Here is a 55,549-nt window from a genome sequence, read left to right as displayed (position 1 = left end):
GGACGCCGGAGGCTGCCATCGCCGTGGCCGACCGGCTTCACCAGCCCGCGCCGGCACTGGCGCCGGTGTCCGCTGCCATGAACTGAGGTTCACGGCTTCCCCGCTGGCGCGGGGCTGACGGACTCAGGCGAGCGGATCAGAATACTGCGGGCAATCGACCTGGACGATGGTCCGGTCCGCCGGATCGGATGCGAGTCGGGCGGCCGTCAGCTTGCCACCCCAGACACAACCGGTATCGAGCGCCATGAGGTTGGGCCGCGTCATCAGTCCGAGCGTGGACCAGTGTCCGCAGACCACGGTGACATCGGCGGTACGGCGGCCGGGCACATCGAACCAGGGCATGACGCCGTTTGGCGCGCCGCCCGGACCTTCCTTGGTTTTGAGATCCATGACCCCGTCCGCGGAACAGAAGCGGAGGCGGGTGAGGGCGTTCACGACCACGCGGTGGCGGTGGATGCCGGTCAGGTCGTCTTGCCAGCGGTCCGCGGCGTTGCCGAAGACGTTGCCAAGGAAGTCTTCCCAGTTGGGGCCTTGCAATTCCGCTTCCACTTCGCGCGCGAGATCGACGACCTGCGTCGCGGTCCATTGCGGCAGCACGCCGGCGTGGACGATCAGGAAGTCATTCTCCAGGATCGCTAGCGGCTGATGGCGCAGCCATGTGAGTAAGTCATCACAATCGGGGGCGGCGAGGATGTCGTCCAAGGTGTCCGATTTGCTCTTCTTGCGCACCCCGGCAGCGACGGCAAGCAGATGGATGTCGTGGTTGCCCAGCACGGTCCGAGCACGCGGCGCCATGTCCTTGACCATGCGAAGGGTTTGTAGCGAAGCCGGGCCGCGATTGACGAGGTCGCCGGCGAAGCGAAGGGGGGCCTCCCCCGGAAGTTGAGCGAGAAGCGGCGCTAGGGACTGAGCACAGCCCTGCGGATCGCCAATGGCGAACGGGACCGGCGTTGGGTTGGGGAGTTTGGGCATCTTTGCAGGTTGTCCGGAAATTAAGAAGTGCTCGCATTTCCGCGTAATCGTTTTCGCCGAAGGTTACAAGAGGCTACAAAAAGTTGAGGATTGGGCCAGAGCGGCAGGAGTTGCTCAGATAGAATACCGTCACCTCCACAAGGACTAAGCAATCCGCCATCCTGAAAGGGATGAGGCGGTGCCCCGGCTGTTGCCGGACACTCGCAACATATCGATAGGCAGGAGCAAGGTTTTGTCGCACATAATGATTACGGGCGGAGCAGGGTTTATCGGCGCCAATTTTGTCCTCGATTGGCTCAGTGAGCCTGCCGCAGACAGTGTTGTCAACGTCGATAAGCTGACCTACGCCGGCAATCTTAAGTCCCTCGCTGTGCTGGCAGACGATTCCCGCCATATTTTTTCCCGCACGGACATCTGCGACCGGGCAGCACTCGATGCGCTGCTGGCCGAGTATCGTCCGCGCGCGGTCTTGCATTTTGCTGCGGAAAGCCATGTGGATCGCTCCATTCACGGGCCGGCCGATTTTGTCCAGACGAATATCGTCGGCACATTTACCCTGCTCGAAGCGGTGCGGACTTACTGGTCCCGGCTCGATGTAGAGGCGCGGGCGGGGTTCCGCTTCCTGCATGTCTCCACGGACGAAGTCTTCGGCTCGCTCGGCCCCGGTGATCCCCAGTTCTCCGAATCCACAGCCTATGCGCCGAATAGTCCTTATTCGGCCTCCAAGGCCGCGTCGGACCATCTGGTGCGCGCGTATCACCATACGTACGGCCTGCCGGTGTTGACCACCAATTGTTCGAATAATTACGGCCCTTACCATTTTCCGGAGAAGCTGATTCCGCTGATTATCGCCAATGCACTGGCGGGGAAGGTTCTCCCAGTATATGGCGATGGTCAGAATGTCCGCGACTGGCTCTACGTGCGCGACCATTGCTCCGCAATCCGCGAGGTGCTGACGCGGGGCCGACTTGGCGACACTTATAACGTCGGCGGCTGGAACGAAAAAACCAATCTCCAAGTCGTCCATACGATTTGCGACTTGCTCGACGAACTGAAGCCGCGAGCGAGCGGTTCCTATCGCGATCAGATTGCGTTCGTGAAAGACCGGCCAGGCCATGACCGACGTTATGCGATCGACGCGCGCAAACTGGAGCGGGAGCTCGGCTGGAAACCTGCGGAGACCTTCGAAAGCGGATTGCGAAAGACCGTACAGTGGTATCTCGACAATCAGGACTGGGCGCAGGACGTGATGTCGGGCGAGTACCGATCGTGGGTGGCGATGCAATATGCCACGTAAGGCACATCGTGCTCGCGTGGTTCTTGTAACGGGAAGCAACGGGCAGGTCGGTTTCGAGTTGCGCCGAAGTATGGCGGTACTTGGCCATGTGATAGCGGTGGATCGTGCCGCCTGCGATCTGGCCGATGCCGATGCGCTGCAGGCGCTTGTCCGCACGGTGCGTCCGGACGTGATCGTGAACGCCGCAGCCTATACGGCGGTCGACGATGCCGAGACGGACGAGACGCGAGCCTTCGCCGTGAACGCCGCGGCCCCGGGCGTACTGGCGATACAAGCGAAGGCGCTCGGCAGCCTGTTCGTGCATTACTCTACCGACTACGTCTTCGATGGCGCCGCCGACCGGCCCTATGTCGAATCGGATGCGCCGAATCCCTTGTCCGTCTATGGCCGCAGCAAGCTAGCCGGCGAACAGGCCGTCGCCGAGTCCGGCGCAAGAGCTATCGTGCTGCGGACCTCGTGGGTGGCGGGTGCGCATGGCAAAAATTTCGCCCGGAGCATCTTGAAAGCGGCAGCCGAGCGGGATCGGATGGAAGTCATTGCCGACTGTTTCGGCGCACCGACCACGGCAGCGCTCGTGGCGGATGCGACCGCGCATGTCGTGGCGAGGCTTTGGGGGCAGCGCGGGGCTGAGGCCGCGCACGGTGGCGTGTGGCACCTGGCGGCCGCCGGCGAGACGTCGTGGCACGGCTATGCCAGAGAAGTGGTCCGCTATGCGCTGGCGCGGGGCGCGGCGTTGCGGCTGAAGCCCGAAGACATTGCCGCAATTCCAACCTCGGCCTGGCCGCAGCGGGCGCGGCGCCCGGCCAACAGCCGGTTAAACACCGATAAGTTGTGTGAGACGTTTGACATTCATCTTCCGGAGTGGCGGCACGGCGTGCACTACCTGATCGATCAGATACTTTCCTGAACTGGACCATGCGCAAAGGCATAATTCTGGCCGGCGGCTCCGGCACGCGGCTCTACCCGATTACGTTGTCGGTGTCGAAGCAGTTGCTGCCCGTCTTCGACAAGCCGATGATCTACTACCCGCTTTCCACGCTGATGCTGGCGGGGATCCGGGACATCCTGATAATCTCGACGCCCGAAGATACGCCGCGCTTTGCAGAGATGTTGGGCGATGGCAGCAAATGGGGCCTGAGCCTGCAGTATGCGGTGCAATCGTCGCCGGATGGGCTTGCGCAAGCGTTCCTGATCGGCCGTGACTTCGTTGGCAATAATCCTTCGACGCTGATTCTCGGCGACAACATTTTCCACGGCCACGCGCTGATCCGGCAACTCAAGGACGTGACCGCTCGGGAGCGCGGTGCGACCGTGTTCGCCTATCACGTCCACGATCCGGAGCGCTACGGCGTGGTCGAGTTCGATGACCAGTTTCGCGCGTTGTCGCTGGAAGAGAAGCCTGTCCGCCCGCGCTCAAATTATGCCGTGACCGGGTTGTACTTCTATGACAACCAAGTCTGCGATATTGCCGCCGAAATCCGTCCGTCGCCCCGCGGTGAACTGGAAATCACCGATATCAACAAGCGATATCTGGAGTTGTCGCAGCTCGAAGTTGAAGTGCTAGGCCGGGGCTACGCGTGGCTCGATACCGGCACGTATGATTCGCTGCTCGAGGCCGCCAGCTTCATCGCCACGGTGCAGAAGCGGCAGGGGCTCATGGTTGCGTGTCCGGAGGAGATCGCGTTCCGCAACAAGTGGATTGGCGCCGAGGCCGTCGAGCAGATGGCAAATGCCCTGTCGAAGAACTCTTACGGCGCATATCTCCACGGCCTGATCTCGGAAAAATCCCGATGAGTGAGCAACCGGCCCTCCTGGCCACGCCAACCTCGATTCCGGATGTCCTGATCGTGGCGCCGCGGGTGCGCCGAGACGCGCGCGGACATTTCATGGAAAGTTTCAACGCGAAGGTGTTCGAGCAGGTGACAGGCATCCGGCGAGAGTTCGTGCAGGACAACGTGACGCGCTCCTTCAGGCACGTATTGCGGGGCCTGCACTATCAGACGCGCAGGCCGCAGGGCAAGCTGGTACGGGTGACTGCCGGGGAGGTGTTCGACGTGGCCGTGGACCTGCGCCGCGAATCGCCTACGTTCCGGCAGTGGGTGGGAGTGATCCTGTCCGCGGACAATTTCCTCCAACTCTGGGTGCCCGAGGGCTTCGCACATGGTTTCATGGTGATGTCGGATTATGCCGACGTGCATTACAAGATGACGGATTACTACGATCCTCAGTTCGAGGTCGCGATTGCCTGGAACGATGCCGACGTTGGCATCGACTGGCCGGCCACGGAAGCCCCGATCCTGCATGCCCGCGATGCGGCCGCGCCGCCGCTGCGGGATGCCGAGAATCCGTTCTGAGGGAAACCGTGACAGAAGAGTGCCTGCGACAGCATGGTGATTGCCATGACGCACTCGTGAGGGACGAGAGCCATGCGCTGTCGGGCCGCCGCGTCCTTCTCTTCTGCGCCAACACGGCGTGGTCGATGGTCCGCTTCCGGCACGGTCTGCTGGAAGACCTGATCCGTGACGGCTACGAAGTGCATGTGGTGGCGCCGGAAGATAGCGAGGTCCCTGCGCTGCTCGCCATGGGCTGCCGGTTCCATCCGATGGCGATGTCGGCCCAGGGACGCAACCCGATCCAGGACCTCCGCCTCGTAGGGGCACTGCTGGCGCTGTATCGGCGGGTGCGACCGGCGTTGATTTTTCATTACACCATCAAGCCGAACATCTACGGCTCTATGGCGGCGCGGCTGGCCGGCATCCGTTCAATCGCGGTAACTACCGGGCTGGGCTATGTGTTCATCAACCGCGGGATCGTTTCCGTGTTGAGCAAGCTGCTTTACCGCCTTGCACTTCGGTTTTCGGGGCAGGTGTGGTTCCTGAACCAGGAAGACCGCATGGCGTTCGAGTCCGCTGGGCTGGTGGACGGCAGGAAGTGCACGGTTTTACCGGGCGAGGGCATCGACCTGGACTTTTTCGCGCCGCCGGCGCAGCCGGACGAGCCGGCGCCGGACCAGTTTCGATTTCTGTTGATCGCCCGGATGCTATGGGACAAGGGCATCGGCGAGTACGTGGAGGCGGCGCGTGCATTGAGGGCGCGCCATGCGCACATGCGCTTCCTGCTGGTGGGTCCGCCCGGGGGAGAGAACCCGAGCGCGATCGCCCAGCGGCAGGTCGATGCCTGGGTAGCGGAGGGGGTGATCGAGTATCTTGGCGTCGCGCGCGATATCCGACCCGTGATCGGCGCAGCGCACTGCGTGGTGTTGCCGTCGTACCGGGAGGGGATTCCCCGGGCCCTGCTCGAGGCGGCCGCAATGGGCCGCCCAGTGATTGCCACGGCGGTGCCTGGTTGCAAGGATGTCGTGGATCATGGCGAGACAGGCCTGCTCTGCCGCGCACGCGATGCCGCGGATTTGGAGGCCAAGATGGAAGAGATGCAGCAACGGGACCTTGATGCCTGGCGCCGCATGGGCAACGCCGGGCGGGCCAAGATGGCATCGAGCTTCGACGAGCGTTATGTCATCGCGCACTATCGGAAGGTCATTCGCGCCCTAGTCTAGCGGCACGGGCGGCACAACGGGCACGACGAGTGCAGATAAATTCGCTTCATGCATGAAGTGAATTTATCTGCACGGCCTTTATGTTAAAGTTTCATGTTATCGGGAAGCCGAAGTCGGCGATTGCTATGACATTTGTTCCTGTGATTCTTTCGGGCGGAGCCGGTACGCGACTCTGGCCGGTATCGCGCGAGCTGCACCCCAAGCCGTTCATTCGGCTTTCGGACGCGCAGAGCCTGCTGCAGAAGACATTTCTGCGGGCCACCGCGTTGCCGGATGTCGCCGAGGTTCTCACGGTGACGAACCGCGACCTGTTTTTCAAGACGGAGGACGAGTACCGCGAGGTTAACGCGCAGGGCGTGGCGACGTCCTACATTCTTGAGCCGTTCGGACGCAACACAGCGGCGGCGATCGCTGCCGCCGCGCTCGACGTGGCGGAGCGCCATGGCGACGATGCAATCCTGCTGATCCTGGCCGCCGACCATGTCATTCGCGACCAGGAAGCGTTCGGCGTTGCGATTGCCAGCGCGCGCGCGCTGGCCGCGAAAGGTGCACTAGTCACGCTCGGCATCCATCCCGACGGGCCTGAAACCGGCTATGGCTATATCGAGGCCGATGGGTCCGCCGTGCGCCGCTTTGTAGAAAAGCCATCTCACGAAAAGGCCGTGGAATATTGCGCCAGCGGTCACTATTACTGGAACGCCGGCATCTTCTGCTTTACCGTCGGGACCGCGCTGAAGGAATTGGAAGCCCATGCCCCGGACGTCCTGCACGCGGTGCGCGAATGCATGAACCGGTCGAAGCAGCTACGCGGCGAACACCTGATCCAGCGAACGTTGGACGCCGTGGCGTTCGAACAGGTGCCGAACATTTCGATCGACTACGCGCTGATGGAGAAATCTTCGTCCGTGGCAGTCGTGCCCTGCGAGATCGGCTGGAGCGACGTGGGCTCTTGGAGCGCCATCAGCGACCTGTCCAGCGCAGACGACTGCGGCAACCGCGTGGAGGGGGAGGCGCTGCTGCACGATTCGTCGAATTGCTATGTGCGCAGCGAGGACCGTCTGGTCAGCCTCGTGGGTGCCACCGACCTCATCGTCGTGGACACTGCCGACGCCTTGCTGATCGTGGACAAGACGCGTGCGCAGGACGTCAAGGAAATCGTCCGGCAACTTAATTCCCAAGGCCATGCCGCCAGCCGCATCCACCGTAAGGTGCACCGCCCATGGGGCACGTATACCGTGCTTGAGGGCGGTTCCCGCTTCAAGATCAAGCGGATCGAGGTGAAGCCCGGTGCTTCGCTGTCGCTACAGATGCACTATCACCGCAGCGAGCATTGGATCGTCGTGAGCGGCATGGCCAAGGTGATCAACGGTGAACGGGAATTGCTGGTCAACACCAACGAATCCACCTATATTCCGGCCGGCAACCGTCATCGGCTCGAGAATCCCGGCAAACTGCCGCTCGTCATGATTGAAGTTCAGTGCGGGGACTACCTGGAGGAGGACGACATCGTCCGCTTCGAGGATTCTTACGGCCGCGCTTAAAGACAATACAGGATACGCAATGAAGAAGGTCGCCCTTATTACAGGCATCACCGGTCAGGACGGCGCCTACCTCGCAGAACTGCTGCTCGAGAAAGGCTACGAGGTGCATGGCATTAAGCGCCGCGCCTCGCTGTTCAATACCGACCGCATCGATCATCTGTATCAGGACCCGCACATCGATCAGCGGAATTTCATCCTCCATTACGGCGATCTGACGGATTCCACGAACCTGATCCGCATCATCCAGCAAGTACAGCCGGACGAACTGTACAATCTTGGCGCGCAGTCGCACGTGGCCGTATCGTTCGATAGCCCGGAGTACACCGCCAACAGCGATGCGCTTGGGACCCTGCGCCTGCTGGAAGCGATCCGTATTCTGGGCCTCGAGAAGAAGACGCGTTTCTACCAGGCATCCACATCGGAACTCTACGGTCTGGTGCAGGAGATACCGCAGAAGGAAACCACGCCGTTTTACCCGCGCTCGCCCTATGCCGTGGCCAAGCTCTATGGCTACTGGATCACGGTGAATTACCGCGAGTCGTACGGCATGTACGCGTGCAACGGCATCCTATTCAACCATGAGTCGCCGCTGCGCGGCGAGACGTTCGTCACCCGCAAGATCACGCGCGCCATCAGCCGTATCGCGCTGGGGCTGCAGGACTGCCTCTACCTTGGCAACCTGAACAGCCTGCGCGACTGGGGCCACGCGCGCGACTATGTAGAAATGCAGTGGATGATGCTGCAGCAGGAAAATCCCGAAGACTTCGTCATCGCCACCGGTGTGCAGTACTCGGTGCGTGACTTCGTGCGCGTGGCCGCCGCTGAGCTTGGCATCGTCATGCGCTTCGAAGGCGAGGGCGTAGACGAAGTGGGTATTGTGGACAGCGTGGACGCGCAAAAGGCAACCGCCGCCGGGATCAGGGTCGCTGCGGGAGAGACCGTCGTGCGCGTGGATCCGCGCTACTTCCGTCCGTCGGAAGTTGAAACGCTGCTCGGTGACCCCACCAAGGCGCGCCAAAAGCTCGGCTGGACGCCGCGCACCACCTTCGCCGAACTGGTCAGCGAAATGGTGGCCGCCGATTTCGATCTGGCGCGGCGCGACAGCCTCGTCAAGGAAGCCGGCTTCAAGGCATTCAATTATCACGAGTGAAGACGGCCATGCAAGCTCACGACAAGATCTATGTTGCCGGCCATCGCGGCTTGGCGGGCTCGGCGATCGTGCGGCGGCTGCGCGCCTCCGGCTACGACAACCTGCTGTTCCGTACTCACGCGGAACTCGACTTGACCGACCAGGCTGCCGTCGATGCTTTCTTCGCTGCGGAACGTCCAGAGTATGTGTTCCTGGCCGCGGCCAAGGTTGGAGGTATTCATGCCAACAACGCCTATCCGGCCGAGTTCATCCGCGACAACCTCGCTATCCAGACCAACGTCATCCATTCGGCTTGGCAGCACGGCGCCACCAAGCTGCTGTTTCTCGGCTCGTCTTGCATCTACCCGAAGTTCGCGCCGCAGCCGATGCCGGAGAGCTGTCTGCTGACCGGCGAGCTGGAGCCCACGAACGAGTGGTACGCAGTGGCCAAGATCGCCGGCATCAAGATGTGCCAAGCCTATCGGCGCCAGTATGGGTTCGATGCAATCTCGGCAATGCCGACGAATCTTTACGGGCCCGGCGACAACTTTGATCTGCAAAACTCTCACGTGCTTCCTGCGCTGCTGCGTAAGTTCCACGAAGCGAAGGCGGCCGGAGACGAAGAGGTGGTGATGTGGGGGACGGGCACGCCTCGCCGCGAGTTCATGCACGCCGACGACCTGGGCGATGCACTGACATTTTTAATGCAGCAATACTCGGACGAGGGCATCGTCAACGTTGGGGTTGGGGCTGATGTGACAATTCGCGAGCTGGGCGAAATCATCCGGAACGTGACGGGATACCAAGGACGTATTGTTCAGGACCTTGGCAAGCCAGATGGCACGCCACGTAAGCTGATGAATACAGATCGCCTCAGCTCGTTGGGCTGGCGTGCGCGCATTGAACTAAAAGACGGGGTAGCAGCCACCTATCAGTGGTTCCTGGATCACTACAACAAATAGCCTTTTGGCTCAGGGAAAAATGTTTCATGACCCTGCGCCGAAGGGATGGACTGCAGTTTGTGGGAAATTGGATGAGTGCGAGCGACAACATAACCGTCCTGGCCAATGGCCGGTCTGCAAAAGACTATTGGACGGATTTCTTCATGCATCGCGAGTTGCTTTACTTCCTCGCGTGGCGCGACATTCTGGTCCGCTACAAGCAGACGCTCATCGGCGCGGGTTGGGTCTTGATTCGCCCGTTGCTGACAATGCTGGTCTTTACCGTGGTCTTTGGCAAGATCGCGGGTTTGTCGTCGGGGCCGATTCCATACTCGCTTGTGGTGTTCGCGGGCATGCTGCCATGGTATTTCTTTTCGAGTTCCCTGACAGATTGTAGTAATAGTCTGGTAACTAATGCCCAGCTACTATCGAAAGTTTATTTTCCACGCCTGATCGTGCCGTTCAGCACGATGCTGGTCAGTCTGGTCGACTTCACGATTTCCGGGGTTCTGCTGGTCGGCCTTATGCTCTGGTTCGGGCACTGGCCCGACTGGCATATGCTATTCCTTCCGTTCTTCGTTGTTCTGGCGGCCACATTCTCGATGGGACTAGGACTTTGGGCCGCAGCCCTGAACGTGCGGTATCGGGATTTCCGTCACCTCATTCCGTTTTTCCTGCAACTAGGCATCTATGTTTCACCGGTCGGCTACTCCGCGGAGCTGATTCCCGAGAAGTGGCGTCTGTTGTATTCGCTCAACCCGATGGTGGGAATCATTGCCGGTTTCCGTTGGAGTATTCTTGGCGGGGATACACAGCTTTACTGGCCGAGCGTTGTAATAGCCGCGTTCGCGGGAGTGTTGCTGACTTTCACCGGGATTCGCTATTTTCGAAAAGCCGAAGCCAGTTTTGCGGATGTGATCTGAACCATGACAGCTGCAATCAAGGTAGAAGACCTTTCAAAGAAGTATCTGATTAACCATCTGGTTGGCAATCAGCCTCGCTCGATTCGAGAGGCCTTGGGCCGTAAGCTTGCAAGAGTGCTTCCATTTGGCGCCGGACATGCGCGCAATGCCGTGATGGATGAAGGCGAATCGACAACCACAGAAGAATTCTGGGCGCTGCGTGACGTCTCCTTCGAAATCAAGGAAGGCGAGCGCATTGCCGTGATCGGCGGGAATGGGGCGGGAAAATCCACGCTGCTGAAGATCCTGAGCCGCATCACCGAACCGACTCGAGGACAGGTCACCATTCGCGGTAAGGTTTCCAGCCTGCTCGAGGTCGGTACAGGGTTCCACCCGGAATTGACCGGCAGGGAGAATATCTTTCTGAATGGCGCCATCCTCGGGATGCCGCGGGCCGAGATCCTGCGTAAGTTCGACCAGATTGTGGGTTTCTCGGGCGTCGAGAAATTTATCGATACGCCAGTGAAGTACTATTCGAGCGGCATGTATGTCCGGCTCGCGTTTTCAGTATCCGCGTGGCTGGATCCGGATATCTTGATCGTTGACGAGGTCCTGTCCGTGGGCGATCAGGCTTTCCAGAAGCGGTGCATGGATAGGATGCGCGAACTGACCGGATCTGGCCGCACTGTGCTGTTCGTCAGTCATAGCATGGCCGCGGTGAAGTCGATGTGCGAGAAGGCGTTGTATTTGAAGAAGGGCGAGGTTGTTTCGTTTTCGCCTGTCGAGGATGCCGCCACAGCGTACGTTCGCACCCTCGCTGATGAAACGGAGACAGGGGCTTGGCATAAGGCACAATTCCAGTTTCCGGACCCCGATATCAATGTGCAGATCGATTGCGCGGACTACGTGACGTGTCTGGGGGGCGGCATTCGGGATCACGACGGCAAGGAAACCGCCCACCTCGACATCGACAAGCCGTTCAGCATTGCATTGCGATATCGCGTCAACAAGGATGTGCCGTATAGGGTTGTTCCCAACTTCCACTTCTACGATGAGTCTGGAGGGCGCGTGTTCATTGCATTCCCAGAAGCCACGCCGCCAAATATGGCTGGTGAGTATGAAGTGGTCTGTCATATCGATCCCTTTCAGTTCAATACGGGCCGCTTTAATCTCATGCCCGCCCTAAGCAGCTACGAGCTTGAGAATCCGCTGCATTTTGCGTTGGAGAACGCGTTGCGTTTCGAGGTCTACGAGCCGGGGTTGATCGATCCGCGCCGCCATGGCTGGACCGGCGGACTCCCGGGTGTTTCCCGGCCGCGTTTGAAATGGGATTGTCACAAGCTCTGAGGGCGCCGTACGCATGTTTAGAAAAATCCTGGGAACACTTCGCGGTAGAGAGTCAAATACGAACCCTGCGCTTGCGGGCGAAGTACGCGACCATATCAGCGAAGGACGCCGCTCCTTCGCGCAAGCCGGCGAGGACATGATTGTCGACTTCGTCTTTCGGGCCATTGGCATCGACATGCCAAGCTATCTCGATATCGGTGCTCACCATCCCACTCGGCTCAGCAATACACATTTCTTTTACACCCAGGGTTGCCGTGGCGTAAATGTCGAGCCGGATCCGGATCTGTTCGACGCGTTCCTTGTGGAGCGTCCTGAAGACGTTAACCTCAATGTCGGGATTGGTGAGGGGAGCGTGTCGGCGTTGCCGTTTCATGTAATGTCTACGCGAACCTTGAACACGTTTTCAAGTGCGGAAGCGGCCAGGTACGAGGGCACGGGCTTACATCGTGTCGAGAAGATTATCGAGGTGCCGGTCGTCAGCATCAACACGGTCATCGAGACCCATTTCGGTGCGTCATCGCCTGATTTTGTGTCTGTCGACGTGGAAGGTCTGGACATTGAGATTGTCAAGAGCCTTGACCTAAAGCGGTTCAGGCCAGCCGTGATTTGCGTGGAAACATTGACATTCAGTGAAACCCGCGAGGAAGAGAAGATCCCGGAAATTGGCGACTATCTTGCCGCGCAGGGCTATTTCGCCTACGCAGATACCTATATCAACACGCTGTTCGTCGATCGGGCGCGGTGGAAGGGCAATTGACTGCCGTCGTTATTCAATGCGTTGGCGTCGGGATGAAGGAAGATGAAGAAAATGATGTCCAAAATGGCTGCATCCGTGCAGCGATTGCTGTTGAAGGCAGTCACGTATTCCGCGGAACGCGGTGTCCGGATGCAGCCGGAAGATGTTGTACCGCTCTTGGCGACTTTGGTGAAGGCTCAACCGGGCCTTGCTGCTTCGGTGGGCCAGCAACTCGCTTCCGATGACGCCGGGCAGGCGCAAGCGCTGTTGCAAGGCGTGCTTGGCGATCCCGGTAATCGCGCGGCCGCGCGGGAGGACATGGACCAACTCATCAATTTTTCGGCGTACTGGCGCGATGATTGGGTCGCGAGGAAAGCCGCAGAGATGCCGACGGGCGCGCGCGTGCTGGACGCCGGGGCAGGCCAGTGCCGCTACAAACCGTTATTCGCGCATACGGCTTACAAGGCGCAAGATTTCGCACAGTACCAAGGTAGCGTGGACGGACCGCTGCGGGAAACTTGGGACTACGGCGCCATCGATTACGTCTGCGACATCACGAATATCCCGGTTGATACAGGGGTGTTCGATGTGGTGCTCTGTACGGAGGTACTGGAGCATGTACCTGATCCCATTAGTGCATTGCGTGAACTTGTCCGGGTCACGACCTCCGGCGGGCGCCTGCTATTGACAGCACCGCTGGGCAGTGGCATCCATCAGGAGCCCTATCATTTCTATGGCGGATTTTCGCCATATTTCTACGAGCGTTACCTCGCCGACTTTGGTTGCGAGATCGTTGAAATTAAGCCGCTGGGCGGATTGCTGCGCCACGTGGCCCAGGAGGTACATCGTGCCGGGCGGACACTGACCGAACTGCAAAACGGGGTGACGCCGGCGCAGTCCTATGTGCTGATGGACTGGCTGCCAAGGCTACTGAGCCAAGCAGAGAATGACTGCCTAATCGAGCAGTTTACAGTTGGTTATATGGTCGAAGCGCGAAAGCTTCCCATCGCTTAGTCGGATTACAGTTCATCGTCATGTCGAAAATCATTACCAAACTGATAGGTGGCCTCGGCAATCAGATGTTCCAGTATGCTACGGGGCGCGCACTCGCCCATCGACTGGACGTGCCGCTTTCGCTCGATGCATCGGGGTTCGAGCACTATGATCTGCGACGCTATGAGCTCGGCGAGCTGGCCATCTGGGCCACCGTCGCCTCCGAGGAAGAACTCGCGCAAGCGGGCGTTACATCGCGGCCACATTCGCTGGCTGACCGGGCGATGAAATTCCTCGGTGTGCGGCGCCCAGCCAACGTAATACGAGAAGCCACGTATGCCTATGACGAACGTCTGGAGTATGCGGGCGCGCCAGCGTATCTGGATGGCTATTGGCAGAGCGAGCGCTACTTCAGCGGCATCGCGGATCTGCTGCGACAGGAGTTCTCGTTGAAGGCTCCCGTGAATGATGTCAATGCGGCGCTGGCGCGGCAAATCGGTGCAGCAGGCAGCAATGCGGTGTCCTTGCATATCCGTCGCGGCGATTATGTCAGCAACGCACAAACTGCCCAGTATCATGGCGTCTGCTCGCTCGACTATTACCGGGCAGCGGTCGATCACGTGGCAGAACGCATCGATGTACCGCATTTCTTTGTTTTTTCCGACGACCATGCATGGGTCAGTCAGAACTTCCGGCTCGACCATGCCGCGACGCTTGTCGATGTGAATGATGCCGACCACGGTGCCTGGGATATGGCGCTGATGAAAGCGTGCCGTCACCACATCATTGCCAACAGCTCATTCAGTTGGTGGGGTGCGTGGCTCAATCCCCATGCGAATAAAATCGTCGTGGCACCCGAACGCTGGTTCAGCGGGGCGTCGCACGATACGAGCGATCTGATTCCGGCTTCTTGGAGTCGACTATGACGACACCTCTCATCAGCGTGGTCTTGCCCGTCTATAACGGGGCGGCGGATGTTGAAAGAGCCGTCGGCAGTATCCTGACGCAAACGTGCGACGACTTTGAGCTTATCCTGATCAATGATGGCTCGAAGGACAACTCGGCTGACGTGCTTGAATCTATGCGAGATCCGCGGATTCGCCTGTTTCATCAGGGCAACATAGGACTGGCCGGCACATTGAATCGGGGCATCGGGCTAGCGCGTGGTCGTTATATCGCGAGGCAGGATCAGGATGATCTTTCGCATCCCGAGCGCTTTGCCCGACAGGTGGAATTTCTCGAGCGCCATCCAGAACATGGCCTGCTCGGTTCCGCGGCCGAGATCTGGGTCGGTGACGCGCCCACTAATCGCACGCACGATCATCCGATTGACCATGGCGCCTTGAGCTTTGAACTCCTGTTCAACAATCCGTTCGTGCATAGTTCGGTAATGGTGCGCAAGTCGGCGATCGAGGCGGTAGGAGGATATACCACCGATCCTGCCCGACAGCCGCCGGAAGATTATGAGCTTTGGTCGCGCATGGCGCGGCACACACGCGTGGCCAATCTGCCGGAGCGGTTGCTGGTATATCGCGAAGTAGCCGCTAGCATGTCGCGCACGGGACCAAATCCTTTTCTAGAGCGTCTGGTGCTGATCTGCGCGGAGAATCTTGCTGCGGTGCTGGGTTACAAGGAGCCCCCAGTGGAAGTTCTGGACGTGGCTGCCCTCACGCATTCCGCCCTGCATCGATTGTCCCCGCATCCCGATATCGAACGTATGTGCCAAGCGGTGCATGCCGCCGGGGAAAGACTGGCGAGCGAGTCGCCCCATTCCGATGTACCCCGCCGCCTGGCATCGCGCATTGAGAGCTTGCGCCACCAATACTTGATGCACAAGCACAACATGCATTGGGCTCGACCGATTGCGCGCAAGTTGCGCGCAATCGGTCGGCAACTCGGCGTTTTGCCACGCTGAGCGGGGGGCGAGGAATGCGATTACTGTTCTGCTGCGAATTCTATTTTCCGAGCGTAGGCGGGGTGCAAGAGGTCATGCGCCAGATTGCTGAGCGACTCGTCATGCAGGGGCATGACGTCACGGTCGCCACTACGCGGTTGGCGGAGCGGAACTTTTCGGCTCACAAGGGCGTGAAGATCGTGGAGTTCGGCATTACGGGCAACACGGTGCGTGGCATTCACGGGGAGGTGGAACGCTATCTCGAGTTCGTGACCGCCTTCGACGGTGATGCGATCATGATCAAGGCCGCCCAGCAGTGGACTTTTGACGCGCTCTGGCCAGTACTGGACCAGATCCGTGTGCGCAAAGTATTTATACCCTGCGGTTTTTCGGGCCTCTATGAGCCATCCTATACCGAATACTTCAAGGCGCTGCCCGACGTACTCAGGCAGTTCGACCATCTGATCTTCTACGCGGAGCGATATCGCGACATCGATTTCGCGCGTGAACATCGTCTCGCGCCGTGCACCATCCTGCCAAATGGGGCAAGTGAGATCGAGTTTCTTGTGCCAAAGGATCCGGATTTCCGCCGGCGCCATGGCATTCCTGAGGAAAGTTTTGTTTTTCTCACGGTTGGCAGCATGACGGGCGTGAAAGGGCACAAAGAAATTGCTGAAGCGTTTGCCCGACTTCGCAGCGATCGCAGACATGTCACACTAATCCTGAACGGCAATCCGCCACCTGCTCCCGCCGTGATGATCACGGAAGGGCCTCGTGCCGGAGCCCAGTTCGTTGAGAGCAGCGGCACCAAGCGAGTACTCGCCTTCATCGGTCGCCGAATTCGGCGGGTGGCGGGCTTGGCTTGGCGGTCGATCAGTGTGTTGCGGCGGGAAGGTTTGCCTGGCGTAAGGTCACGCATCTCCGCATTGGCTGTGGCGCAACTGGAAGATATTGGACGTTTGCAGTGGGTACCGCGAAACTGGCGCAAATCTGCGGACCCTATTGGCTACTGGACGGAGCGTGCCGGCGGGCAGGCAAACAAGTACGTGCTCAAGGTTGACCTTGGACGCCAGGAACTGGTCCAGGCGTACATGAATGCAGATCTGTTCGTGTTCGCCTCGAATATCGAGTACTCACCGCTGGTGCTATTTGAAGCCACCGCAGGCGGCACCCCCTTTCTCTCAGTGCCGGTGGGGAATGCGGAAGAGATTGCGCGATGGACGGGCGGCGGTTTCATCTGCCCCGCGCCGAAGGACGAGCGGGGATATACGCGCGCCGATCCGCAGCAGTTCGCGGCGGAGATGAAGCGATTGATGGACGAGCCGGAGGCGTTGTCGGAAGTTGGCCGCGTGGCGCGCGAACAATGGATGAAGCAGTTCACATGGGCCCGCATCGCGGAGCGGTACGAGTCTATTCTGCGTGGATCTGAAGCGGAGCATCGCCTGGATAGCACCGCTGAGCGGTCTGTGACGTAAGGAACGCGGTTGTGAGCGTGAAAGTAATGAAGGTGAATCGATGATGCGTTGTTGTGTGATTGGTGGCGCCGGCTTTATCGGCACTTGGCTCGTCCGCGAACTCTTGGCGTCTGGGCGTGAGGTGAGCGTGCTCGGCCGACGGCCGACGCGGCCTGTTCACTTGCCCGAGGCGGCTCGCTATGTGTCGGTTGGCCAAGGAGAGGTGGACTGGAGTGCCCAACTCGCGGACGCGCACGAAGTTATCGACCTTGCGTACGCGACCGTGCCGAAAACGAGTTATGCGGATCCTGTCTTCGACATCCTCGCCAATCTTCCCCCTACAGTCGGCTTGCTGGAAGCCGCATGCCAGTTGCCGTTGCGCAAGATGGTCATGGTATCTTCGGGCGGCACAGTCTATGGCCACGCGTCCACACTGCCTATCGTGGAATCCAGCCTGACCAACCCGGTCTCGCCTTACGGCATCACGAAGCTCACGCAGGAAAAGTATTCGCTTATGTTCCATCGGCTGCATGGCGCTCCAATCAGCATTGTGCGACCCGCGAACGCTTACGGGGTGGGGCAGCAGCCATTCACGGGACAGGGGTTCATTGCGACGGCAATGGGCGCGATTTTGAGTCAGCAGGATGTCACTATATTTGGCGATTGCGGCACGATTCGCGACTATATCCATGTCGCCGATGTCGCACGCGGCATCATGGCCGTCCTCGACAGCGGAGCTGTAGGGGAAATTTACAACCTGGGCTCGGGTGTGGGTAGAAACAACCTTGAAGTAATGCGAGGGATCGAGCCGTTGGCTGCGGCCAGCAACTTGCCGATGCGGATTCGCCACGAGCCGGCGCGGCAGTTCGATGTATCGGCAAATGTGCTGGATAGCAGCAAGCTGCAGGCGTGCACAGGGTGGGTGCCGGACGTTGACTTCCAGCAAGGCCTGTCGGCAATGTGGGACGCCATTTCCAGCGACGTGGCGCGGCGGCAATGAGGGAGTGGAGCTGAGCCATGGGACCAACGATATCCATCCTTCTTCCAGCCTTCAATGCCGGGCAGACGCTGGGCTTGGCTTTGCGCTCGCTGTGCGGGCAAACGTTTTCGGATTTCGAGATCCTGGTGCTCGATGACGGCTCGGACGACGATACGGTTGATATTGCGCAGTCCTTCTCCGATCCGCGAGTGCGTGTTATTCGAGACAGGCGCAGATTGGGCTTGGCGCGTCGCTTGAACATGGGGATTGAATTGGCGCAAGGCCGTTATATCGCGCGGATGGACGCCGATGACGTGAGTTTCCCGGAGCGGCTGGCGCGCCAGGTGGCTTTCCTTGAAGCACATCCCCACATCGACCTAGTGGGATGTCGGGCAGTGGCGTTCCGTACAGACGGGGAGGTGCTTGGCCTTCTGCCGTTCGCGGGCACGCACGAGGCAATGTGCGTGCGGCCGTGGCGAGGTATTCCCTTGCCGCATCCCGGCTGGATGGGTCGTCGCGAGTGGTTTACGCGCTTTCGCTACGGCTTGCCGGAGGTCATGCGCGCAGAGGACCAGGAGTTGCTACTGCGCAGTCATCGCGAAAGCCGCTTTGCGTGTCTCGAGGACGTATTACTTGGCTACAGGCAAGGCTATTTCAATTTACGCAAGACGTTGTTGGCCCGTCGGTCGTTGCTGGGGGCGCAACTGAAGTACTTCATGGGGCAACGGCAGATCTCGTATGCAGCAGGCGCGCTGGCACTGACTGGCGCGCGTGTTGCGGTAGATTTGCTGGCTGCGTTGCCGTTTGCCGGCCGTCTTTACTTCATGCGCATGTCGGAACACGCGCCATTGGAAGTGGTTGCCACGCTTCGCAGCAGTCTGGAGCGGTGCGCGACGCCCGGCGGCAAGCGATAGGCTTTACAGTCAGCGCCTGTACTCAGGCATGCCTGTGCAGCTTCCGGAATACCGCACCATACAATCGTGCAAATGCCGCAGTTGTGCGCCCGCCGACATACCAGCACAGCATCAGCAGCGCGTTGCATCGAGCATCTGCGTGTTTCAGTACTTTCCGATTCTTCCACAGAAACCGCGCGGTGTTATAGAGCGCATAGGCCTCATACGACAACCGGCCCCGTCCGCGTGCGCCGCCTGTCGCTTGGGATGGGGGCAAGTTAATTTGTAGGGCGCGAGGTTCATAGGTGATGGTCAACCCGCGCGCACGGCAGCGCACCAAGAAGTCTGTCTCTTCGCGATAGCAGTTGCCGATATAGCCCGTATCGAAGTCCAGGGCCTTGGCTGCATCAGCGCGGATCAAGAACGATGCGTGGCACACAGGCACTTTCAGCGGACGCGCGGCGTTTGCGGCAAAGTCGAACTGAAGTCGGCTGAGATTCACCACATCGTCTACTTCGGTCGCTACCGTTCGGCGTGCGATGACCGCGCTTTCGCTATCCTGGTCATCACGCAGATACAGTGCAGAGGCGCCGACGATATCGCTTGACGTCTCTCTTGCCGTGCTCAGAAGAATGTCAAGTGCACCGGGACTCAGGCAAGAGTCATCGTCGCCAAAGTAGACGAACTCGGTAGTTGCCAGCGCCTTGCCACGATTCTTTGAAGTCGTCTGCTTGCTATTCACCTCGTTACGAAGATACGTGATCCGCGGGTAGCGCCGCATGAGTTGACGCGCCACTTCCGGTGTATCGTCGGGCGAACAATCATCCACGAGCACCAGTTGCGCCACTTCGGCCTGCAGATACGTCGGGATTGTCTCAGCTAGCAAATGCGAGCGCTTGTAGGTCGGAATGACAACAGTGACTTTAGGCTGGTTCTCTGGCATGGACCTTTGCAATGATGAATACGAGTCCGGCAAACAGCATGGCCTTCAACAGCGGGACCAAGAAGAAGAATTGGTTCTCGCGCGGTAACAGTAGGAAAAAGGGGAGCGTGGCGGCAAAAACGAACAATCCACGAGGAGAAGCTTTCGCTGCCTGGTAGAGGAATCGCAGGCAGCCGCCGGTGAAGAGACCGGCAATCAGTGGGCCAAACAGTTCCGAGTAAAGCATGGACTCAGCGACGGCGGAACCGCCCATGCCCTTGCCGTTCAGGTACATCTCAGCATCGACGATGAACGAGATACGGTGTGCGAGACTCGTGGTGTGATGGGCGAAGTCGATGGTCTGGACCACGGCCATGTCGCCGAAAAAGCGATGGTAGCCATCAATGAACAGGGCAAAGGTCGAATTCAGGCCGTCGAGCACTGGCGTGAACTGCCCAAGGTGCTTGATTGTGGAAACAACGAAGATTAGCGACACGCCCTGGCCGTAGAAGAAGCCAAAGAGCGTTTCGAAGGGGTCAGCGGAGAAGACTGTTCCGATCGGCATGCCTATGCGGACGCGGCCTACTATGTCGGCGAGCACGGCGAGGCCGACGCCGGCGGCCACCGTTTTCCAACCTGAGACGCGGATACCCTGCGTGGAAATCAGGAGCCAGGTCAGGCAAAGGATCTGCGCCATGGGAATCCCGCGAGCACCCTTGAACATTTCCATCACACACAGGAGCAGGCCGAGGCCGTAGGCGACGAGCGCTTGGCGCCGCGTCGGCCGCGACGCAAGGTAGGCGAACGCGCAGAGGATCATCCAGCCGCCCAGCGCGTACAGCAGGCCCCCCGGGCCGCCATACTTGTACATGGACAGGTAGTCGCCGCTCTTCCAGGTGTTGAGATTGACATACAGCCGGTACGTGGCGAAGGGCAGCAACAGCAGCCCAGCACCGAGTGCAAAGCGGCCCAGCGCCGCATCGTGCCTCAACTGAAATTCTCCCAGTTTGCCTGCCGTCAGCACAATGCCGCATAGGAAGAGGGAGATCGCGGCCAATGCCTGGGCCAACATGGCGTCGTCCATTGGGCCCATCAGGAACCAGTCGCCATATCGATAATCGGCCCAGCCGAAGAAATAGGTAATCACGAACCGGCTCAGCAGAAACAGGGCCGTCGTGAGGCAAAGCAGGCTAGTTGGGTTGATCCGGCTCGATGAGGCCTGACTAGCCCGTGCAATACAGACGAGAAGCGACAGTGCGGTAATCGGCGCCTGTACGTCCAGGCTGCCGAAGGCGCCGCTGACCAGATTGGCCATGGCCATCGCCAGCGTGGCAATCAAAAGCATATCAGGCATCCCGTGTCCTCCAGAACATAACAAAAGCGGTAAGCAGCAGGCTCAGGTTGGCGAGTACATAAGCGATCGGGGCGCCAGCCAGACCTGCGATACCGGTGAGCACATAGGTGGCCAATACAAAGCAGATCGAGAACATCAGTTCAAGAATCCACGAATAACGCAAATTTCGCTGATAAATAAAAAACGCGACAAATGGCATAGCCAGGCATTTGATGGCATCGCCAAGCAGTTCGATCCACAGTAGCGGCGCGATACTAGCGAACTGATCGGAATACAGCAGCCTTACAATCCGGTCGGCACCAAACGCTAGAATCAACAGCCCTAACGCGCCGCCAGCTGCGACCAGCAAGACATAGCCACGCAATCGGCCCCTGAGTGTACGGTGTGGCGATTCGCTACGAAACACCTCCGGAAGGAGGACAAAGCCCACCACTGCCTGTGCCATGGCCATCACTGCATCGGATATCCGAAACATGCCTTGCCATAAACCGGCCGCGTCCAAGCCGAGTCGCATGGCGATGGTTTCCCGAACGGCGATGACCGCGGCGGTGCCAACCACTGCCGGCGCCAGCGCGATAGCCACGTAGGGTGCCAGCGAGCAGGCGGCCGCGAGGGCCTCCCGGCTCGGACGCACGCCGCCCAGCCAACGTGTACCGGTTGCTGCAGCCACAAGTAGCCACACCGCCAGGGTGGCGCCAAAGCCTGCGAGCAGCCCATGCACGGCGCTCTGCACCGAGTCGGTCTGGACGAAAGTCCAATAGCTCGCCAACGCCAGCAGACCCGACAGCGCCACCACCATCGCATTCAGACGGGAGCGGCCCTGGGACAGCAAAGCTGCCTGGATGTGCAGCGCCAAGCCGGCGACTACCGCCAGCACCAGCGCGGCCAGCGGCGTCAGCCACGCCGCGCCGCTGACGATGTTCAATTCACGGAAACCGGCATGCCAGACGGCGATCAGCAACGGCATGCCGAGCACGAACAGCATGCCGCCTGACAACCAGGTCGCGCGGGCGCGGTCTGTCCGGCCCGGCGAGGACAGCCGGGCGATCAGGCCCTGGCTGATTCCGCCGTTCGAAAACGTGGTGTAAAGCGTGGCCAGGCTGAACACGTTGCCCCACGTGCCAAAGGCTGCCGGGCCCAGTTGTGTGGACAGGATCTTGTTGGCAGCCAGCCCGCAAATCAGCTTAAGGAGAACGCCCAGACCTGAAATCAGCGCGTTCAATGCCATGGAGGCGACGTCAGCGTCTGGTTCGGTCCGAAAACGCGGGCAGCGAGGCGCGACGCCATAGCGGTGCAGAGAAAGCTCGCCAGGAAGAACGTCGATGTGAGTTTGCCGAAGCCTTCCATCGTCCGCATGATGAACCATACCGACTTCGCCGAACGCACCTTGTTCGACGAGAACGAACGCTTGCGCACACGATACCAGGCGAGCGCCTTTGGCAGCCGTTCGCCGCGCAGCCCGCCCTTGATCAGAATTGCCCACGCCGCGAAATCCTCGGCCACGAGGCCGGGCGGCATTGCCGGGAACACGCCGTCGCCAGCGATACTGCGCTTGAGCATTACCGCCAGGCAGCCCACGCCGCGCCGGGCATTATGGGTAAACAGGGTCAACCGGTCCGGCCCGCAAATCTTGGAGAGAGGGCGGCCGCTGCCGTCCTCGAACGGAATATAGTCGTGATAGCTGAAATCGAGCGCATGGTCGCGCATGAATCCAACCTGCTGCTCCAGCTTGGTGGCATCCCAGATGTCGTCGGCATCGAGAAATGCCACGTAATCCCCCCGAGCTGCAGCGATGCCGATATTTCGGGCCTTGGCGGGACCATATGCAACGGGATTTGTGATTATCCGAATGCGTGCATCGGACGCGGCAAGGCGGGCGAGTACCTCAGCGGTCTCGCCATTCGAGCCATCGTCGATCAAAATCCACTCATAATCGCCGAGGCTTTGTTGCAGGATCGAATTGGCAGTGGCGCCAATATATCTCCCGTCGTTATGTACTGGCGTAATGATACTGACCAGGGGTCTCGCGCTCGATGTAATCATTGTGCGAAAAGTAGCAATTCAAGCCGCCGAGTCTGCGATGCCTGCGAGTATAAGGCATTGAATGCGGCCAAAGCGATATTGCGAAGTGACGCAAGATCCTGGGTTTGTAAAATTCTGTGAAGCGTCTGCGCCATCTCTTGTTCGGTTTCGACGACGCTAATGGCCTCGCGATATCTTTCGTCGGACAACGCGGTTTCATAGCCGACGGCCGCGTTCGGCATGCACACGACTGGGATGCCGAACGACAGTGCTTCCGCAACCTTGGTCTTCATGCCGCTGCCCCAGCTAACCGGTGCGGCGTAGAGGGTCGCCCGGGCAAAAGTGGCCGCCATGGTATTTGGCGCGGGGGTGTCCACCACTTCTAACTGTGGATAGGGCGCAGCCATTTCGGCGGCGCGGGCCCCGGCGGCCACGAACGTGGCCGGCCGAGCGCCGATCTCGCGGTAGCGCGCCGCGACGTCGGCAAAATGACGCAGCGCCGTCTGGTTCGGCGCGAAGCCGAAGTGGGCCGTGAACAGGATTTGCGGCACGTCGCTCGATGCACCCCGTGCGGACGTGTCGCCTGGAGAGAGCGAAATCGGCAGCACGCCGGTACGCGCCGGGTGGCCGAAGTGGCTGCCGAACAGCGCGCGGTCCGCTTCGGTAATGAATGTCATGAAGTCGGCCGAACGACACGGCGCCTCGGCGCGATGAATGAGCCACAAATCCACCGCTTGACTTACTTGCCGTAACACATTCCCGGCAAGGTGCTGGCGCTGCAGTTCGGCCTCCACGTTATCACTCAGGATCGCATAGGTCTTTCCCGGCACGCGACGCCGGATGATGTCCATCAGCAGCCCGCAGCGTGAATTGTGGAACAGCACGATGTCCGCCTCGCGGGCATGCCGGACCAGTCGGGAAAGGTAGGTGATCAGATAAGTCGGATATAGCCGGGTGCGCGCCAGGATGTCACGCACCTTGTTCTTCCGGAGATAGACCGTGCGGCAGTGGGCGGGCGGCACGAAGGCCATCTCGGGCCCCATATCCTTGCTAACGATGGTGACCTCGGTCACGCCGCTTACGGCGCAGACCGCTCCCGCAAGCGAGCGCAAATAGAGTCCGCCGCCGGAAAGCTCCTGCAATCCGTTGGGCGATATCAGCAAGACTTTCACAAGTGTGTGGCGTTGAGCAGCGCGCGTATCTGGTCGCAGAAGCGCTGGGTGGAAAAGGAATTGGCGATGAACGCGTGCATGGCGGGCGGATCGTTCTGCGCGCGCAGCCGGGTAAAAATCGCAGAAGCTTGCCTGAAGAATGCGGCACTGTCTGTCGGCAGTTCGCCGACCCAAGGCACGTTCCGGCGCAGGAATACATCGCAGGCGCCAACACGGGTGCCCAGCACGCTGACGCCCGACGCCAGCGCCTCGAGCGTGACCAGTTCGAAGCCTTCGAACAGTGACGGAAAGACAAACACGTCGATATCGTCGTAGAACGCCGACATCCTCTCCGGCGGCAGGCCGGGGACGATCGTGACATTCTGCAAATCCCGCAATTCGGCTGGAATGTCGCTCATCGTCGCGATGACGAGCCGCACGTCGGATTGGCCGCCGACCCAGCGGGCGACGTCGATCAGGTAGGGTAGCCCCTTGCCGTATTCGAGCCGGCCGGCAAAGCCGAGGCGGACTACCCTGTCGGTGAACTTGGGCTGGGCGTGGAACACCGAGGCGTCGATGCCATTATGAATTATGATGCACTTTTCAGCCGGAATTCCCTGCAGATCCACACACAGGTCGCGCACCGCTTCCGACACACACGCCACCCGGTGCGCACGCCGCATGGTCAGAGCCTCGAGTCGAGCGAGCACCCGCATGCCCAGGAACCGGTTTCCCGATGCCGCGAGCGCCTGGATATAACCGGCCGCCGAACCGTGTACGATGACCACGTCAGCGGGAAAAAATGGCGTATAGGATGAATTTGAAATTGTAAGAAAACGGTTACCGCATAATCGTTTTATCCATAACCAAAGCGACGCGGCGATCGGAAAGGTAAACTGTGCCAGGCGTTTGGTGCGCAGGAATTGTGGTAAAACCTGAGTTTCGTCGACGAGCGTAACGTCGGCCCCGTGCTGGGTCAGGTCATTCAGGAGCAGGGACACGACGCGTTCCACGCCGCCGGTGTTTTGGACTCCATTACGCGATACGAGATAGATAGGCAAGAGCATGAACGGTACCGGTGTCGTGCCATTGTGGTTTGCACAACGCCAAGGGCTGGCCCCACTATCGGAGCGTCATTACGTGAAGTCTAATAACGGCTTGCCGCCGGACAGGAGTACGCGTGCCCGGCAACGGCTGGAATGCGAAGCAGCGTGATCACAAGATGGCCCGGTCTGCGCTGCGGCGCGGCACATTCTACGCGAACCACTGCGCTATCCTTCGCCCCGATCAATTTTTGAGTTTCCATGTTCGAACTTTTCTGGCTTCCTGCGATTTCGGCAATGCTGAGTGCAGGTGCTGTGCTGATTCTTCGCCCCCTTGCTACGCGCGGCGGCCTGCTGGACCACCCTGGTGGCCGCAAGCGGCATGAGGGATCGACGCCGCTCGTGGGCGGCATCGCCATCCTGATCGCGATCTGGGTGGGCACCGCGATGTTCGTGCGCGGCTATGATCATTACAACGCGCTCTTTGTCGGCCTGACTCTGCTGGCGCTGGTCGGGCTGTTCGACGACCTGAACGGTATCCCGCCGCTGAGCAAGCTGGCCTTCCAGTTCACGGCTGCCATCCTGATGACGTCCTGGGGCGAGGTGTACCTACACTCGCTCGGCGACCTCCTCAACAAGCGCGACGTCATTCTCTATGCTTGGGGCATTCCCCTGACTCTGCTGGCGATCCTCGCGGTGGTTAACGCCATTAATATGACCGATGGCATGGATGGGCTGGCCGGTGGCTTATCGCTGATCGTGTTCGGCTGGTTCGCATGGCTTGCCCATGATATTGGTAACCCCGGCGCGTACCGTATTTGCCTGCTGATCTGCGGCGCCATTGCCGGCTTCCTACTGTTTAACATGCCGAGTCCATTGCGGCAGCGATTGGTCTTCCTTGGCGATGCCGGCAGCCTGTTGCTCGGCTATGGTATCAGTTGGTTTGCGGTGGAGTTGTCTCAGAAGGAATACAATGCCGGCCGCCACGTACCCCCTGCGGTCATGCTATGGGTGGTCGGACTGATTCTGGTGGACCTATTGGCCGTGGTCCTGCGCCGCGCCATCCAGGGCAAAAACCCGCTGGCGGCGGACAGAACACACTTGCATCACCTGCTTCTGAGAATGGGGCTGAGCAGCAAACTGGCGGTCTGGTTTCTGCTGATAGGCAATTTTCTGCTGGGCCTGCTTGGCGTGGTCGCCTGGAAGCAGGGCGTACCGGATTCCATCATCTTCGCCGCGTTTCTCGTGTTCACTGGCATCCACCTTCTAATAATGCAGCGGGCGTGGGTTGTCATTCGCTGGGTGAGGCGTCTCCGTTCCCGGTAACCACTCCCCGGAGCAGCGCTTCCCATTTTTGGTCGACGATCCGGTTGATCGTATGGGCCTCTGCGGTCAGCCTGCCACCTTTGGCGAGCTGCCACCGGAGATTGGGGTCACCGATCACCCGCAGCAGCGCCCGTGCCAGCGCCGGCCCGTCCTCCGGTGGCACCATCACCGCATTTCCCCCCTCCACGAGCAGCGCCTTCGGCCCCGTTTCGCAGGCACTTGCCACCACTGGCAGGCCGAACGCCATCGCCTCGAGCAGGACCAGACCGAAACCCTCATAGCGTGAACTCAGGCAGAACACGCCCGCCTGCTGGTAGGCTGAGGTGATGTCGGTGCGCGCCCCGGGCATCGACACCGTCCCGGCGATGCCGTACTGCACGACAAGCGCCTCGAGCGTCGGCCGCGCCGGCCCCTCGCCGACGATTTCCAGCCGCCAGTCCGGCGCCTCCCTGGCCACTATCGCCCACGCCTCCAGCAAAATGTCGAAGCCCTTGGCTTCCACCAACCGGCCGACCGCCAGCACTGTTTGCGCCTGCGTTAGGGCTTCCATCGCCGGCGGAAGGTCGAACGGCAGCGGATTGGCGATCACGGCAATCTGGAACCGATGGCGAATGGCTGCGCGCCAACGCAGGCGGTCGAGGTCAGTCAGTACCACCACCACCGCAGCCGTCCGGGCCGCCAGCCGCCGGGCAATACGCCGCGCTGGCTTGCCGAGATCTTCGTCGAAGTGGCAATGCTCCCAAGCCACGCGGCGGGTGCGGCTGCCAAGCAATGCTGGCAGGGTGAACAGCGTGAGCATCGGGTCCACCTCCACCAGCACGTCGACATCATGCTCGGTCATAAAGCGCCTAATGCGCCATACTGTAGCCACATATTGGCGTTTGAACGACGGGCGCGCTGGGAAGAGGGTGCTGTGGATGACGGCCGGATGCAGCGGAAAGGCACTGGTCTCATCCCACAGGCTCAGCACGTGGATTCGATATCCGCGTGCTGCCAGCGCGCTCGCGATGCTCGCCGTCACGCGTTCCGCCCCGGCCAGTGCGTTGAGCGTGCCGGTAAGGAAGCAGACCACCGGGCGGCACGTCATCGAACCGTCCGCCATGCGTGGCACCACATGCCCAGCCCGAACAGCGTGGTGATCGCGCTGGCAACGGCGTAACCGAGGATGGCACCTTCGGCGCCGTAGTGCGGAATGGCGATCCAGTCCACCGCGATTGTGGCGGCACAGGCGATGCCCCATTTGATGGCGATCCAGCGTGGCCGGCGCAGATAGACGGCGAGCACCGTCAAGCCGACATCGGCAAAGACCAGCGGCGATACCATCAGCGCCAGCCGCAGTAGCGACGCCGCCTCGGCGAACGCCGCGCCATAGAGCCAGTGCACGATCCACGGCGCCAGCCCGATCAGCGCGCCAGCGCCGAGGACGCCCAGGGCTGTCAGGAGCAGCGCCAGTTTCAGGATGTTGCGGATGGCGGCGCCGCACTCGCCGCGCGCATAGATATAGAGGGGGGCAATGCCGCTGGCCAGAATTGTGGCCACGGTGGTGAAGTTGTCCACGATCTGCACCGTGGCTGCATAGGCCGCGAATTCGGTCGTGGGCACATGGGGGCGGAGCAGCAACTGGTCCACGCGCCGCGCCCCCATCATCAGCATAAAGCTGATCCAGAACAGCGAGCCATCGTGAAACAGCTGGCGCGTCAGCGCGGGGTCATGCTGCACTCGCCCGTATGGCATGCGCCGGCGGTAATACAACGCCAGCAGCAGCGCCGCCAGTACCGGTTCGGCCACCACCGCCAGCGCGTAGGCGTTGGCCGCGTGGATGCCGGCCCACGCCAGCGCCCCCACGGCGGCGGCCTTGAGCGTCAGCGAGGCCAGGTTGACGTATACCCCGGGGCGGTTGTGCGTGTGGGCCTGCATCCAGGCGATGACGGCGCCCGACGGCTCGCGCAGCAGGATGCCAAGCCCGAGGATCAGCGCGGGGCCCCAGCTCGGCCCCGCATGCGGCGAGGCCGCCAGGAACGCGCCGACCAACAGGTAGCCGCCGCAAGCCGCCAGCCAGCGCAGTCGGAATACATGGGCGAGCAGCCGGTGCTGGGCCGCCGCGTCCCCCAGCGCCACGAGCCGCGGCACCACGACCTCGCCACCGCAGATCAGCGCCACGGATGCCCCGATGAAGACGATCGACTGCGCATACTGGAACGCGGCGAAGTTCTCCGTGCCGAGCGCGCGCGCGAGGATTGCTACGACGCCCAGCCCGACCAGGACCTGCGCGCCGCGGTCGAGCAGCATCAGGCTGACGTTGCTCGCTATGCGTCGGCGCATGGGCGAACCGGCCCAGGGCGGGCGCCGGCCGGCGGACACAGCTGCTCGAAGAGGGCCAGCCAACGGTCGGTGGCGGCCTCGATGCCGAAATGCGTGATGATGCGTTCGCGGCGAGTGGTGGCGGCATCACTACTGCCGTCCTGGTCAAGCGCGGCGCGCATGGCGGCAGCCAGCGCATCCGTATCGTCAATTGGCACGACGGTGTCGATGTCGCCCATCAGTTCCGCCACGCCCGGCGCGGCGGTGGCGACGACAGGTCGCCCGCACGCCATGGCCTCGCCAATGACGAGCGGCATGCCTTCCACGCGCGACGACAGCACGAACAGATCGGCCGCATTGAGCAGGGCGGGGATGTCACGGCGCGTGCCCAGCAGCGCGGCGGTGTCGCCTAGACCGTGTCTGGTGATGCGGGCCGCTAGCGCTTGCCGCTGCGGGCCGTCGCCGGCGATCAGCAGCCGTGCTGGCGTGGTGCGGTCCATGCGCGCGAAGGCGTCGATCAGCATGACCTGCGCCTTCTCGGCGGCCAGGCGTCCGATCGTCAGGATCAGCCGCGTCTGCGCGTCGAGCCCGAGCCGGGCGCGCGTGCTGGCACGCAGAGCGGGGTCGGGCCGGAACTTGTCGGTGTCGATGCCGTTGTACATCACACGTACACGGTCGGCGCGGACCGCGCCTAAGCGGATCATTTCTGCGCGGCTGGCTTCGCTGACCTGGGTGGTCAGCGTGCACCACCGGCTGGTCAGCCGATAGAGCCACATGCGCAGCCGTCCGCCCTCGGAAAAGCTGTGCGCCGCGCAGACCAGCGGCGGTATTCGGGCGAACCGCGACAGGAGACGCGCAAACATATTGGCGTGGAACATGTGCGCGCTGATGACGTCCGGCCGCCATTGCAAGGCAAAGCGTTGCGCAGTGCGCAGGGCCTGGACCATCGAGAGCGGGTTCTTGTGGACGTCGAGCATCAGCCGTTCTACTGCATCGGGCATCGGCACCTCGCAGTCGGGCGTCAGGCTGATCAGCCCCACCTGATGCCCCCGGGCGAGGAATTCCCGAGCCAGCGCTGCAACCTGCTGTTCAGCGCCACCCATCCGCAGGCCGGTAGTGATCAGCAGGATGCGCATGGCCCGAGACGGAAGGGCTGGAGCGGGAGCTTCGAACTCAACGTGCACCGTAGCCGGTTAGCAGCGTCCGCAAGGTCTTGAGTGCGATCAGGAAATCCAGTGCGAACGAGCAGTGCTTGACGTAGTAAAGGTCATAGCTGAGCTTGGTTACCGTTTCCTCGTGTGTGCCGACGTAACCCTGCTGTACCTGTGCCCAACCGGACAGCCCTGGGCGCACCAGATGGCGATAGGGGTAGTACGGAATACTCTGCGAGAACTGGTCTACCATCGGTACCTGTTCGGGCCGCGGGCCGATCAGGCTCATGTCGCCCTTCAGCACGTTCCAGAGCTGGGGAATTTCGTCGAGCCGGTACTTCCGGATGACCCGGCCCACGCGCGTCACGCGCGGGTCCTGCCGCTTGGCGAACTGGGCAGGCGCATCGTCGTCGGTGGTCATGCTGCGGAACTTCAGCATCACGAACGCGCGGCCGAACACGCCGACGCGGGTCTGACGGAATATCGCCGGGCCTTTCGATTCGAGCCGTACCGCCAGGCCCACCAGCACGCTAAGCGGCAGGGCCAGCGGCGAAAGCACAATCACGGCGACGATGTCGAGCAGCCGCTTGAAGAAGCCATAGAAGTAGTGCTTCGCATAGTCGTCAAGGAAATTCTCATCGATATGTGCCAGCCCGACGCGCCCCGTCAGCATCTCGCCAATGCGTTCCACCGAGTACATTCGGACGTGGGAAAGCTTGAGTTGGGACAGCAGGCGGGTCCGTTCCGGGTCGGCCGTGGCATTGCGGTCCACCATCAGGGCATCGCAGCGCGTGGCCTCGAACAGGGAGCGGATGTGCTCGAACCGGTTTGCGCTAGGCGGTGCCGCACCAGGCATGTTCAGGATCTTCTCCAACTGGGCGAGCGTCCCCTCGTCGGAATAGCCGAAGACTGGCACGTAGTTCCTGACGAACAGTCGGTAGCCGCTCCACGTCCAGACCAGGGTGGCGAAGTAGCTGATCACGAGCGCCACGCGCGAGTATTCCACCCGCAGTACGGCAAAACCGGCCAGGAGGATCACGAAGGCAAGGGTCACGGACAGGCCGACCAGGCTGTTCCCCTCGACTGCCGGCAGATGCAACGAACGCAGCATCAGGGCGAACGCGCACAGGTACGCCACGCCCGACCATGCCAGCGTGCGAGTAAACAATACGGTGACCACTCCGGTCTGCCGTAGCGACTCCACGGCCAGGATGGCGAGCCCGAGCAGAAAAAGGCCCAAGAGCGCCCAGCCCATCATACGACTGGCGCGCCGCATGGTTTCGGATCCTCGGGCGCGCACAACTTCGTTGGAGCGGGATACGCTGTTGATTTTCGTCATTCGTCTTTTTGGCCATACGTCCGCTCGCATGGCATTCTGCGTTAACTATCGGAATGCCTCGGCTTGCCCCGGCAGCGATGCATTTCGATGCCGGAAGCGCGCTGCGGCAACGCGTTATGATGCGCTGTCGAGTGGACGAACGTACACAAGTGGGTGGCGGTTGCGCGACGCTTGCGTAGCGCGCGCAAGCGCACACCGTCGGATTCCTCAAGGGAGGCGCACGATTATAACTGGGACGATGCACGATGCCGCCCGGAGTGCATCAAAATGCATCGCCAGTGTGGTCTGCCGTACATTGGTATTGCGTTTTGGCTCTCCCAAAGTTTCTGGAGGCCAGTTGCCGCGCCGCCGCAATCCGGCACAATGTTGCCTTGACATCGTGTCAGCGATCCCGAGACGCGTAGAGAATTCCCCATTCAACCATCGAAACGCTCATGCAAACTGACCCCTCAATCTTCAAGGCCTATGACATCCGCGGCATCGTCGGCAAGACGTTGACGCCCGAGGTCGCCCGCCAGATCGGCCTGTCCTTTGGCTCCGCCGCCGTCGAACTTGGCGAGAAAACCGTCGTCGTGGGCCGTGACGGGCGCTTGTCCGGCCCGGATCTGCTCGGCGGACTCGTGGAAGGGCTGCGCGCTGCCGGTGTCGATGTGATCGACCTCGGCATGGTCGCCACCCCGATGGTCTACTTCGGCACCAATATCGAGCTGGACGGCCGCCGCGCCGGGTCCGGCATCATGGTCACCGGCAGCCACAATCCGCCCGACTACAACGGTTTCAAGATGGTGCTCGGTGGCAAGGCCATCTACGGCGACCAGATCCAGGCGCTGCACCAGCGCATCGAGGCCGCCAAGTACACGCAGGGCAGTGGCGGATACAAACTAGTCGATATCCGACAACAGTACCTCGACCGTATCGTCAGCGACGTCAAGCTGGCCCGCCCGATGAAAATCGCCCTGGACGCCGGTAACGGCGTGGCTGGCGCCTTCGTCGGCGACCTGTTCCGGGCGCTCGGCTGCGAGGTCGTCGAGCTGTTTTGCGATGTCGACGGCCATTTCCCGAACCATCATCCGGACCCGGCCCACGTCGAGAACCTGCAGGATCTGATGCAGTGCCTGCGCGACACCGACTGCGAGCTGGGCCTGGCCTTCGACGGCGACGGCGATCGCCTCGGCGTGGTCACCAAGGATGGCGAGGTCATCTTCCCGGACCGCCAGCTGATGCTGTTCGCCGAGGAAATCCTCTCGCGCAACCCGGGCGCGCAGGTCATCTACGACGTCAAGTGCACCGGCAAGCTGGCGCCATGGATTCGCGACCACGGCGGCGAGCCGCTGATGTGGAAGACCGGCCATTCGCTGGTCAAGGCCAAGCTCAAGGAAACCGGCGCGCCGATCGCCGGGGAGATGAGCGGCCACGTGTTCTTCAAGGACCGCTGGTACGGTTTCGACGATGGCCTCTACACGGGCGCGCGCCTGCTGGAAATCCTGTCGCGCCACGCCGACCCGAGCGCCGTGCTGAACGCGCTGCCGAACTCCAACTGCACGCCCGAATTGCAACTGAAGTGTGCCGAAGGCGAGGCGTTCACGCTGCTCGACAAGATCCGCGCCAATGCGAAGTTCGAGGGCGCGCGCGAAGTCATCACGATCGACGGCGTGCGCGTGGAGTACCCCGATGGCTTCGGCCTGGCGCGTCCGTCCAATACCACGCCAGTGGTCGTCATGCGTTTCGAAGCCGATAACGATGCCGCGCTGGCGCGCATCCAGGCCGAGTTCAAACGCGTGATCCTGGCCGAGAAGCCGGATGCAAAGCTCCCGTTCTGAGGTGGGGCAGCCGGCCGGCGCCGCCACGTCGAACCCGGCCGCGCCGCTGGTCGTGACATCGCCGTTCGCCTTGCCGGCCCGGCCGCGCATCCTGGTCGTCAAGGTGTCGTCGCTGGGCGATGTGGTGCACAACATGCCCCTCATCCACGATTTGCGCGCGCGTTGGCCCGATGCCGAGATCGACTGGGTGGTGGAAGAGGGCTATGTCGACCTGGTGCGGCTGCTGCCGGACGTCCACCGCGTGATCCCGTTCGCGCTGCGCCGCTGGCGCAAGCGGTTCTGGCAGGGCGGCACCTGGGCCGAAGTCGGCGCGCTGCGCGACGCGATCCGGGCGCGGCCCTATGACGCGGTGCTCGAGACCCAAGGCCTGCTGAAGACCGCGATCGTGGCGCGCACCGCCGCGCGCACGGCTGGCGCGCCCGTGATCGGGCTTGGCAATGCCACGCAGGGCTCCGGCTACGAGCCGGCATCGCGCCTGTTCTATACCGCGCCAGTCAAGGTGCCGCGCCAGACCCATTCGGTGCGGCGCTCGCGTCTGCTTGGTGCCGCGCTCACGGGCGGCACGCCGCCGGAGCCGCCGCGCTTCTTCGGTCCTGCGGTGACCTCGCTGCATGTCGATGATCCGCTCTGGGCTGGGCTGCCGCCTCGGTACGCGGTCTGTTTCCATGCCACGGCCGGCGCGAAGAAGCGCTGGCCCGTGGCGAACTGGCATGCCCTCGGTCAGAAGTTGCATGCCGAGGGCCTGACCGTGCTGCTGCCCTGGGGCAGCGAATCCGAACGCCGCGATGCCGAGGCGCTCGCCGCCGGCATGCCCGGCGCGCAGGTGCTGCCGCGCTTCTCGGTCATGCAGGGCTTTGGCCTGATCAATCGGGCCGAAGTGGTCATCGGTGTGGACACCGGCCTGGTGCATATCGCCGCTGCGCTGTGCCGGCCCACTGTCGAGATCTACACCGCCACCTGGCGCTGGAAGACCGAGGGCTACTGGTCCGACCGCATCGCCAATGTGGGCGACGACGGCATCGTGCCGTCCGTCGACGAGGTCTACGCCGCCGCCGCGCGGGTACGCGGAGTGCCTGCCTGATGCTTCGTCTGGTTTACACGTTGCTGTGGGGGGTGATCCTCCCACTGGCGCTGCTGCGTCTGGTCTGGCGGTCGCGCAAGGAACCTGGCTATCGCCGCCACATCGGGGAGCGGCTTGGCCGATATGCTGGGCTGTCGGCCAACGGGCCGTGGCTCTGGGTCCATGCGGTGTCGGTCGGCGAGACGCGCGCCGCGCAGCCGCTGCTCGACGCCTTGCTGGCCGCGTATCCCCGCCATCGTATTTTGCTGACCCATATGACGCCGACCGGCCGCCAGACTGGCCAGCAGCTCTATGGCGACAACCCACGCGTGCAGCAGTGCTACCTGCCGTACGACGTGCCCGCGCTGGTGCGCCGCTTCCTGGCGTACTTCCGGCCCGAGGCGGGCCTGATCATGGAGACCGAGGTTTGGCCGAACCTGGTCCACGTCACGCGCCAGGTAGGTGTGCCGCTGTTCCTGGTCAATGCCCGGCTGTCGCCGCGCAGCTATCGACGGACGGCGCGCTTCGGCGGCGCCGCGGCCTCGCTATATAACGATTTCACGGCGGTGCTGGCCCAAACGGCTGGCGATGCCGAGCGCTATCGCGCGCTCGGCGTGAAAGCCGTGCAGGTGACCGGCAATCTCAAGTTCGACATGCAGCCGCCGGAGGCCGGCGTCACGCGTGGCCAGACCCTGCGCCGGGCGTTCGGCGCCCGCCACGTGCTGGCCGCCGCGAGCACGCGTGAAGGGGAGGAGCCGCTGATCCTGGAGGCCTTCGCGCGCTGGCCCGGCGCGGCGCGTCCCGCGCTGCTGCTGGTACCGCGCCATCCGCAACGGTTCGACGAGGTGGCGGCGCTGGCCACACGCGCCGGCTTCAGCGTGCAGCGCCGCAGCCAGTTGGACGTGGAAACCCTGGACACGCCGATCACCGCCGACATCGTGCTCGGTGACTCGATGGGCGAGATGGCGATGTACTACGCCGCCTCGGATATCGCCTATATCGGCGGCAGCCTGATCCCGCTCGGCGGACAGAATCTGATCGAGTCCTGCGCCGTCGGCACGCCGGTGCTGATGGGCCTGCACACGTTCAACTTCGCCCAGGCCACCGAGGATGCCATCGCCGCCGGCGCCTGCCTGCGCGTGGCCGACGCCGACGCCCTGATGGCCGCCGCCTCGGCCGTGCTGGCCGACGAAGCGCGTCTGGCCGACATGCGTGCCCATGCGCTGACGTTCGCCGGCTTGCATCGGGGTGCCACGCAGCGCACTTTGGCATCCGTCGCGCCAGTGTTGCGCTGACATACAGGCGCCACGCGGGCGTCTACACTGGTTGCATAGTGAGGAAAAGTGCGACATCCGCCGCTTTAGCGCGGCATGCGCAACCAGGAGCTCGATCGATGCAACATCCCTTCTCCATGCGTGGTGGTTTCGCCACATTGATGCTGGCTGCCGTGGCGGCGGTGGCGGGCTGCGCCACCGGCCCGGCGCCCGACCAGCCATCGGCCAGCGCCAGCCTTAACGAGACCCGCTCCGGCGGCCCGAGCCGCTGGGAACTGATCCGCTGGCAGAACGCCGATGGCACAGTCCGTGACATTCCGCATGGCGACAACGGCCAGCCGGTCATCTTCGAATTCAATGATGGCATTGATGCCTCCCAAGGCACCGTGAGCGGCACCAGCGGCTGTAACCGCTTCACCGGCGGCTATGGCAAGACCAGCGCCGGCATCCGCTTTGACCGCATCGCCGGCACGCGTATGGCCTGCCCGGGCGTGCGGATGGAGGTGGAGAGCGCGCTGCTGAAGGCCATGCAGTCGCCCTTTACGACGGTCGGCACGCAGCCGTCCGCCGGCGCCACGGGGCGCCAGATCATCTGGAAGACGGCTGACGGCGATCTGTTGCAATTCGTCGAACGGGAAGGCGTGGGCCGGCGCGGCGCCAAGGCGGACGCCGCCGCGGGGCACGAGAAAATCGTCTATATCGACTCCCAGCGCGTGGAGTGCTCGGGCGTGGGCCGCATGCAGTGCTACCGCTGGCGCGAATCGCCCGATGCCCCGTGGCAGCTCTGGCACGGGCCGATCGAGGGCCTGGATTTCGAATCCGGCGTGAGCTACAAGCTGCGCGTGCGCGAGTACCAGGTGCCGAATCCGCCAGCCGACGCGTCGGCCATCCGCTGGCAGCTGTTGAGCGTGGAGGAGCGCAAGCGCGGGGGGTGATCCATACGGATCGATTAGAATGCCGGACCAAGCTTGGGGGCGACTGACCCGCAAGCCACCTCGGGTGACTCGTATTGCAGGGTTTTTATGCTTGATCGCAAGAATCGGCTGTCCACGCTCGCCGACGTCCTACTCTTCGCCTTTCCTATCCTGATCCTGTGCGTTTCACACGGGGCCGGGGTATTTCTGGGGGGCGTCTGCCTGCTGGCCCTTGCTGGATGGCGGGAGATGGGCCGTGCCTGGCGCGACCATGTTTCCGTGCTGCGGCCGCTGGCAATTGCCGTGCTGGCATTCATGGCAGTATGCGTCGCCTCGAAGATTTATCACGACACGCCGTGGAACGTGATCGACAATCCATCGCGCGCGCTGCTCGTGGTGCTGACCTGCTGGGTCATCGTCCGCGTGGCGCCGAATCCGGAGCGGCTCTGGCAGGGCATTACTGTGGCGCTATTCCTGGCCCTGCTCATCATTGCGTACCAGTACTTCTGGCTGGCCGACTCCCGCCCCTCGGCGTGGGTACAGCCGATCGCGTTCGCCAACATGGTGGCTGCGCTGGCGCTCGTCGGGTTTGCCCGGCCCGGAGACAGCCGGCGAGACCATGCCGCCGCCTGGTTCAATGTCTTCTGCGCGGTGTCCATCCTCATGATGAACGGCACGCGCGGGGCAATGATCGCGATGCTCGTGACCCTGTTTCCGCTGCTGCTGGTGCGCTACCAGCGCTTCAGCGCGCGAATGTTCCTCGTCGCCACGTTGGCGATCGGGGGGCTGGTGGCCGGTTCATACTTGGTGCCGCATAGCCCCGTGGCGAAGCGAGTGGACCAAGCGTTCGTCGAAATCCACAAGTTCGAGCAGGGTAACGCCGAGTCGTCGGTCGGGGCACGGCTCAAGATGTGGGAAATCGGCCTAGCCTATTTCGAGGACCATCCGTGGACGGGTATCGGCATAGGCCAGTTTGCGCGCGTCCTGCGTGCGTCGCCCTACTGTGATGGCCGCACCAAGCCCTCCATGGTTTGTGTGCTCGAACATGCACATAATGATATGGTCGAAGCGGCGTCGACCACGGGCGTGCCAGGGCTGGTGACGTTCCTCGGACTCTTTCTGGTTCCGGCGGGTATTGCAGTCTCGACGCTGCGACGCTGCCGTGCCAACCAGAGCGACCGTGGCGTGAGTCTGGCGTGCGCCTGCCTTGGCGTAGTGATGGCGTCGCTGATCTCGGGGCTGACCCAAGTGACGATGGCACACCAGGCCAACGTGGTCTTCTACGCTGGTCTGATCGGCCTGTTGTTGGGGTTGGCGGGACGTGAGGCCTACGCCACTCGCACCCTTCCGGCCAAAAGCGCGCCGGCGACGCTACCATCGGCGGGCGCGCGTCGGATGAGTGCCAGCAGTGTCTGAGCGTCTTTGATTTTCAGGAGGGGTTCCGGCTACCGCGGCGCAATGGAGATGGCAGCGGCGCCGACCCCACCCGCGCCTTCTCCGGCAGCTTGTACATCGTGCCCGGCACCGACGTCAGCAGCGTATTGATCTGCACGACGTCTTCCTCGCTGAGCACCGCCGTCGACGCCTTCAGGCGTAGCCCGTTCATGATCGTGTCGTAGCGGGCCTTGGCCAGGTCGCGGCGGGTCGAGAACAGCTGCGCCTCGGCATTCAGCACATCGATATTGATGCGCACACCCACCTCGTAGCCCAACTGGTTCGATTCCACCGCGCTCTGTGCCGAGCGTTCGGCCGCTTCGAGCGCCTTGACCTGCGCTAGCCCGTTGGACACCCCCGAGTACGTCTGCCGCGCAGTCTGCGCAGCCGTGCGGCGCGCGAATTCGAGGTCGCTGGCGGCCTTGTCGGCCAGCGCCAGCGTCTCCCGCACGCGCGACTGGATCTGTCCGCCGGCGTAGATCGGAATGCTCAGTTGCACGCCGACCACGCCCGAGTTGTAGCGGCTGCCGACATTGCTGAGCTGGGTCGCCGTGCCCTGCGCATTGGTATAGCCATACGACGCGACGAGGTCGACGGACGGCAGGTGGCCGGCCCGGGCCTTGTTCGATTCCCGCTGGGCGGTCTCGAGGTTGTAGCCGGCAACGCCGACCTGAAGATTGGTCTGCTCCGCCTGCGCGGCCCAGGCGTTCACGTCGGCGGGCATCGGGCCCGGAATGGCGGCCTCGGCGCGCAGCCCCATCAATTCGTCGACCGGCTTGCCAGTGATCTGCTGCAACGACGCGCGTGCCACTTCGAGCGCGCTTCGGGCCGAAATCTCGGTGGCCGTGGCCAGGTCGTACCGCGCCTGGGCGTCGTTGGCATCGGTAATGGTGGCCGTGCCCACCTCGAAATTGCGCTTGGCCTGCTCGAGTTGCTCGCCGATGGCCTTCTTCTGGGCGCCGGCCAGGTACAGGTTGTCCTGCGCGGCCAGCACGTCGAAATAGGCCTGGGAGGCCCGCGTGATCAGGTCGAGCTGCGCCTGCTGGAACGTGACTTCGCCGGCCAGCGTGGCCAGTTCGCCCTGCTTGTACGTTTCCCAGCGATCCCAGCGGAACAGCGGCTGCGTCAGTTGCAGCGCCCAGGTGTTGGCGTTGAAGTAGCGCGTGACGTCCACGGGCGAGCTGTAGTCGGCCATGGTGCGCTGCACGCCCGCCGTGCCAAGCACCTGCGGCAGCAGGCCGGCGCGTGCCTGGGGCAGGCGCTCGCGCGTGGCCAGCAGTTGTGAGCGGGCGCTCGCGAACTGGGCGTCATTGGCTTGCGCATCGCGGTAGACCTGGAGCAGGTCCGCCCCCGCAGCGGCCGGAACATGCAGCAGGGCCAGCAGGGACACGGCGAGCGCCAGGGGTTTCCTGGCTGCACCGGGCACGGCGAGAAGCGCGAAACTCATGACATCTCCAGCTCGGCCAGCGCGCGCGCGGCCATCGTTCTTGTTGGTCTACGGGTGATACTGCTGAGGCGAGCGACTTCGGGACTTCGGGATTCAGCGTGACGGCGGGGCCCGGACATCGCCCGGGCCGCCTCCCTCAATACTGCGGAACGGACGGGTCCACCTGCGTGGACCACGCGTGGATGCCGCCAGTCAGGTTGTAGACGTTGGCGTAGCCCTGGCGCTCCAGGAAGCTGGCCACCTGCATGCTGCGCGCACCGTGGTGGCAGATGCAGACGATCTGCGCTTCATCGTCGAGTTCGCCGAGGCGGGCCGGGATCTGGCCCATCGGGATGTGGGTGATGCCGGGCATCGCGGCGGTGCGGATCTCGAGATCCTCGCGCACATCGAGCAGCACCGGCTTGGCGCGGCCGGCGTCAGCCAGCCATTGCGCGAGTTCGGGGGCAGTAATGACCTGCATGGCGGCTCCCGGCGGCTCAGAACTGGAACCGCGACGGCTGGGCAGCGCCTTGCAGCGGCTTGACCAGCGTCTCGAACAGGTTCACCGACTGGTAGCCGGATTCCGAGGTGCGCGTGATGATGCGCGCTTCCATCACCGGCGCGTCACCGACGATGACCGCGATGCGGCCGCCCACCTTGACCTGCGACAGCAGCGCCTGCGGAATCTCGGGCACCGAGCCCGACACGCAGATCACATCGTACGGCGCGGCGGCAGCCCAGCCCTCGGCGCCATTGCCTTCGGCCACTTCGGCGTTGCTCACGCCGGCGGCGGCCAGGTTCTGCCGGGCCAGTTCGGCCAGCTCGGGCACGATTTCCACGGTCAGCACGTGGCGGGCGCGGTTGGCCAGCAGGGCGGCCATGTAGCCGGAGCCGGCGCCGATTTCCAGAACATTCTCATGCTTGCGCACGTTCAGGTCCTGCAGCAGACGGGCTTCCACGCGCGGGGCCAGCATGTTCTGGCCGGCCGGCAGCGGGATCTCCATGTCGACGAAAGCCAGCGCGGCGTATGCCTGCGGCACGAACTGCTCGCGCTTGACCACGGCCAGCAGGTCCAGGATTTCCTGGTCCAGCACGTCCCACGGACGAATTTGCTGTTCGATCATGTTGAAGCGGGCTTTTTCGAGATCCATCTTGCCTTTTCCTTCCAATTCCAGTGCTTGCGGAGAGCCCGCCATTTTACCCCTGCGGACTGCCGCAGGATGTTTACAGATTATTGGCAACGACTTGCGCGGGGCCAGTTGTTGCGCGTTGGCACAGGGCCGGCGCTCAGCTGTCCTCGCCGCCAGCCCGCTCGGCCGCCTGGGCGGCCAACATTTCATCCCGGATCTGTTCCCAGACCCAGGGGCCGGACTTCGCCGGCAGCGGCGTGTCCCGGGCCGCGCCCGTGGTCAGGCCGAACAGCAGCATCTGGATCAACTGGTCCACGAACGCCGCCGGATCGATCTCCTGCACCGCCACCTGGCTGAACGCGCGCTGCCACAGCATCAGGAAGACCAGCGGGGCGCAGATCAGCGTGGTGGCGGGGTTTGCCGGGGTCTCACGGAACTCCCCGCGCGCCGCGCCCCGGGCCAGTACACGGGCGAACAACTCGTCGCCGGGGCCCATCACTTCGTCCTGGTAAAACTGGGCGATGTCCGGGAAATTGCCCGATTCGGCCATGATCAGCTTGGTCAGCCCGGCGGCGCGCGTGGCGCCGATCAGGCCCCACCAGCCCAGCAGCAGCTCGCGCAACAGTTCGGGCGTGGACCCTTCGTAGGTCTCGACCAGATCGATTCCCCGGGCCAGCGCCGGCACCATGTTCTCGCGCACGACGGTCTTGAACAGCTCTTCCTTGTTCGCGAAGTACAGGTAAACAGTGCCTTTCGAGACACCTGCGGCGGCGGCAACGTCCTCGAGCCGGGTCGCGGCGTAGCCGCGCTCCACGAACAATTCCAGCGCGGCCGCCACCAGCTCCTGCGGGCGCGCGGCCTTGCGCCGGTGCCACCGGCGCGCGTCGGGATCTTTCTTGGGCGAGAGTGCGGTCACAGGGCAGGGATACGCGAGACGGCGGCGCACGTCCGCGTGGCGGCGCCGCATCGAAATTAAATAACTTGTGGGTCAGTAATGTAGAGGAGCGGTCTTGAGCGGTCAAGCCAGCACCATCCCGCATTGTGACGCATCCGGCGCAGGTTGCGCTTTGTTGCAGGTTGGACGGGACGGCTCAGGCAGAATGACGCCTTTCGCGTACCTTTCCCGATGTCTTGCATGACGACATCTGCGCCTGAACCTTGAGCATGGCCTGCCAGTCTGACTTTTCCTGCCGCGATGGTTGCGGCGCCTGCTGCATCGCGCCGTCCATCACGTCGCCGTTACCGGGCATGCCGCACGGCAAGCCGGCGGGGCAGCCCTGTGCCCAGTTGCTGCCCGACATGCGCTGCGCGGTGTTCGGCCAGCCCGAACGGCCCGCGTTCTGCGGCGGGTTGCGCCCGTCGGCCGAGATGTGTGGCAACTCCCGCGAGGCGGCGCTGCACTGGCTGACCCGGCTCGAGGCGCTGACCGCGCCATCCACCGTTGCCGCCTGACTGGCATCAGGCCGCAGCCCGTCTTTTGGAGGTTCTACGATGATCGCGATGACACGCCGGCGCTGGCTGGCGGCCGCAGGCATCGCCACGGCAACTGCCGCCACCGCCTGGCTGGCGGCCTGCAGTGGGTTCATGAACGAATACACGTTCTCGCAAAGCCAGCTTCAGTCGGCGCTTGAACGCAAGTTTCCGTTCAACAAGCGCTATATGGAGTTGTTCGATATCCAGCTCGCCAACCCGCAGTTGGCGCTGGACCCCACGCGCAACCGCGTGACCGTGCAGTTCGACGCCACCATCGACAACCGGCTGTTCTTCCGCCAGCCGCTGACCGGCCGTTTCGCGCTGGACAGCGCGTTGCGCTACGACCCGCCGTCACACTCGCTGGTGCTACAGGACCCCGAGGTGCGCCAGTTCGACGTGCAGGGCATGCCGGCACAGTTCTCGCGTCAGCTCAATGCGCTGGGCGGGATCCTGTCCGAGCAGCTGTTGCAGGGCTACCCGCTGTATACGTTCAAGCCGGAGCAGTTGCGGCTGGCTGGCGCGCCGGCGGAGCCCGGTACAATCACGGTCCTGCCGGACGGCATCAACGTCAAGATTAATCGTCCGTAAACACGGTTTCCCAATAATAATGCCGAGGGTTCGCGCATCCCCGCGCGGACCGAACCGCGCCTGACCTCTCCTGAATCCGCATGGATATCGCACTTGCCCTGAAAGCCGTGATCCTCGGCATCGTCGAAGGACTGACCGAGTTTCTCCCCATCTCCAGTACCGGCCACCTGATTCTTGCCGGCCAGTTGCTCGATTTCAACGACGAGAAGGGCAAGATCTTCGAAATCGTGATTCAGTTCGGTGCGATTCTGGCGGTGTGCTGGGAATTCCGGCGCAGGATTGGTGCGGTGGTCAGCGGCCTGGGTTCCGATCCGAAAGCCCAGCGGTTTGCGATCAACGTCATTGTGGCCAGCGTGCCGGCCATCGTGCTGGCGCTGATCTTCGGCAAGTGGATCAAGGCCCATTTGTTCAATCCGATGAGCGTGGCCATGGCGTTTATCGTCGGCGGCGTGGTGATTTTGCTCGCCGAATGGCGCGACGCACGCCGGGGTACGGTTTCGCATCCGCAGGGCAATGCGCTGCTGGAAGCGGCCAAGGCCGGGGCGCCGCGCATCGAATCGGTGGATGACCTGAACTGGCGCGACGCGCTGAAGGTCGGCCTGGCGCAGTGCTGCGCGCTGGTGCCCGGCACGTCCCGCTCCGGCGCTACGATTATCGGCGGCATGCTGTTTGGCCTGTCGCGCCAGGTGGCGACCGAGTTCTCGTTCTTCCTGGCCATTCCGGTGATTTTCGGCGCCACGGTCTACGAGCTGTACAAGGCACGCGCGCTGCTCTCCGCCGACGACCTGGGGATTTTCGGCATCGGCTTTGTCTTCGCGTTCCTGTCGGCGTTCCTGTGCGTGCGCTGGCTGTTGCGTTTCGTCGCCACGCACGATTTCAAGCCATTCGCGTGGTACCGGATTGTCTTCGGGATTATCGTGCTGGCCACGGCGTGGACCGGGGTGGTGTCCTGGCACGCTTGAGGTAAGCGGAGCAAATAAAAAAGGCGTGGTCTCTATCGGCCACGCCTTTTTTGTTTCTGCTGGTGCCCCAGCGATCAACGCTTGCGGAACACCACGTCCCAGACGCCGTGTCCGAGCCGGACGCCGCGCTTCTCGAATTTGGTCACGGGCCGGTAATCGGGCCGCTCGGCAAAACCGCCCTCGGCCTGCGAGGTATTTTCTAGGGCCGGTTCGCCCGACAGCACTTCCACCATCTGGTAGGCATACTCCTCCCAGTCCGTGGCGCAGTGGAGATAACCACCGGGCTTCAGGCGGCTGGCCAGCAGCTTGACCAGCGGCGGCTGCACCAGCCGGCGCTTGTTGTGCTTCTTCTTGTGCCAGGGGTCGGGGAAGAAGATATGCACGCCATCGAGACAATTCTCAGTCAGCATGTGTGCGATGACCTCGACCGCATCGTGTCGCATGATGCGAACATTCTCAATGCCACGCTCGCCGGCCAGCTTCAGCAAGGCGCCAACGCCGGGCTCGTGCACCTCGCAGCCCAGGAAGTTGTCCTGCGGACGTAGTTGGGCGATGTGCGCGGTGGTCTCGCCCATGCCGAAGCCGATCTCGAGGATGGCCGGGCCCGAACGGCCGAAGGTGGCCGTCCAGTCGAGCGGCGTGGGCGCATAGGGCACGATGAAGCGCGGGCCAAGGTCGTCGATGGCGCGCTGCTGCCCGGTGGAGGTGCGCCCGGCGCGCCGCACGAACGAGCGGATGCGGCGCGGATGCGCAACGTCATCGCCGGGTTGGCGCGGGGCATCTGACGTGGCCTCGGCGTCGTCGGCCGGCTTCGGTTCGGTACTGGCGTCTTGGGGGAGCATGGCAACAAAAAGCCGCCGGGCGGAGTGCCGATCGGACTATCGACCGGGTGCCAGAGGCGGCTTGTTCAATCAGGGGTGGAGCGGGCGATGGGAATCGAACCCACGTCTTTAGCTTGGGAAGCTAAGGTAATGGCCATTATACGACGCCCGCTATGGCTACAGGGGCCGGATTCTAGCACGACTCTCAGCGCAGCACCCTCTTCGATTGTTCTTTGGTGGTGTCCACGCGCTCACTCGGGCAGCAAAAACCGAGAGTGTTTTGGCCGGCACTTCACCGCGCCATTGCATGGTCACTACGTGGCCCGCCCTATAAGCAGACGGGCGCCGAATGCGCCCCATCTGCTTCGACGGGGTCAACTGCGAACCCGCTGAGGTCTGCCCGGGCCTAACTGGGTCCCCGTGGGTGCGATCCCGGCCTTTTTGACTCTTGCCTGGCGAAATTTCTCGATAGGCCTATCAATGACCAAAACGACCAGCACCGATATTGCAATAGAGCCAATTACGGGGTAGATGTTGCCCGGTCCAAAAGCTCCACTACACAACGGTATGACCATCATCTGGCTCAAATATACCGGGTAAGATAACTCTCCGATCCATCTGTCCACTCGACTCGACTTCGATAAATGGAATATTGCCGGAATGCTGATAAACACTGCGAGCAGGTAAAGAAGTTGACCGGTATAGAAGCCCGGAATAACTGAGGCCGCAGTCGAAAGATTGGGATAGTAGACGGTTAAGGCCAGCACAGTAGTTAGGCACAGCCACCCGACCAATCTGCGCCTAAGAAAGCTGACCTCCTTGTACGCGCGGTAGGCAATGGAGCCGAGAATAAAGAGGCCCAACTCAAAGGGTAGGAATCGATAGGTCCAAGGGTCTTCCGCGAGCCCATTGTTGAAGGCGTACGCCCTGGCAGCAGTACTCGCCGCTGCGACTGCAACGAGGACCGCAAGTTTGCGCCGGAAAATGAAGGGCGCAATCAGGTAGACGGCGATCTCGATGCCAAGCGTCCATGCCTGAGGAACGAAAGCAAGTTCGAAGGCTCGCGGGTGAAAGCTCAGGAAACTGGTAGTCGCCGCAATCTGCGGTCCATCGAACCTGAGGAAGAAACCCCAATCCATTCCGATCAGCGCGATGTTAGTGACCAGCAAATAGAGTTTGCTAGCGAAACCGAGATCATCGAAATATCGGCTGAAATTACGAAGGGTTCCGATCGTATGGACGTTGGGGTGCGGCTGCTCCAGGAGCGAGAGCGCGATCGAGGCCGCAAGAATTGTCCAGTAAATCGGATAGATTCTCAAGAAACGATTTGAATAGAAGAGCTTCGTGCCCGTCAATCCAGGTCCGTATTTCTCGTTCAGGATAAGCGAAATATAGAAACCGGAGACGATATAAAACGCCTGGACTGCAACGGCGCCCCCGGTAAATTCCCACCCGAAAAGTGGCGAAGAATGCGCGACAACTACAGCGATAGCGAGTAGTAGACGGAAAAATCCCATCCAGTAGCTCCGTTTTTCTTGAGTCCCGGATTATATGTCAAAGCTAATACGTATCTGATGCCGGCCTCCGCTCATCAAGTCAGCCAGGAAAGTCACTTGCGGAACAAGGATTCGTACTCTGGGTCGTATGGCGCCCGCCAGCCTCTCGCAATTCGGTCTATTGCCTTCTGCTGACAAACGCCATCCTGAATCAGCCGATGGAGTTCAGCATTCGCGGCGTCGCTCTGGAATACTCGGGCGGTGATGGGCTCTTCTACAGGGCATGGCTCAGGTTCTTGGGGGGGTACCGCCACCGCCTTGGCACTCTCTGGCACTAGGTCGCAGAACCAAGTCTTGCCGTCGCAGCGCCTGCCACTGTCATTGGTCCAGTACGCGAAAAAACCAAAGGCGAGGAATGCTATTAGCATGACTGCGGCCCGTTGGCTTACGAATCTCCAAAAATAAAAAACTGCTCCCGCCATGGCGATGACGCCCATTCTGTAAATCTCCGCTTTGCTGCGACTGTTCCTTGGCTTTACTTTCCCCCGGGCTGTCTAGAAGAGACACGCCTGCTGTCCCACTTCTATGGAGGAAGGTAGCACGCAATTTCAAGCCTAACCGGCGAGGATACCGCAAAGCTCAACCATCGGTAATCCAAAGAGTGTGGGTGACGAATTCATCACTGTGACTCCAATTTGCCCGCAGAGCTATTGACGCCGCCTGCCGAAAATCCGATGGACAATAGTGTCCACTTCAATCCCTCCGCATCCGCCGTGCACCTCGCCCCCGCCCAGCGCTTCAATGCCGAATTCCTGCCGCGCATCATCGCGCGCATTCACGCGTTGTCTCGCGGCACGCTTCAGACCGAGGTACGGCCCGCCGATCGCCCGCATCTGCCGGCCTGCCTGCGGGTCTCCGGGGCCGCGCGGGCCGGCGGCGGGCGCTATGCGCATCCGCTGGACATCACGCTGTCATGGGATGGCTACGAGGTGGAGCGGCTGTTCGAGATCGGCGGCGAAACGCGCTTTGCCGCCTACCTGGAGGCGCTGCCTGCCAAGCTCGATGCCTGGCAGGATGCCCGCCAGCTCGATCTGAACACCCGCACCCAGGCCGATCCGGCGGTCTTGATCGGCGGGCTCGATTTCGAGCATCTGGTTCGCTAGCCCGCGCGGGGGCTCAGATGACCAGCCGGCAGACGGCCGATTCGGCCTTGCCTGGCGCCAGCCACCGCAGCCCCTCTCCATGCCCGATCGCGTTGGGCAACCCCAGCCACGGCTCCACGCAGTAAAAGTCAGAATCTTCTCGCTCGGACCACGTCGTGATCGCGTGCCATGGCGCGCGCCCCGGGACGTTGAGAACGAAGTCGATCTCGCGCGCCGGCATTTGCAGCCGCAACGTGCCCGGCCCGCGCAGGATGTGGAAGGTGTCCTGCAGCCGGGCGTCATCCAGTCGATAGGTGCGCTCGCCCGGTTCGGCGCCGGTCAGGCCGCCGTCCGGGGTCTGTCGCACGCGGTCTGCGGGCGGCAGGGACAGGCGGGTTGCCGATCGCTGCGTGTGAGGCAGCGCGAAGTAGAAATGATGGCCGGCGTACCACGGCAGCGGCGCCGAGCCCGTGTTCCTGACTTCTAGCTCGACCTCCAGCCCTTCGGGCACGAGCCGGTAGGTGGCCGTGAAGACAAAGGCGAACGGATAGCCCGCCTGCGTCGCCTCGGACGATGTCAGCGTCATGCTCACCGCAGACTCGGAGAAATCCGATACCTCGAACGCCATGTCGCGGGCAAAGCCGTGCTGCGGAAGCTCGCGCACCACGCCGTCGGCATCGCGCCATTTCCCCGGTTCGCCATCGACAAAATGCCGGCCGATGAATGGGAACAGCAGCGGGTTGCCGCCGCGCACCTTGGCCACGCGGGACCAGTCGGCATCGTCTGGCCAGTAAAGGATGTCCTGGCCGCGATGGACCCATCGCACCAGCCGGCCGCCATGCGCCGGCGCCAGCAGCAGGTAGTTGTCACCCGTGCCAATGCGCACCAGATCCTGCCCTTGAAAACGTTCCATGCCGACCTGCGCCATGCGCCTGCCTCCCGCAGAAATTCGGAAAACCCCGAGGGTATCGCAACTTCCCGCCGGTATCCCTTTGGGGCGGCCCGCATTGTCCCCCACAGACTTTTCTCATGTGCGCCCGCGCGACACGGCGGTTGTCGACCAGGGTTTGAGAGATTCCTTCTTCTACCGCGATCTCGGCATTGCCGATGCTACGCACGGCATTCTTGCGATTCGGCATTCGCTAATCGGCCATGTGGATCGTCTCGCGCACCAGCGGATAGACCTGCGACTCCCAGTGCTTGCCGTTGAACACGCCGTAGTGGCCCACGCCGGTCTGGATGTGATGCATCCGCATGTAGGGCCGCACGTTCGTGCACAACTCCTGCGCCGCCATGGTCTGGCCGATGGCGCAGATGTCGTCGCGCTCGCCCTCCACGGTGAGTAGCGCGGTGCGGCGGATGGCCTGCGTGGCCACGCGCCGGCCGGCCACGTCGAGCAGGCCCTGCGCGAGCAGAAATCGCTGGAATACGAGGCTCACGGTCTCAAGGTAGAACTCGGCCGTGAGGTCCATCGTGGCGAAGTACTCGGCGTAGAAGGTCTGGATGGCATCGGCCTTGTCGTGCTCGCCGCGTGCGCGCAGGTCGTAGAGATCGCGCAGGGCCTGCTCGTGGCGCTCCCGGTTCATGCTCATGAATGCGATCAACTGCACGAAGCCCGGATACACGCGGCGCGTGGCGCCCGGAAAGCGCCACGGCACGTAGCCGATCAGCGTCGATTCGAACCATTCGATGGGCCGGCTCATGGCCAACTCGTTGACCTTGGTCGGATTCACGCGCGCGTCGATCGGGCCGGCCATCAGCGTCAGGCTTGGCGGCTGCGCCGGGTCGCCGTCCTCGGCCATCAGCGCCACTGCGGCCAGCGCCGCCACCGTGGGCTGGCACACGGCCATCAGGTGGGTGTGGCCGCCCAGCGCGTGCAGGAAGGTGATCAGGTGCTGCACGTATTCATCGAAGCCAAACCGTCCGTACAGCACCGGGACGTCGCGCGGGTTGTGCCAGTCCGTAATGTAGACGTCATGGTCGCGGAGCATGGTTTCCACCGTGCCGCGCAGCAGCGTGGCGAAGTGGCCGGACATCGGCGCCACCAGCAGCACGCGCGGCTGCGCGGGTGCGCCTTCGCGGCGGAAACGCAGCAGGGTGCAAAACGGCGTGCGCGTGACGATTTCCTCGACCACCGGTACCTCGCCGCCATTCACGCGCACGCTATGAATGGCGAACGGCGGGCGGTAGTGGGTCAGGCGGGCCAGCGCCAGCACCTCGCAGGCGGCGCGGACGGATCTCAATGGTTCGCATTCGTCGGCGCCCGGATAGCCGGCGATCAACGTGGCAGCGATATCGGCCAGGGAGCAGGCCGGCTGCATCATGTCCGCGTAGGTCTGGTAGGCCTGATAGAGCATTGCTCGTTTTCCTCCGCGGCATGGCGCCTCGCCTGATGTAAGCGTAGTGCGCCGCAATATATATGCCACCGATAATTGAACTTGGCACGCCGCTTGCGCGTGGCGAGTGGCATGACAAGCAGGAAGGAGGGAGTGCGGCAAGGGGCGCTTCCGCAGGCCATGCGCCACATCCGGTGGCGGGATACGGCCTCGGACTGGTGCCGGGCCGCGCACCGCGCGGGTGCTTGGCGATGCGGCATCCGCCACCGATACTGCAAACGATGCATCGCGCACTGGCCCCGGGGGGCCGAGGAGGCATGATGGCGAAGACCACGCTGACCATCAGCAGCAAGACCTATTCGTCCTGGTCGCTGCGCGGCTGGCTGCTGGCCCGGTTCGCGGGCCTGGAGTTCGAGGAAGTGCTGGTGTCGCCCGAAGATCCGGCGGCGCGTGCCGAAATCCTGCTGCTGTCGCCGTCGATCCTCGTACCCTGCCTGCGCCATCAGGGCGTGACGGTCTGGGACACGCTGGCGATCGCCGAATACCTCAATGAGATTCGTCCCAAGGCGGGACTATTGCCCGACGATCTCGTCGCGCGCGCCCACTGCCGCGCCATCTGCGGCGAGATGCATTCCGGTTTCGCGGCGATGCGCGCCGCCTTGCCGATGAACCTCAAGGGGCATTTCCCCGGGCTCAAGGTCTGGTCGCGCGCCCAGGCCGACATCGACCGGATCGTCGCGATCTGGACCGAGTGCCTGACCCGCTACGGCGGCCCATTCCTGTTCGGCGAGCGCCGCACGATGGCGGACGCGATGTACGCGCCCGTGGTCACGCGCTTCGTCACCTACGGCGTGATGCTCGATCCTGAGCCGGTGGCCTACTGCAAGGCCATCCTCGCCATGCCCGAGATGCAGGAGTGGATCAGCGCCGCGCGCGAGGAGCCCGACGAGATCAGCGAACTCGATGTCGAATTCTGACCCTCTCTGATCCTTCCCCTAGACCTAGGCGGCCGCCGTCCTCGCCAGATAGGTGGCCGCGTAGGCAAAGTACCAATTCAGGCAGTCCGGATTGGCCATCGCGTCGCGGTTGGCAATCTGCTCCGGCGGATGGCCGAGCAGCAGCTTCTTGATCGGCACCTCCATCTTCTTGCCGGACAGCGTGCGCGGCACGCCGGGCACCTGCACGATGTCATTCGGCACGTGGCGCGATGACAGCCCGGCGCGAATCCGGGCCCGCAGCGAGTCGCGCAGCGCCTCATCGAGCACATTGCCCTCGCGCAGCACGACGAAGAGCGGCATGTACGACTCACGGCCCAGGTATTCGAGGTCAACCACCATGCTGTCGAGCACCTCCGGGAGTTCTTCCACCACGCGGTACAACTCGCTGGTGCCCATGCGGATGCCGTGCCGGTTGATCGTGGCGTCCGAGCGGCCGTAGATGATGGCACCGCCGCGCGGCGTGATGCGAATCCAGTCGCCGTGGCGCCAGGCGTTCGGATAGGTGTCGAAGTAGCTGTCGCGGTAGCGCTTGCCGTCGGCATCGCCCCAGAGGTAGAGCGGCATCGACGGCATCGGCTCGGTACAGACCAGCTCGCCCACCTCGTCGATCACCGCCCGGCCTTCTTCGTCGAAGGCTTCCACCTTGGCGCCCAGGCAGCGGCACTGCATCTCGCCCGCGTACACCGGTAGCAGCGGACAGCCCGCCACGAACGAGCCGGCGAAGTCGGTGCCGCCGGACATCGGCGCGAGCCAGATGTCGGCACGCACGTGGCGATAAATCCACGCATAGGCCTCTTCGGGCAGCGGCGAGCCGGTCGAGCCCAGCCCGCGCAGCCGGGATACATCGGCAAAGGCGGCCGGCTCCAGCCCGGCTTTCATGCAGTTGGTGAAAAACGCGGCGCCGGCGCCGAACATCGTCACGCGCGCGTCATCGACGAAACGCCACAGCACGCCGGCGTCCGGCCAGGCGGGGTTGCCGTCGTAGAGCGCCACGGTGGTGCCGAGCAGCAGGCCGCCCACCTGCGCGTTCCACATGATCCAGCCGCTGCTGCTGTACCAGTGGAAGACGTCGTCCGGGCCGAGGTTGTTGTGGAACGCCAGCAGCTTGAGCTGCTCGATGACGATGCCGCCGTGGCCATGGACGATCGGCTTGGGCATGCCGGTGGTGCCGGACGAGTAGACGATCCAGAGCGGATGGTCGAACGGCACCGGCTCGATCCGCAGCGGCACCGCGTGCGCCAGCACGTCCGCCCAGTCGTGGCGGCGGACCGGGCCGGCGGTGTCGATCTCACTGCCGATGGCCGGAATCAGCACGAGGTCGGTCAGCGAGGGCAGGGCGGCGACCAGATCGGCGATCACCGGCGCGCGGTCGTAGGTCTTGCCGCCGTAGTGGTAGCCGTCGACGGCAATCAGCACCTTGGGCGCGATCTGGCGGAAGCGGTCGATCACGGCCACCTGGCCCATGTCCGGCGCGCAGCCGGACCAGACCGCGCCCAGGCTGGCCGTGGCCAGGAAGGCGACGATGGTGGCCGGCACGTTGGGCAGGTAGCCGGCCACGCGGTCGCCCGGCGTCACGCCCATCGCGCGCAGGGCATGGGCGAGCGAGGCGACCTGGGCTTCCAGGGCATCCCAGCTCACATCGGCCAGCGGCTGGGCTTCGCCGGCATGGCGGATGGCCGGGCGCTGGCGCGCCTCACCGGTGCCGGCGTGGCGGAAGACCTGCTGGACGTAATTGAGCGTGGCGCCTTCGAACCAGCGCGCACCGGGCATGGTGCGGCGGTCCAGCACGCGCTCGGCGGGGGTATCGAAATGGACGTCGAAGTAGACGCGGATGGCGTCCCAGAACGCCTCGATGTCGGTGACCGACCAGCGCCAGAGGCTGTCGCAGTCATCGAAGGCGAGGCCGCGCTCGCGGCGCAGCCATGTGATGAAAGCGGCCAGCTGGCTGCTCTCGGCAAAGTTGGCGGACGGCGTCCACATCAGCTTTCCGGATGCCACGGTCATGCCTGTCTCCTCCTCGACCCGTCTGCGCGGGGGTTTGGGGTGCGCCGCGGGTTTGTCGCTGGTGCGTTGACAGCAGCCGGCGCGGCGCGATGCGAGGTCACATGATAACCGTCTCCGAGATCACCTGGCGGCGCCCCCCGATTCGAACAGCGTGCCCCACATCTCGTCCACGCGCGCCTTGACGGCGGGATCCATCGAGATGGTCCGGCCCCATTCGCGTGTGGTTTCGCCGGGCCACTTGTCGGTGGCGTCGATGCCCATCTTCGAGCCCAGGCCGGAGACCGGCGAGGCGAAGTCGAGATAGTCGATGGGCGTGTTCTCGACCATCACCGTGTCGCGGCTCGGATCGACCCGGGTGGTGATGGCCCAGATGACCTCCTTCCAGTCGCGCACGTCCACATCGTCATCCACCACGACGATGAACTTCGTATACATGAACTGGCGCAGGAAGCTCCAGACCCCGAACATCACCCGTTTGGCGTGGCCGGCGTACTGCTTCTTCATGCGCACCACCGCCATGCGGTAGCTGCACCCCTCGGGCGGCAGGTAGAAATCGGTGATTTCCGGGAACTGCTTCTGGAGCAGCGGCACGAAGACCTCGTTCAGCGCCACGCCCAGCACGGCGGGCTCATCGGGCGGCTTGCCGGTGTAGGTGGAGTGGTAGATCGGGTCGCGCCGCATGGTGATGCGGTCGATCGTGAAGACCGGGAACCAGTCCTGCTCGTTGTAGTAGCCGGTGTGGTCGCCGTAGGGCCCCTCCAGCGCATGCTGGTAGCCGGACGGGTGGGCCGGATCGGGCTGGATGTGGCCTTCGAGGATGATCTCTGCCGAGGCCGGCACGGACAATTCGGACAAGGTCGGCGTCAGGCAGCCGGCCAGCGCGGTGCGGCTGCCGCGCAGCAGGCCGGCGAACTGGTATTCGGAAAGCGTGTCGGGCACCGGGGTCACGGCGCCGAGGATGGTGGCCGGGTCGGCGCCCAGCGCCACGGCGATCGGGAAGGGCTTGCCGGGGTTGGCCAGCGCGTGCTCGCGGAAGTCCAGTGCGCCGCCGCGATGCGCCAGCCAGCGCATGATCACCTGATTGCGGCTGATGACCTGCTGGCGGTAGATGCCCAGGTTCTGGCGCTTCTTGTGCGGGCCCTTGGTGACCACCAGGCCCCAGGTGATCAGCGGGGCGGCGTCGCCGGGCCAGCAGGTCTGGATCGGCAGGCGGCCCAGGTCCACGTCGTTGCCTTCCCAGACGATCTCCTGGCAGGACGGGCTGCTCACGCGCTTCGGCGCCATGTCCCACACGGACTTGGCCAGCGTGAACAGCTTGCCGGCCTCGCGCAGGCCGCGCGGCGGCTCGGGTTCCTTGAGCGCCGAGAGCACGCGGCCGATGTCGCGCAAGTCCTCGAGTGAGTTCGCGCCCATGCCCATCGCCACCCTGCGTGTCGTGCCGAACAGATTGGCGAGCACCGGCACCTTATAGATAGCGTCATGGCCCGCGCCTGCATCGTTCCGAGATTGCACGCTCGGTTTCTCGAAGAGCACGGCGGGACCTTCCGCGCGCAGCAGGCGGTCGCAAATCTCCGTCATTTCGAGATTGGGCGAGACCGGCGTGGCGATCCGTTTCAGCTCGCCAAGCTGCTCCAGTTGGCCGATGAAATCGCGCAAGTCTTTGTATTGCATAGTGAAATCTGTGAAGGTTGCCGCGCTGCGCCAATCCATGGCGTGCCCTGGCGAGGTGTGTGACGATACACATCAGCGTCCGGCGGTGCAAAAAAATCGTGTCGGAAGCGTACGAGAAATGTAAATTTTTTGCGGTGTAGACCGGTCCTCAAAGGAAGGGTAACCCTAGGCCAGTCCTACGATCCCGAGCCTCCGGGTGATGTAGCCGCCGCTTAAATAACGCCGTTACATATTTCTAAAAGTAGTGACTTGTGCATTCGTTATGCTTGACGGGTTATAAAAGGGTTCCTACAATCCGGTCTGCTCTGTGGGGTGTTGCGCCGCAACATGGCTTGAGGCTTCTGTCAAGAGGCGCTCTTTAAAAAAGCCAGCGTGACCACACCTCCTTTGATCTTGATCGCGATACGTGTAGCAAGCGTGCGCGGCGGGGTCCTCCGGCGGGATGCCGGAGCGTGAGAGTCTTTTAGTGGCAGGGTGCGTTTCCCCAAGAGCGTACCCTGTTTCTCGTTGGGCGCATGGGGAGCGCCCGCCAACAGGTGCTGGACACCCCTGCTAGGTGGCGCAGCATCCTTACTTGAGTACGTTGAGATCGGGCACGCGTGGCAATTGGCACGCGCGCAGCGGGCAGCGGATGGAGGTAAGTATGAGCGGTTGGAAAACCCTTCATCTTCCCGGTGTCGGGCGGGCGTTGCAGGTCCGCTTCAGACAACCGGTTCCCGGTGTGAACCGCGCGCTGCAAATGCGCCTGGCCCACCCGGTGGCAGGTCGCGCCTTGCTGCGCGGCAGCCGTACCACCTTGAAGTACACCCTGAACAGCCTGGGCGTGCTTTCTGTGGCCGCAGCAGTCACCTTGACGGTCAGCCAGCAATGGCGGACGTCGCTCGCTGGCGCGCTGGCGGGCAAGGAAGCACCCACGGTACTGCTCGGCGCCGCCCTGCCGGCTACCACGGCCCATGCCAGCACTGGCGTGCCGCCGGTCTCGGCCGACGTGGCCGCCGCGCGTCTGGCGCATGCCACCAACGGCTTGCCGACGGTGTCTGGCGTGGACGAGTGGAGTGTGTCGGCCGCGGGCAAGGTCCCGTCGGTGGCGCACCTGGCCGCGCAGATCCCGGTGCAGCGCGTGGCGCTGGACGCCCGCAACACGACGGCGCTCGGCTCCGCACGTGAGCAGGCGGCCGTGGCGGACTACATCGCCCGCAAGTACCGCGTGGCGGCGCAGGCCACCGGGCAACTGGTGAAGGCCGCGTACATGACGGGCCGCGAGGTCGGCATCGACCCGCTGCTGATCCTCGGCGTGATCGCCATCGAGTCCAGCTTCAACCCGTACGCCGAAAGCGGCGTGGGTGCGCAGGGCCTGATGCAGGTCATGACGAAGGTCCACCAGGACAAGTACGAAGCCGTGGGCGGTGTGTCCGCCGCGCTGAACCCGTACGCCAACATCAAGATCGGCGCGCTGGTGCTGAAGGATTGCATCGCCCGTGCCGGTTCGCTGGAAGGCGGCCTGAAGTACTACGTGGGTGCCGCCACGACCAACACCGATGGCGGCTACGGCGCCAAGGTGCTGGCCGAGCGCGCCCGCCTGCGCCAGTTGCTGGGCCTGCCCGCCAACGACGCGAAGCCGGTCGACGCCAAGCCGACGACGGCTGAAAAGCTGGAAGCGGCCACGGCCACGGCCCAGGCGGCCTGATCGTCAGGCTGCGGAAGAAAAAGAGCACCCCTCGGGGTGCTCTTTTCGTTTGCGCTGTATCTATATAGAT

The 55,549-nt window shown here is 62.8% G+C and carries 52 protein-coding genes and 1 tRNA gene (1 of these 53 only partly in view); 30 read left to right on the top strand and 23 right to left on the bottom strand.

The features are described from left to right. On the top strand, positions 1 to 86 hold the end of the coding sequence (locus AC1DEL_RS06320) for a lysophospholipid acyltransferase family protein (RefSeq protein WP_441645156.1). The gene continues 730 nt to the left of window position 1, outside the view; the window shows 86 of its 816 coding nt (coding positions 731-816); the start codon falls outside the window, past its left edge; it ends in the stop codon at positions 84 to 86. A 37-nt stretch (positions 87 to 123) separates the two neighbouring features. On the opposite strand, the gene AC1DEL_RS06315 is transcribed toward AC1DEL_RS06320, so the two are convergent. After that, positions 124 to 972 carry a symmetrical bis(5'-nucleosyl)-tetraphosphatase gene (locus AC1DEL_RS06315; protein WP_477109793.1) on the bottom strand — a complete coding sequence of 283 codons (849 nt, stop codon included), beginning with the start codon at positions 970 to 972 and terminating at the stop codon, positions 124 to 126. Positions 973 to 1,204: 232 nt separating this feature from the next. Between AC1DEL_RS06315 and rfbB the strand changes: the two genes are divergently transcribed. From rfbB to AC1DEL_RS06230, 17 genes are all read left to right on the top strand, one after another. Then, the gene (rfbB, locus tag AC1DEL_RS06310) at positions 1,205 to 2,269 is read left to right on the top strand and encodes a dTDP-glucose 4,6-dehydratase (RefSeq protein WP_477125444.1); all 1,065 of its coding nucleotides are present in this window, start codon (positions 1,205 to 1,207) and stop codon (positions 2,267 to 2,269) included. Then, positions 2,259 to 3,176, top strand: a complete 918-nt coding sequence (rfbD, locus tag AC1DEL_RS06305; RefSeq protein ID WP_477125445.1) for a dTDP-4-dehydrorhamnose reductase — start codon at positions 2,259 to 2,261, stop codon at positions 3,174 to 3,176. The genes rfbB and rfbD overlap by 11 nt, the downstream gene beginning before the upstream one ends. Positions 3,177 to 3,184: 8 nt before the next feature. After that, positions 3,185 to 4,063 (top strand): glucose-1-phosphate thymidylyltransferase RfbA, encoded by an 879-nt coding sequence (rfbA, locus tag AC1DEL_RS06300; RefSeq protein ID WP_441645160.1) that lies wholly within the window; start codon positions 3,185 to 3,187, stop codon positions 4,061 to 4,063. Then, a complete protein-coding gene (gene rfbC / locus AC1DEL_RS06295) occupies positions 4,060 to 4,623 on the top strand; it encodes a dTDP-4-dehydrorhamnose 3,5-epimerase (protein ID WP_441645161.1) in 564 nt (187 codons plus the stop codon). Before rfbA ends, rfbC begins: the two co-directional genes overlap by 4 nt. A 125-nt stretch (positions 4,624 to 4,748) precedes the next feature. Further along, positions 4,749 to 5,825, top strand: a complete 1,077-nt coding sequence (locus AC1DEL_RS06290; RefSeq protein WP_477109962.1) for a glycosyltransferase family 4 protein — start codon at positions 4,749 to 4,751, stop codon at positions 5,823 to 5,825. 125 nt (positions 5,826 to 5,950) lie between these two features. Continuing rightward, positions 5,951 to 7,366, top strand: coding sequence for a mannose-1-phosphate guanylyltransferase/mannose-6-phosphate isomerase (locus AC1DEL_RS06285; RefSeq protein WP_477109794.1), 1,416 nt, complete (start codon positions 5,951 to 5,953; stop codon positions 7,364 to 7,366). A gap of 19 nt (positions 7,367 to 7,385) precedes the next feature. Further along, positions 7,386 to 8,516, top strand: coding sequence for a GDP-mannose 4,6-dehydratase (gmd, locus tag AC1DEL_RS06280; RefSeq protein ID WP_477109795.1), 1,131 nt, complete (start codon positions 7,386 to 7,388; stop codon positions 8,514 to 8,516). A gap of 8 nt (positions 8,517 to 8,524) precedes the next feature. Next, positions 8,525 to 9,457: a GDP-L-fucose synthase gene (gene fcl, locus AC1DEL_RS06275; protein ID WP_441645164.1), complete on the top strand. Its 933-nt coding sequence runs from the start codon at positions 8,525 to 8,527 to the stop codon at positions 9,455 to 9,457. Positions 9,458 to 9,483: 26 nt separating this feature from the next. Further along, positions 9,484 to 10,359 (top strand): ABC transporter permease, encoded by an 876-nt coding sequence (locus AC1DEL_RS06270; RefSeq protein ID WP_441645165.1) that lies wholly within the window; start codon positions 9,484 to 9,486, stop codon positions 10,357 to 10,359. 3 nt (positions 10,360 to 10,362) lie between these two features. Continuing rightward, on the top strand, positions 10,363 to 11,685 hold the full coding sequence (locus AC1DEL_RS06265; RefSeq protein ID WP_441645166.1) for an ABC transporter ATP-binding protein: 1,323 nt from the start codon (positions 10,363 to 10,365) through the stop codon (positions 11,683 to 11,685). Between the two features lie 13 nt (positions 11,686 to 11,698). Then, positions 11,699 to 12,442, top strand: a complete 744-nt coding sequence (locus AC1DEL_RS06260) for an FkbM family methyltransferase (RefSeq protein WP_477125446.1) — start codon at positions 11,699 to 11,701, stop codon at positions 12,440 to 12,442. A gap of 42 nt (positions 12,443 to 12,484) precedes the next feature. Further along, positions 12,485 to 13,435, top strand: coding sequence for a class I SAM-dependent methyltransferase (locus tag AC1DEL_RS06255; protein ID WP_477125447.1), 951 nt, complete (start codon positions 12,485 to 12,487; stop codon positions 13,433 to 13,435). A gap of 20 nt (positions 13,436 to 13,455) precedes the next feature. Then, positions 13,456 to 14,340: an alpha-1,2-fucosyltransferase gene (locus AC1DEL_RS06250; RefSeq protein ID WP_477125448.1), complete on the top strand. Its 885-nt coding sequence runs from the start codon at positions 13,456 to 13,458 to the stop codon at positions 14,338 to 14,340. Further along, positions 14,337 to 15,329 (top strand): glycosyltransferase family 2 protein, encoded by a 993-nt coding sequence (locus AC1DEL_RS06245; protein ID WP_477125449.1) that lies wholly within the window; start codon positions 14,337 to 14,339, stop codon positions 15,327 to 15,329. The genes AC1DEL_RS06250 and AC1DEL_RS06245 overlap by 4 nt, the downstream gene beginning before the upstream one ends. Positions 15,330 to 15,403: 74 nt before the next feature. Next, on the top strand, positions 15,404 to 16,783 hold the full coding sequence (locus AC1DEL_RS06240; RefSeq protein WP_477125450.1) for a glycosyltransferase family 4 protein: 1,380 nt from the start codon (positions 15,404 to 15,406) through the stop codon (positions 16,781 to 16,783). A 40-nt stretch (positions 16,784 to 16,823) separates the two neighbouring features. Then, positions 16,824 to 17,762: an NAD-dependent epimerase/dehydratase family protein gene (locus AC1DEL_RS06235; protein WP_477109797.1), complete on the top strand. Its 939-nt coding sequence runs from the start codon at positions 16,824 to 16,826 to the stop codon at positions 17,760 to 17,762. A 17-nt stretch (positions 17,763 to 17,779) separates the two neighbouring features. Next, a complete protein-coding gene (locus AC1DEL_RS06230) occupies positions 17,780 to 18,655 on the top strand; it encodes a glycosyltransferase family 2 protein (protein ID WP_477109798.1) in 876 nt (291 codons plus the stop codon). A gap of 22 nt (positions 18,656 to 18,677) precedes the next feature. On the opposite strand, the gene AC1DEL_RS06225 is transcribed toward AC1DEL_RS06230, so the two are convergent. The 6 genes from AC1DEL_RS06225 to AC1DEL_RS06200 are packed head-to-tail and all read right to left on the bottom strand — an operon-like array spanning position 18,678 to position 25,150. Next, entirely contained in the window at positions 18,678 to 19,577 is a 900-nt protein-coding gene (locus AC1DEL_RS06225; protein WP_477109799.1) for a glycosyltransferase family 2 protein, read from the bottom strand. Then, complete coding sequence (gene wzy / locus AC1DEL_RS06220; protein WP_441645175.1) at positions 19,558 to 20,910, bottom strand: O-antigen polysaccharide polymerase Wzy; 1,353 nt, start codon at positions 20,908 to 20,910, stop codon at positions 19,558 to 19,560. The genes AC1DEL_RS06225 and wzy overlap by 20 nt, the downstream gene beginning before the upstream one ends. Further along, entirely contained in the window at positions 20,903 to 22,138 is a 1,236-nt protein-coding gene (locus AC1DEL_RS06215; RefSeq protein ID WP_477109800.1) for an MATE family efflux transporter, read from the bottom strand. Before AC1DEL_RS06215 ends, wzy begins: the two co-directional genes overlap by 8 nt. Then, positions 22,129 to 22,953, bottom strand: a complete 825-nt coding sequence (locus AC1DEL_RS06210) for a glycosyltransferase family 2 protein (RefSeq protein WP_441645177.1) — start codon at positions 22,951 to 22,953, stop codon at positions 22,129 to 22,131. The genes AC1DEL_RS06215 and AC1DEL_RS06210 overlap by 10 nt, the downstream gene beginning before the upstream one ends. Continuing rightward, positions 22,950 to 24,104 carry a glycosyltransferase gene (locus tag AC1DEL_RS06205; RefSeq protein ID WP_477125451.1) on the bottom strand — a complete coding sequence of 385 codons (1,155 nt, stop codon included), beginning with the start codon at positions 24,102 to 24,104 and terminating at the stop codon, positions 22,950 to 22,952. The genes AC1DEL_RS06210 and AC1DEL_RS06205 overlap by 4 nt, the downstream gene beginning before the upstream one ends. Further along, positions 24,101 to 25,150: a glycosyltransferase family 4 protein gene (locus AC1DEL_RS06200; protein WP_477125452.1), complete on the bottom strand. Its 1,050-nt coding sequence runs from the start codon at positions 25,148 to 25,150 to the stop codon at positions 24,101 to 24,103. The genes AC1DEL_RS06205 and AC1DEL_RS06200 overlap by 4 nt, the downstream gene beginning before the upstream one ends. Before the next feature lie 237 nt (positions 25,151 to 25,387). Here AC1DEL_RS06200 and AC1DEL_RS06195 point away from each other — a divergent pair, with 237 nt between their 5' ends. Next, on the top strand, positions 25,388 to 26,452 hold the full coding sequence (locus AC1DEL_RS06195; protein ID WP_441645180.1) for an MraY family glycosyltransferase: 1,065 nt from the start codon (positions 25,388 to 25,390) through the stop codon (positions 26,450 to 26,452). Here the strand turns inward: AC1DEL_RS06195 and AC1DEL_RS06190 are convergent. The 4 genes from AC1DEL_RS06190 to AC1DEL_RS06175 are packed head-to-tail and all read right to left on the bottom strand — an operon-like array spanning position 26,418 to position 31,243. Further along, the gene (locus AC1DEL_RS06190; protein ID WP_477125453.1) at positions 26,418 to 27,554 is read right to left on the bottom strand and encodes a glycosyltransferase family 4 protein; all 1,137 of its coding nucleotides are present in this window, start codon (positions 27,552 to 27,554) and stop codon (positions 26,418 to 26,420) included. The two genes, AC1DEL_RS06195 and AC1DEL_RS06190, sit on opposite strands and share 35 nt — an antisense overlap. After that, the gene (locus AC1DEL_RS06185) at positions 27,536 to 28,774 is read right to left on the bottom strand and encodes a lipopolysaccharide biosynthesis protein (protein ID WP_477109803.1); all 1,239 of its coding nucleotides are present in this window, start codon (positions 28,772 to 28,774) and stop codon (positions 27,536 to 27,538) included. The genes AC1DEL_RS06190 and AC1DEL_RS06185 overlap by 19 nt, the downstream gene beginning before the upstream one ends. Beyond that, positions 28,759 to 29,889: a glycosyltransferase gene (locus tag AC1DEL_RS06180; RefSeq protein WP_477125454.1), complete on the bottom strand. Its 1,131-nt coding sequence runs from the start codon at positions 29,887 to 29,889 to the stop codon at positions 28,759 to 28,761. The genes AC1DEL_RS06185 and AC1DEL_RS06180 overlap by 16 nt, the downstream gene beginning before the upstream one ends. A 37-nt stretch (positions 29,890 to 29,926) precedes the next feature. Next, complete coding sequence (locus tag AC1DEL_RS06175) at positions 29,927 to 31,243, bottom strand: sugar transferase (protein ID WP_477125455.1); 1,317 nt, start codon at positions 31,241 to 31,243, stop codon at positions 29,927 to 29,929. Positions 31,244 to 31,677: 434 nt separating this feature from the next. On the opposite strand from AC1DEL_RS06175, the gene AC1DEL_RS06170 reads away from it, so the two are divergent. The 5 genes from AC1DEL_RS06170 (at position 31,678) to AC1DEL_RS06150 (ending at position 37,727) form a co-directional block, all read left to right on the top strand. Continuing rightward, a complete protein-coding gene (locus AC1DEL_RS06170; RefSeq protein WP_477125456.1) occupies positions 31,678 to 33,063 on the top strand; it encodes a phosphomannomutase/phosphoglucomutase in 1,386 nt (461 codons plus the stop codon). Continuing rightward, positions 33,044 to 34,144, top strand: coding sequence for a lipopolysaccharide heptosyltransferase I (waaC, locus tag AC1DEL_RS06165; protein WP_477125457.1), 1,101 nt, complete (start codon positions 33,044 to 33,046; stop codon positions 34,142 to 34,144). The genes AC1DEL_RS06170 and waaC overlap by 20 nt, the downstream gene beginning before the upstream one ends. Beyond that, entirely contained in the window at positions 34,144 to 35,418 is a 1,275-nt protein-coding gene (gene waaA / locus AC1DEL_RS06160) for a lipid IV(A) 3-deoxy-D-manno-octulosonic acid transferase (protein ID WP_477125458.1), read from the top strand. Before waaC ends, waaA begins: the two co-directional genes overlap by 1 nt. Positions 35,419 to 35,534: 116 nt before the next feature. After that, positions 35,535 to 36,332 carry a DUF4377 domain-containing protein gene (locus AC1DEL_RS06155; RefSeq protein ID WP_477125539.1) on the top strand — a complete coding sequence of 266 codons (798 nt, stop codon included), beginning with the start codon at positions 35,535 to 35,537 and terminating at the stop codon, positions 36,330 to 36,332. Positions 36,333 to 36,419: 87 nt separating this feature from the next. Continuing rightward, positions 36,420 to 37,727, top strand: a complete 1,308-nt coding sequence (locus AC1DEL_RS06150; protein ID WP_477125459.1) for an O-antigen ligase family protein — start codon at positions 36,420 to 36,422, stop codon at positions 37,725 to 37,727. Between the two features lie 13 nt (positions 37,728 to 37,740). On the opposite strand, the gene AC1DEL_RS06145 is transcribed toward AC1DEL_RS06150, so the two are convergent. The 4 genes from AC1DEL_RS06145 to AC1DEL_RS06130 form a co-directional block, all read right to left on the bottom strand. Beyond that, positions 37,741 to 39,192 carry a TolC family outer membrane protein gene (locus AC1DEL_RS06145; RefSeq protein WP_441645189.1) on the bottom strand — a complete coding sequence of 484 codons (1,452 nt, stop codon included), beginning with the start codon at positions 39,190 to 39,192 and terminating at the stop codon, positions 37,741 to 37,743. A 136-nt stretch (positions 39,193 to 39,328) separates the two neighbouring features. Further along, the gene (locus AC1DEL_RS06140; RefSeq protein ID WP_092290575.1) at positions 39,329 to 39,652 is read right to left on the bottom strand and encodes a rhodanese-like domain-containing protein; all 324 of its coding nucleotides are present in this window, start codon (positions 39,650 to 39,652) and stop codon (positions 39,329 to 39,331) included. Between the two features lie 16 nt (positions 39,653 to 39,668). Next, positions 39,669 to 40,322 (bottom strand): protein-L-isoaspartate O-methyltransferase family protein, encoded by a 654-nt coding sequence (locus tag AC1DEL_RS06135; RefSeq protein ID WP_092290573.1) that lies wholly within the window; start codon positions 40,320 to 40,322, stop codon positions 39,669 to 39,671. Positions 40,323 to 40,458: 136 nt separating this feature from the next. Beyond that, a complete protein-coding gene (locus tag AC1DEL_RS06130; RefSeq protein WP_477125460.1) occupies positions 40,459 to 41,217 on the bottom strand; it encodes a TetR/AcrR family transcriptional regulator in 759 nt (252 codons plus the stop codon). Positions 41,218 to 41,465: 248 nt separating this feature from the next. On the opposite strand from AC1DEL_RS06130, the gene AC1DEL_RS06125 reads away from it, so the two are divergent. The 3 genes from AC1DEL_RS06125 (at position 41,466) to AC1DEL_RS06115 (ending at position 43,324) form a co-directional block, all read left to right on the top strand. Then, positions 41,466 to 41,753, top strand: a complete 288-nt coding sequence (locus AC1DEL_RS06125; RefSeq protein WP_477125461.1) for a YkgJ family cysteine cluster protein — start codon at positions 41,466 to 41,468, stop codon at positions 41,751 to 41,753. 39 nt (positions 41,754 to 41,792) lie between these two features. Next, a complete protein-coding gene (locus AC1DEL_RS06120) occupies positions 41,793 to 42,362 on the top strand; it encodes a DUF1439 domain-containing protein (protein WP_092290567.1) in 570 nt (189 codons plus the stop codon). 80 nt (positions 42,363 to 42,442) lie between these two features. Further along, positions 42,443 to 43,324 (top strand): undecaprenyl-diphosphate phosphatase, encoded by an 882-nt coding sequence (locus AC1DEL_RS06115; RefSeq protein ID WP_092290565.1) that lies wholly within the window; start codon positions 42,443 to 42,445, stop codon positions 43,322 to 43,324. A 74-nt stretch (positions 43,325 to 43,398) separates the two neighbouring features. On the opposite strand, the gene trmB is transcribed toward AC1DEL_RS06115, so the two are convergent. From trmB to AC1DEL_RS06095, 4 genes are all read right to left on the bottom strand, one after another. Continuing rightward, entirely contained in the window at positions 43,399 to 44,166 is a 768-nt protein-coding gene (gene trmB, locus AC1DEL_RS06110) for a tRNA (guanosine(46)-N7)-methyltransferase TrmB (RefSeq protein WP_092290563.1), read from the bottom strand. A 76-nt stretch (positions 44,167 to 44,242) separates the two neighbouring features. Next, positions 44,243 to 44,317 (bottom strand) — tRNA-Gly (locus AC1DEL_RS06105). Positions 44,318 to 44,519: 202 nt separating this feature from the next. After that, entirely contained in the window at positions 44,520 to 45,662 is a 1,143-nt protein-coding gene (locus AC1DEL_RS06100) for an acyltransferase family protein (protein ID WP_477125462.1), read from the bottom strand. Between the two features lie 92 nt (positions 45,663 to 45,754). Next, positions 45,755 to 46,138, bottom strand: coding sequence for a hypothetical protein (locus AC1DEL_RS06095; protein ID WP_441645192.1), 384 nt, complete (start codon positions 46,136 to 46,138; stop codon positions 45,755 to 45,757). 237 nt (positions 46,139 to 46,375) lie between these two features. On the opposite strand from AC1DEL_RS06095, the gene AC1DEL_RS06090 reads away from it, so the two are divergent. Next, on the top strand, positions 46,376 to 46,804 hold the full coding sequence (locus AC1DEL_RS06090; protein ID WP_441645193.1) for a DUF5594 family protein: 429 nt from the start codon (positions 46,376 to 46,378) through the stop codon (positions 46,802 to 46,804). A 13-nt stretch (positions 46,805 to 46,817) separates the two neighbouring features. On the opposite strand, the gene AC1DEL_RS06085 is transcribed toward AC1DEL_RS06090, so the two are convergent. Both AC1DEL_RS06085 and AC1DEL_RS06080 read right to left on the bottom strand, forming a co-directional pair. After that, positions 46,818 to 47,711 carry an aldose epimerase family protein gene (locus AC1DEL_RS06085; protein WP_477112825.1) on the bottom strand — a complete coding sequence of 298 codons (894 nt, stop codon included), beginning with the start codon at positions 47,709 to 47,711 and terminating at the stop codon, positions 46,818 to 46,820. 214 nt (positions 47,712 to 47,925) lie between these two features. Beyond that, positions 47,926 to 49,140, bottom strand: coding sequence for a polyhydroxyalkanoate depolymerase (locus AC1DEL_RS06080; RefSeq protein WP_092290557.1), 1,215 nt, complete (start codon positions 49,138 to 49,140; stop codon positions 47,926 to 47,928). A 299-nt stretch (positions 49,141 to 49,439) separates the two neighbouring features. Here AC1DEL_RS06080 and AC1DEL_RS06075 point away from each other — a divergent pair, with 299 nt between their 5' ends. Further along, complete coding sequence (locus AC1DEL_RS06075; protein WP_092290555.1) at positions 49,440 to 50,096, top strand: glutathione S-transferase family protein; 657 nt, start codon at positions 49,440 to 49,442, stop codon at positions 50,094 to 50,096. 24 nt (positions 50,097 to 50,120) lie between these two features. Here AC1DEL_RS06075 and AC1DEL_RS06070 read toward each other — a convergent pair whose 3' ends face one another. Continuing rightward, complete coding sequence (locus AC1DEL_RS06070) at positions 50,121 to 52,121, bottom strand: acetoacetate--CoA ligase (protein ID WP_477125463.1); 2,001 nt, start codon at positions 52,119 to 52,121, stop codon at positions 50,121 to 50,123. A gap of 120 nt (positions 52,122 to 52,241) precedes the next feature. Beyond that, positions 52,242 to 53,792, bottom strand: coding sequence for a 4-hydroxy-3-polyprenylbenzoate decarboxylase (ubiD, locus tag AC1DEL_RS06065; RefSeq protein WP_092290551.1), 1,551 nt, complete (start codon positions 53,790 to 53,792; stop codon positions 52,242 to 52,244). A gap of 643 nt (positions 53,793 to 54,435) precedes the next feature. On the opposite strand from ubiD, the gene AC1DEL_RS06060 reads away from it, so the two are divergent. Further along, complete coding sequence (locus AC1DEL_RS06060) at positions 54,436 to 55,479, top strand: lytic transglycosylase domain-containing protein (RefSeq protein ID WP_149135414.1); 1,044 nt, start codon at positions 54,436 to 54,438, stop codon at positions 55,477 to 55,479. Positions 55,480 to 55,549: the final 70 nt, after the last annotated feature.

Source organism: Cupriavidus sp. 10L43_2 (genome assembly GCF_056395265.1).
The sequence above is the reverse complement of the archived record's forward strand: the minus strand, read 5'-3'. Positions and strand labels throughout refer to the sequence as shown.

What these genes read in the sequence shown, in the direction of transcription:
- AC1DEL_RS06115 (WP_092290565.1), top strand. Translation starts at nt 42,443, where the DNA reads ATGGATATCGCACTTGCCCTGAAAGCCGTGATCCTCGGCATCGTCGAA.
- AC1DEL_RS06195 (WP_441645180.1), top strand. Translation starts at nt 25,388, where the DNA reads ATGTTCGAACTTTTCTGGCTTCCTGCGATTTCGGCAATGCTGAGTGCA.
- AC1DEL_RS06315 (WP_477109793.1), bottom strand. Translation starts at nt 972, where the DNA reads ATGCCCAAACTCCCCAACCCAACGCCGGTCCCGTTCGCCATTGGCGAT.
- AC1DEL_RS06125 (WP_477125461.1), top strand. Translation starts at nt 41,466, where the DNA reads ATGGCCTGCCAGTCTGACTTTTCCTGCCGCGATGGTTGCGGCGCCTGC.
- AC1DEL_RS06075 (WP_092290555.1), top strand. Translation starts at nt 49,440, where the DNA reads ATGGCGAAGACCACGCTGACCATCAGCAGCAAGACCTATTCGTCCTGG.
- rfbA (WP_441645160.1), top strand. Translation starts at nt 3,185, where the DNA reads ATGCGCAAAGGCATAATTCTGGCCGGCGGCTCCGGCACGCGGCTCTAC.
- AC1DEL_RS06070 (WP_477125463.1), bottom strand. Translation starts at nt 52,121, where the DNA reads ATGACCGTGGCATCCGGAAAGCTGATGTGGACGCCGTCCGCCAACTTT.
- AC1DEL_RS06170 (WP_477125456.1), top strand. Translation starts at nt 31,678, where the DNA reads ATGCAAACTGACCCCTCAATCTTCAAGGCCTATGACATCCGCGGCATC.
- AC1DEL_RS06185 (WP_477109803.1), bottom strand. Translation starts at nt 28,774, where the DNA reads ATGCGCCGACGCATAGCGAGCAACGTCAGCCTGATGCTGCTCGACCGC.
- AC1DEL_RS06085 (WP_477112825.1), bottom strand. Translation starts at nt 47,711, where the DNA reads ATGGCGCAGGTCGGCATGGAACGTTTTCAAGGGCAGGATCTGGTGCGC.
- AC1DEL_RS06245 (WP_477125449.1), top strand. Translation starts at nt 14,337, where the DNA reads ATGACGACACCTCTCATCAGCGTGGTCTTGCCCGTCTATAACGGGGCG.
- AC1DEL_RS06250 (WP_477125448.1), top strand. Translation starts at nt 13,456, where the DNA reads ATGTCGAAAATCATTACCAAACTGATAGGTGGCCTCGGCAATCAGATG.
- AC1DEL_RS06095 (WP_441645192.1), bottom strand. Translation starts at nt 46,138, where the DNA reads ATGGGCGTCATCGCCATGGCGGGAGCAGTTTTTTATTTTTGGAGATTC.
- trmB (WP_092290563.1), bottom strand. Translation starts at nt 44,166, where the DNA reads ATGCTCCCCCAAGACGCCAGTACCGAACCGAAGCCGGCCGACGACGCC.
- AC1DEL_RS06175 (WP_477125455.1), bottom strand. Translation starts at nt 31,243, where the DNA reads ATGACGAAAATCAACAGCGTATCCCGCTCCAACGAAGTTGTGCGCGCC.
- gmd (WP_477109795.1), top strand. Translation starts at nt 7,386, where the DNA reads ATGAAGAAGGTCGCCCTTATTACAGGCATCACCGGTCAGGACGGCGCC.
- AC1DEL_RS06200 (WP_477125452.1), bottom strand. Translation starts at nt 25,150, where the DNA reads ATGCTCTTGCCTATCTATCTCGTATCGCGTAATGGAGTCCAAAACACC.
- AC1DEL_RS06090 (WP_441645193.1), top strand. Translation starts at nt 46,376, where the DNA reads ATGGACAATAGTGTCCACTTCAATCCCTCCGCATCCGCCGTGCACCTC.
- AC1DEL_RS06145 (WP_441645189.1), bottom strand. Translation starts at nt 39,192, where the DNA reads ATGAGTTTCGCGCTTCTCGCCGTGCCCGGTGCAGCCAGGAAACCCCTG.
- AC1DEL_RS06100 (WP_477125462.1), bottom strand. Translation starts at nt 45,662, where the DNA reads ATGGGATTTTTCCGTCTACTACTCGCTATCGCTGTAGTTGTCGCGCAT.
- AC1DEL_RS06290 (WP_477109962.1), top strand. Translation starts at nt 4,749, where the DNA reads ATGGTCCGCTTCCGGCACGGTCTGCTGGAAGACCTGATCCGTGACGGC.
- AC1DEL_RS06210 (WP_441645177.1), bottom strand. Translation starts at nt 22,953, where the DNA reads ATGATTACATCGAGCGCGAGACCCCTGGTCAGTATCATTACGCCAGTA.
- AC1DEL_RS06260 (WP_477125446.1), top strand. Translation starts at nt 11,699, where the DNA reads ATGTTTAGAAAAATCCTGGGAACACTTCGCGGTAGAGAGTCAAATACG.
- AC1DEL_RS06155 (WP_477125539.1), top strand. Translation starts at nt 35,535, where the DNA reads ATGCGTGGTGGTTTCGCCACATTGATGCTGGCTGCCGTGGCGGCGGTG.
- AC1DEL_RS06150 (WP_477125459.1), top strand. Translation starts at nt 36,420, where the DNA reads ATGCTTGATCGCAAGAATCGGCTGTCCACGCTCGCCGACGTCCTACTC.
- rfbC (WP_441645161.1), top strand. Translation starts at nt 4,060, where the DNA reads ATGAGTGAGCAACCGGCCCTCCTGGCCACGCCAACCTCGATTCCGGAT.
- AC1DEL_RS06285 (WP_477109794.1), top strand. Translation starts at nt 5,951, where the DNA reads ATGACATTTGTTCCTGTGATTCTTTCGGGCGGAGCCGGTACGCGACTC.
- wzy (WP_441645175.1), bottom strand. Translation starts at nt 20,910, where the DNA reads ATGCCTGATATGCTTTTGATTGCCACGCTGGCGATGGCCATGGCCAAT.
- AC1DEL_RS06080 (WP_092290557.1), bottom strand. Translation starts at nt 49,140, where the DNA reads ATGCTCTATCAGGCCTACCAGACCTACGCGGACATGATGCAGCCGGCC.
- waaC (WP_477125457.1), top strand. Translation starts at nt 33,044, where the DNA reads ATGCAAAGCTCCCGTTCTGAGGTGGGGCAGCCGGCCGGCGCCGCCACG.
- AC1DEL_RS06225 (WP_477109799.1), bottom strand. Translation starts at nt 19,577, where the DNA reads ATGCCAGAGAACCAGCCTAAAGTCACTGTTGTCATTCCGACCTACAAG.
- AC1DEL_RS06240 (WP_477125450.1), top strand. Translation starts at nt 15,404, where the DNA reads ATGCGCCAGATTGCTGAGCGACTCGTCATGCAGGGGCATGACGTCACG.
- AC1DEL_RS06215 (WP_477109800.1), bottom strand. Translation starts at nt 22,138, where the DNA reads ATGGCATTGAACGCGCTGATTTCAGGTCTGGGCGTTCTCCTTAAGCTG.
- AC1DEL_RS06265 (WP_441645166.1), top strand. Translation starts at nt 10,363, where the DNA reads ATGACAGCTGCAATCAAGGTAGAAGACCTTTCAAAGAAGTATCTGATT.
- AC1DEL_RS06120 (WP_092290567.1), top strand. Translation starts at nt 41,793, where the DNA reads ATGATCGCGATGACACGCCGGCGCTGGCTGGCGGCCGCAGGCATCGCC.
- AC1DEL_RS06255 (WP_477125447.1), top strand. Translation starts at nt 12,485, where the DNA reads ATGAAGAAAATGATGTCCAAAATGGCTGCATCCGTGCAGCGATTGCTG.
- AC1DEL_RS06060 (WP_149135414.1), top strand. Translation starts at nt 54,436, where the DNA reads ATGAGCGGTTGGAAAACCCTTCATCTTCCCGGTGTCGGGCGGGCGTTG.
- AC1DEL_RS06190 (WP_477125453.1), bottom strand. Translation starts at nt 27,554, where the DNA reads ATGGCGGACGGTTCGATGACGTGCCGCCCGGTGGTCTGCTTCCTTACC.
- waaA (WP_477125458.1), top strand. Translation starts at nt 34,144, where the DNA reads ATGCTTCGTCTGGTTTACACGTTGCTGTGGGGGGTGATCCTCCCACTG.
- fcl (WP_441645164.1), top strand. Translation starts at nt 8,525, where the DNA reads ATGCAAGCTCACGACAAGATCTATGTTGCCGGCCATCGCGGCTTGGCG.
- AC1DEL_RS06230 (WP_477109798.1), top strand. Translation starts at nt 17,780, where the DNA reads ATGGGACCAACGATATCCATCCTTCTTCCAGCCTTCAATGCCGGGCAG.
- ubiD (WP_092290551.1), bottom strand. Translation starts at nt 53,792, where the DNA reads ATGCAATACAAAGACTTGCGCGATTTCATCGGCCAACTGGAGCAGCTT.
- AC1DEL_RS06270 (WP_441645165.1), top strand. Translation starts at nt 9,484, where the DNA reads ATGACCCTGCGCCGAAGGGATGGACTGCAGTTTGTGGGAAATTGGATG.
- rfbD (WP_477125445.1), top strand. Translation starts at nt 2,259, where the DNA reads ATGCCACGTAAGGCACATCGTGCTCGCGTGGTTCTTGTAACGGGAAGC.
- AC1DEL_RS06235 (WP_477109797.1), top strand. Translation starts at nt 16,824, where the DNA reads ATGATGCGTTGTTGTGTGATTGGTGGCGCCGGCTTTATCGGCACTTGG.
- AC1DEL_RS06180 (WP_477125454.1), bottom strand. Translation starts at nt 29,889, where the DNA reads ATGCGCATCCTGCTGATCACTACCGGCCTGCGGATGGGTGGCGCTGAA.
- AC1DEL_RS06135 (WP_092290573.1), bottom strand. Translation starts at nt 40,322, where the DNA reads ATGGATCTCGAAAAAGCCCGCTTCAACATGATCGAACAGCAAATTCGT.
- AC1DEL_RS06140 (WP_092290575.1), bottom strand. Translation starts at nt 39,652, where the DNA reads ATGCAGGTCATTACTGCCCCCGAACTCGCGCAATGGCTGGCTGACGCC.